Source organism: Amycolatopsis sp. NPDC003676, from assembly GCF_053587275.1.
In genome coordinates, this window is sequence record NZ_JBSFNS010000077.1 from 1 (window position 1) to 41,663 (window position 41,663).

The window sequence follows — 41,663 nt, forward strand, 5'->3', positions numbered from 1 at the left end:
GCTTGTCAAGGCATCTTTCCCGCCTTGACAAGCACCCCCAGACCGTCAGCACACTCAAGCTTCGGGGTGCCCCACGCAACCCCCAGCGATGTCGCCGCCAGGCGACGAGCATTCAAGCATCAAAATCAACAGTAACCCGCTCAGAAACCGGATGAGACTGGCAAGTCAACACAAACCCAGCCTCCACCTCAGCCTTCTCCAACGCGAAATTCCGCCGCATATCAACGGCCCCCTCAGTCACCCGAGCCCGGCAAGTCCCGCAAACCCCACCCTTGCAAGCAAACGGCAAGTCAGGCCGAAACCGCTGCGCCCCGTCCAACACCGAAGACTCACGCGGCAAATTCATGGTCGTAGACCGACCGTCAAGAACCAACGTCACCTCAGACGAAGCACCAGCCACAGCAGGATCAACATGCTTGACGGGCTCCGGCGGCACATCGTCCACATAAAACAGTTCCTGATGAATCCGCTCCCCAGGAACCTCCAGCGAACCAAGAAGATCCTGCGCCGAAGTCACCATCCCAAACGGCCCACAAAGCCAGAAGTGGTCAACATCTTCCACCGGCACGATCGACCCGAACAACGCACGAAGCTTGTCCGCATCCAACCGCCCAGTGAACAACTCAGCCTCACGAGGCTCCCGAGACAGGACGTGCACCAACTCCAACCGAGCCGGATACCGATCCTTCAAATCAGCAAGATCATCAGCGAACATCACCGTGTCAGTGCGACGGTTCCCATACAACACAGTCACCGAAGCATCCGGAGTAGCCAGCAACGAAGCCGCAATAGACAACACCGGCGTAATCCCAGACCCAGCAGCGATCAGCACATGATGCCCACCAGCAGCAAGATCCGGAGTGAACGACCCAGCAGGCGCGGAAACCTCGACAGTGTCCCCAGGCCGAACCTCATTGACCAGCCAAGACGAGAACACCCCATCCGGCACGAGACGCACGCCAACGCGCGGGCGCTCCCCGGCCGGAGCACAGATCGAGTACGAGCGGCGCTCGTCGCGGCCGTCCACCACCCGGCGCAGAGTAAGCGACTGCCCAGGCGCAAACGCATAAACCGACGCAAGCTCGGAAGGCACGTCAAAGGTAACGGCCACAGCGTCGTCGCAAAGCCGCTCAACCTCAGCCACCCGCAACGGATGGAACCCGGTACGACGGGAAACGGTGGCAGTCACTCAAATCTCCTTGACGTGTTCGAACGGCTCCCAGCAAGACCGGCACCGCCGCAACGCTTTGCACGCAGTAGCACTGAACCGAGATTGCTCCTCCGTATCCCAAGACCCACAGTGCGGACAAGCCACCCGCCGCACAGAAGGCCCCAGCGTCAACGGAATCGGCCCCGCAACCCGCTGAGGCGCGGACCCCGGCGGTGCAATCCCAGCCTCAGCGAGCTTCCGCCGCCCGTCCTCGCTGATCCAGTCCGAAGTCCAAGCCGGTTCCAGCACCGTACGGATCTCAACCGAGGTATACCCAGCGCCCCGCAACGCGTGCTCCAGGTCGTCGCGCATAGTGTCCATCGCCGGACACCCGGTATAAGTCGGCGTAATGGAAACCGTAACCCGACCGTCCTCTTCGGACACCTCGCGCAACACCCCGAGATCCGCGAGCGTCAGCATCGGCAACTCGGGATCAGTGACCGTAGAAGCCACCGCGACGGCGGTCACCACGACGCTCCAGGCATCGCCCGAGCCACACTCTGCAACTCGGCCAGCAGGAAGCCCATCTGTTCAGTGTGGACACCGTCACGGCCAGTACGCCCGGAAACCCCGGCGATAGCCCCGATCTCCGGCCTCTCCAAGGTCGCCGCGGCCAATGCCTGATCCACGACAGCATCGAACTCCGGCCGCAACGAGGCAGCATCCACGAACTCGACCGGATGCGTCGAGAACAACTCCTCGACGTACGGCCACACCGCGGTCAGCCCCTCGGCCATCCGCTCCCGCGACAACGGCGTCCCGTCGCCAAGACGCACCAGCCACTGCGCGGCATAATCCCGGTGATAGGCCAATTCCTTGACCCCCTTGGCCGCGATAGCCGCCAGCACCGGGTCCACACTGGACTCCAGCTGCTGGAACAACGCAAGCCGCCAAGTCGAGAACAAGAACAACTGCGCGATCAGGTGCCCGAAGTGCCCGCCGCCCAGCTCAGCCAGCCGAACGTTCCGGAACTCGTTCTCCGCGCGCAAGAACGCGAACGTGTCCTCAGACCGATCAGTGTCGTCGGCCTTGCCAGACCGAGCAAGCAACAACCGCGCCTGGCCAAGAAGATCGAGGCCGATGTTCGCGATCGCGACCTCGTCCTCCAGCTCCGGCGCGTTGCTGACCCACTCCTGCAAGCGATGCGAGAAGATCAACGCGTCATCGCCCAGCATCAGGCAATACGCGGCCAGCCGCGCACCGTCCACTCCGGACGGAACCGAAGTGTCCACACCGGACAGCGGGTCAGCGAATCCGGTGCCGAAGGCCCACCGGGCGTCGTTGTCCTCGGTGATGGCTTCGTAGACGTTGTCGAAAGACATCCCAGACCTCACATGTGGGGAACGTTGTCGGGAATGTCGTAGAATGTCGGGTGCCGGTACACCTTGTCCCCGCTGGGTGCGAAGAACGGGTCCTTCTCGTCCGGCGACGACGCGGTGATGTCCGAGGCGCGAACGACCCAGATCGACACACCTTCGTTGCGGCGCGTGTAGAGATCGCGCGCGTGGTGCAGCGCCATCTCGTCGTCCGCTGCGTGCAGCGAACCCACGTGCACGTGGTTCAGGCCCCGCTTGCCGCGGACGAAAACCTCGTACAACGGCCAGTCGTGCTTCATGCCGAAACCTCTTTCTTGGCCGCGTGCGCCGCCGCAGCTTCCCTAACCCAGGCACCGTTGTCGTGGGCGCGCCGCCGGTGGGCGATCCGGTCCGCGTTGCACGGGCCGTTGCCCTTGAGCACGTTCTTGAACTCGTCCCAGTCGACCGCACCGAAGTCGTAGTGTTCGCGCGAGGCGTTCCACTTCAGCTCCGGGTCCGGGAACGTCACGCCGAGCGCCTCAGCCTGCGGGACAGACATGTCGACAAAGCGCTGCCGCAGCTCGTCGTTGGTGTGCCGCTTGATCTTCCACGCCATCGACTGCGCGGTGTTCGGCGAATCCGCGTCCGGCGGGCCGAACATCATCAGCGACGGCCACCACCAGCGGTTCACCGCCTCCTGCACCATTTCCCGCTGCTGCTCGGTGCCGCGCATCATGGTCATCAGCAGCTCGTAACCCTGCCGCTGGTGGAAGGATTCTTCCTTGCAGATCCGGATCATCGCCCGCGCGTACGGCCCGTACGACGACCGGCACAGCGGCACCTGGTTGCAGATCGCGGCACCGTCCACCAGCCAGCCGATCACGCCGACGTCGGCGAAGGTCAGCGTCGGGTAGTTGAAGATCGACGAGTACTTCTGCCGGCCGGTGATGAGCTTGTCGGTGAGGTCCGCGCGGTCCGCGCCCAGCGTCGCCGCCGCGGAGTACAGGTACAGCCCGTGCCCGGCCTCGTCCTGCACCTTCGCGAGCAGGATCGCCTTGCGCCGCAACGAAGGCGCGCGGGTGATCCAGTTGCCCTCCGGCTGCATGCCGATGATCTCCGAATGCGCGTGCTGCGCGATCTGGCGGATCATCGTCTTGCGGTAGCCCTCGGGAATCCAGTCGCGCGGTTCGATGCGCTGGTCCCGTTCGATGGTGTGCTCGAACAGGGCTTCCAGTTCGGGCTCTGCCACAGCGGTCACGGCTGCTCCTTCGAGACAAGGGTGAGCACGTCGTACTTCGCGACCGAGTCGCCGTCCTGGTTGGTGACGTCGGCGTCCCAGCGGACTTCGCCGTACTCCTGGTCGATCCGCGGCGTGATCTGCTTGGCCGTCAAGGTGACCGTCAGCGCGTCGTCGACCTTCACCGGCGTGAGGAAGCGCAGGTTCTCCAGGCCGTAGTTCGCCAGCACCGGACCCGGCTCGGGCGATACGAACAGGCCCGCCGCGAACGAGACGACCAGGTAGCCGTGCGCCACGATGCCGCCGAACAGCGGGTTCGCCGCTGCCGCCGCTTCGTCGGTGTGCGCGTAGAAGGTGTCGCCGGTGAACTCGGCGAAGTGGTCGATGTCGGCGCGCGTGACGGTGCGCGGACCGGCCACCACCGAGTCGCCGACCTTCAGCTCGGCCAACGACTTCCGGAACGGATGGACGTCGTCCTCGGTCCGCGGACCGCCCTCGACCCACCGGCCGGTGACGGCGCCGAGCACCGTCGGGCTGCCCTGCACGGCCGTGCGCTGCATGTGGTGCAGCACGCCGCGGATACCGCCCATCTCCTCTCCGCCGCCCGCGCGACCGGGGCCGCCGTGGACCAGTTGCGGCATCGGCGAACCGTGCCCGGTGGACTCCTTCGCGTCTTCGCTGTCGAGCACGAGCAGCCGGCCGTGGTACGGCGCGACGCCCAGCACGATCTCGCGCGCGAACACCGGGTCACCGGTCACGACCGACCCGGCCAGGCTGCCGCCGCCGCGCGCCGCGAACTCGATGACCTGCTTGACCGAGGTGTACGGCATCAGCGTGGACACCGGGCCGAAAGCCTCGACCTCGTGCGGCTCCGCGCGCTCCGGGTCGGCCTTGAGCAGGATCGGCGAGATGAACGCGCCGGTCGCCTCGTCGCCGTCCACGACGTCGACGTGCTCCGGGTCGCCGAAGACGATGCTGCCCGCGTCGAGCAGCGCCTTAAGCGAACGGCGTACTTCCTCGCGCTGCTCCAGGCTGGCCAGCGCGCCCATCCGGACGCCCTCGGCGTTCGGGTTGCCGACGGTCACCTTCGCGAGCCGGGCGCTGACCGCTTCAGCGACGTCGTCCAGCATTTCCGCCGGGACGAACGCGCGGCGGATCGCGGTGCATTTCTGGCCCGCCTTCACCGTCATCTCGGTGGTCAGCTGCTTGACGAAGAGGTCGAACTCCGGCGTCGACGGCCGGGCGTCCGGGGCGAGGATCGAGCAGTTCAGCGAGTCGGCCTCGGCGTTGAAGCGCACCGAGTTCCGCACGATCGCCGGGTGCGCGCGTAGCTTCTGCGCGGTGGACGCGGAACCGGTGAACGACACCAGGTCCTGCGCCGTGACGTGGTCGAGCAGGTCGCCGACGCTGCCCGCGACGAACTGCACCGTGCCCTCGGGCAGGATGCCGGATTCGACGATCAGCTCGACGAGCCGCGCGGTGAGGTACGCGGTCTGGCTGGCCGGCTTGATCAGGCTCGGCACGCCGGCGAGGAACGCGGGCGCGAACTTCTCCAGCGGCCCCCACACCGGGAAGTTGAAGGCGTTGATCTGGACCGCGACGCCCTGCAGCGGCGTGGCGATGTGCTGCGCGACGAACGTGCCGCCGCGGCTCAGCGGCTCGACCGCGCCGTCGACGTACACGGTGTCGTTCGGCAGCTCGCGCTTGCCCTTCGAGCCGTAGCTGAACAGGACGCCGATGCCGCCGTCGATGTCGAACTTCGAGTCGCCAAGCGTCGCACCCGTGCGCGCCGACAGCGCGTACAGCTCTTCGCGGTACTCGCGCAGGTGCGAGGCGAGCGCCTTCAGCAGCGCGGCCCGCTGATGGAACGTCAGCTTCCGCAGCGCCGGACCGCCGACCGTGCGGCCGTAGTCGAGCGCGGCGGCGAAGTCGATCCCCTCCGACGAAATCCGGGCCACTTCCTCCCCGGTCGCCGCGTCGTGCAGCGGGGCGCCCTCGCCCGGCGCCGTGTGCCATCCCCCGGAGACGTAGCTGCGGAGCAGAACCATGCCGACCCTCTCGCCGAATTACCAACCGGACGTTCAGTAATTCGCAGGATAGCCGTTCTCCCCGCTGATCGGAACCCCCGCATTGCTTGACACCGCGCCAGGCGCGGCCTTTACTGGGCTCGCGCCGGGATTACCGGCCATTCGGTCAGTAAGTCACCGTCCCGGAGGCCTAGCTCGTGACCCGCAACGCCGCGCACGCCATGTTCGACACCGACGAGGCGTCCCGTGCGCTCGGCATCGAACTCGTCGAGGCGGCCGACGGCCGCGCGGTGGCCGCCATGAAGGTCACCGAGACGATGGTCAACGGCCACGACATCGCCCACGGCGGTTACGTGTTCCTGCTCGCCGACACCACTTTCGCCCTCGCCTGCAACACGTACGGCCCGGTCACCGTCGCCGCGGGCGCGGAGATCTCGTTCGTCGCCGCCGGAAAACTGGGCGACCACCTCGTCGCGACGGCCGCCGAGCGCACCCGCTACGGCCGCAACGGCATCTACGACGTCACGGTGCACCGGGAGACCCCCGGCGGGCCCGAGGTCGTCGCCGAATTCCGCGGCCGCAGCCGCGTCATCGAGAAGACCCGGGAAGCACAGTGACCCCCACCCTCGCCGAAAACGTCAGCGCCGACGAGCTGGCCGCGCTCCAGCTGGAACGGCTGCAGTGGACCCTGCGGCACGCGTACGAGAACGTCCCGCTGTACCGCAAGAAGTTCGCCGAGGCGGGCGTGCATCCCGACGACTGCCGCGAGCTGGGCGACCTGGCGAAGTTCCCCTTCACCACCAAGGCCGACCTGCGCGACAGCTACCCGTTCGGCATGTTCGCCGTGCCGCAGGACCAGATCCGCCGGCTGCACGCCTCCAGCGGCACCACCGGGAAGCCGACCGTCGTCGGCTACACCGAGGAAGACCTCGACACCTGGGCCACCGTGATGGCGCGCTCGATCCACGCCGCGGGCGGACGGCCGGGGCACAAGGTGCACGTGGCGTACGGCTACGGCCTGTTCACCGGCGGGCTCGGCGCGCACTACGGCGCGGAAAAGCTCGGCTGCACGGTGATTCCGGCGTCCGGCGGGATGACCGCGCGGCAGGTCCAGCTGATCACCGACTTCAAGCCGGAGATCATCATGATCACGCCGTCGTACATGCTGACGCTGCTCGACGAGTTCGAGCGCCAGGGCGTGGATCCGCGGGCCAGCTCGCTGAAGGTGGGCATTTTCGGCGCGGAGCCGTGGACCGAGCAGATGCGCTCCGAGATCGAAGAACGGTTCGCCCTCGACGCGGTCGACATCTACGGCCTGTCCGAGGTGATGGGCCCCGGTGTCGCGCAGGAATGCGCGGAAACCAAGGACGGCCTGCACATCTGGGAGGACCACTTCTTCCCCGAGGTGATCGACCCGTTCACCGACCAGGTGCTGCCCGAAGGCGAACGCGGCGAACTGCTGTTCACGTCGCTGACCAAACAGGCGCTGCCGATCATCCGCTACCGCACCCGCGACCTGACCCGCCTGCTGCCCGGCACCGCGCGTCCGGCGTTCCGCCGGATGGAGAAGGTGACCGGCCGCAGCGACGATCTGATTATTTTGCGCGGGGTCAACGTTTTCCCCACGCAGATCGAGGAAATCGTCCTGCGCACCGAGGGATTGAGCCCGCACTTCCAGCTGGTCCGCTCGACCCGCGGCCGTCTGGACCACCTCACCGTGCGCGTCGAAGCCCGCGCCGACACGACGGCCGAGGGTCGCTCTTCGGCGGCCTCTGCGGTGGCCGCCGGAGTGAAGGACGGCGTCGGCGTAAGCGTTTCGGTGGAGATCGTGGACCCGGACACGCTGGAGCGCTCGCTCGGCAAGATGCGCCGCGTACTGGACGAACGCTCGTGACGACCCCCGCCCGCCGCGGCCGGCCTGGCTACGACCTGGAGTCGCTGCTCCAGGTCGCGGTCAAGCTGTTCAACGACCGCGGTTACGACGGGACCAGCATGGAGGACCTGTCGCGCAAGCTCGGCATCACGAAATCCGCGATCTACCACCATGTGCCGAGCAAGGAAGAGCTGCTGCGGCTGGCGGTCGACCGGGCCTTGGACGGACTGTTCGAGGTCGCGGAGTCGACGGAAGCCCTTGACGGGCGCGCGATCGACCGCTTGGAGCATTTGGTGCGCGGAAGTGTACTGGTGCTGGCGGATCGGCTGCCGTTCGTGACGCTGCTGCTGCGGGTGCGGGGCAATACGAAGGCCGAGCGGGCGGCGTTGGCGCGGCGGCGCGAGTTCGATCATCTGGTGACGGATCTCGTGAAGCAGGCCGAGGCTGAAGGGGATGTTCGGCCGGATATCGACCCCGCGATCGCGGCACGGCTGCTGTTCGGCACGGTGAACTCGCTGATCGAGTGGTACCGGCCGCGGCGGGGGTCGTCGCCGGAGGAATTGGCGGACGCGGTGTGCAAGATGGCGTTCGACGGGTTGCGCGCCTAGCGGCTTATCTCCAGACAGCTTCGAAATCAGCGTCCGGAATCGCCCTCAGAAAGTCGGCCGCAGCGAATGCCTCGCCAGGTGCCAGCGCGCCCGAGCCGCGGTACCGGCCGTCCAGAAGCCGGACAGTGGCTTCGGCCAGGATCGGTGCGGTCGTCGCGTAGATGTCGCGCCCAGTCGCTGTGCCGCGACGAATCTCCGGGCCGACAGTGACCTCGACGGCGAAGCGTTGCGCCGAGCGTCCGTGCTCGTCGTGGGCTTGCGGCGCCGGGGTGTCCGGGTCGCGAAGGTCGTCGAGCGGGGCGGTGTTCAGCCAGGAGCGCAGGGTTCCCACCTCGAGATGCCGGTCGATCGTGACCACCTCGGAGAACGGAAGCTCCACAGTGGACTGTGCGCCGATCGGCTTCGGGAAGTCCCATGTGCCGGTCGCCGCCGGGTCGGAGAGCGGGGCGAGGGCGCCGTCGCGGATGACCAGCCTGGGCGCGGTGTTGCGGGCGCCGGTGATCCGGGTTCCCTCCGTGGGCCACCACCGGTCGAGTCCGATGGCGATCTCGACCTCGGCAGCGGACGTCTCCGGACCGAGCACGGCGGTCAGAAGCAGATCGGCCAGCCCGCCGTAGAACGCCATGGCGGGTATTACGACGGTCCCGGCCGCGCGGGCGGGCGCGTCGAGTTCGCGGTAGAGCTGCTGGACGGCGGGCTGTTCAGCGGTGACGTCGAGGTAGTGGGTGCCGGTCTCGACCGCTGCCGTCGCGAGCGGGAGGGCGGTGTCCAGGAACGGGCCAGCGCAGTTGATTACCACCGCGACATCCGTGAGGAGCGCCCGCAAACCGGGGCCGTCGTCGATGCTCGCCGCGCGCCGATCAAGATCCGTGACCTGCGCGAGACTGCGCCCCGCGACGATCGGCTGAAGACCGCGTCGCAGCAGCTCGGCGACCACGAACTTTCCGGTGTGGCCGCTGGCGCCGTAGACCAGGACCCGCTGGGAATCTGTCATAAGGCTGATTCTGGACACTCTCGCGCGCCGCTGGTGAGTGTCTGAAAGGACGAGTTGCGTACAGTATCGGACATGCCTCGACTGGTGCTCGTCCTGCACGAGCACGCGATGCTGTACGAGGTCGCGATCGCGGCGGAGGTCTTCGGCGTCGACCGTTCGGACCTCTCCCCCGGCGGCGACTGGTACGACGTTGTCGTGGCCTGCCCGGACCGGTCGCCGCGGCACTGGCTGCCGCATCTGCCCGCGATCGGCGTCTCGGAAATCGGTGCAGCCGCCGCAGATCTGATCGTGGTTCCCTCCACGGATTCGCCCGGCGAGGAGATCGATCCGGCGCTCGCGGCCGCGCTCCGGGAGGCGCACGCGAACGGGGTCCGGATCGCGGCCCTGTGCACCGGCTCGTTCGTCCTGGCCGAGGCCGGACTGCTGGACGGCCGGATCGCGACCACCCACTGGATGCACGCCGACGATCTGGCCCGCCGCTATCCGCGCGTGAAGGTGCGCTCCGACGTGCTCTACGTCGACGAGGGCGACATCCTCACTTCAGCAGGGAAGACAGCCGCCCTAGACCTGTGTCTGCACTTGGTCCGCCGCGACCTGGGTGCCGCGGTCGCCAACGACCTCGGCCGCCGCTTGGTCGTCCCGCCGCATCGGCACGGCGGGCAGGCGCAATTCGTGTCCCCGCCGCCATCCCCGGAAGGTTCCGCCCTGGCGCGCACCGCGGAATGGGCGCGGTCCCGGCTGGACCAACCGCTCACGGTCGCCGATCTCGCGCGCCATGCCGGTCTCAGCTCCCGGCAACTCGCTCGCCGGATGCGCGCCGAATTCGGTACCGCGCCGCTGAACTGGCTGCACCGACAACGCCTCGCCCGCGCACAGGAACTGCTCGAACGCACCGACTCCCCGGTCGAGCAGATCGCCGCGAGCTGCGGCATGGGCAGCGCCGCCACGCTTCGCCGCCACTTCCGCGACGCGCTCGGCGTCTCGCCCTCCGAATACCGCGCGACGTTCCGCCTGGCCTAAGGCAATTCCCTACGAGCCGGAGCGGGCATAGTCACCACAAACCCGGTACTCCGCCCCAAATCGTCCAGCAGCCAGCCCATCCGCTTCACCGTCCGCAGGATCAGCGCCGAATCCACCACCGACAGCGGCGCCAGATCCTGCTCCAGATGCTCCTGCATCCGCATCGACTCCTCGATCGAACGCATCCACGTGGTCACCAAAAGATTCGCCGGACCGGGCAAACTCGCCATCTGCCGCACAGTCGGGTTGGCCCGCAACCGATCCACGCACGTCGACACGTGCGCCACCGGGACCTGGCACCACCAGTTCACGACAATCGGCGACGGTGTCAGCCCCTGCGCGATCTCGCAGCGGAATGTCAGTGCATCGGCACTCAGCAGATGGCCTAGCTGACGCCGCACAGTCGACACGGGGCGTCCAGTGATCCGGGCAAGGTCGGCAGCACTACGCCGACCGTCCTCGCCCAGGGCAACGGTCAGCGGGGCATAAGGCTCTTCCCACGGCTGCAGCTTCGCCAGCCGCCCGCCGCTGATGGACGGTAGTTGCGACAGGGCCTGCACGCGCCGTCGGTCGAGCGCGCCTACGCGCCACGAACTGCCTTCGACGTGCAGCCGTGACGCCAGATGCGAGCGCGTGTTGAGCACCCCGGGGAGGCTGGGGATCGCGTCCAGCAGCAGGGCCGACAGATCGCGCAAGCCGAGGCCGAAGACGGTCAGCACGAGGCTGTACTCGCGGGAAGCCTCCTCGATGCTGGCCACCGAAGGCCACGTCGACAGCTCGCGGATCAGCTCGCGCACCTGGCCGCTCGCGCAGCGGATTTCCACGTACGCGGCCTGCACCTGATACAGCCCGGGCACGTGTGGATACGCCGTCACCCAGGCCGCTCCCCCGTCGCGCAGCCGCTCCCAGCGCCGCGCCAGCGTCACCGGGGAGGAGTCGAGTGCCGCGGCCAGTTGCGTCCAGGTGGCGCGGGGGCGCAGTTGCAGCGCGTGGATGAGCGAAAAGTCTTCCTCCTCCAGTGAGTCGATCATTGTTTCTTCTCCAGCGGGCCTATCTGCGAGCGATTCCGACAACTCTAACCCGATATCGGGCGTCAGTTCGCACACTCGACCACCAAGACGCCCGTTCCCCGACGAAGAGGAGCCGAGCCGGTGGACCTCCACGAAGACGCCCGCAGCCAGCAGGACGACCTGGCTCATCTGCGCCGCGACCTGCACCGCGAACCCGAGATCGGGCTCGACCTGCCGCGCACCCAGGAACGCGTGCTGCGCGAACTCGACGGGCTCGGCCTGGAGGTCTCCACCGGCACCGATACGACATCGGTGACCGCGGTGCTTCGCGGCGAGGGCTCGCGCCGGGATTCGGCTCAACCGCGCACGGTCCTGCTGCGCGCCGACATGGACGCGCTCCCGGTCCAGGAAGCGACGGGGCTCGACTTCGCCGCGACCAACGGCGCGATGCACGCGTGCGGCCACGACCTGCACACCACGTCGCTGGTCGGCGCGGCGCGGCTGCTGCACACCCACCGAGACCGGCTCAACGGCGATGTCGTCCTGATGTTCCAGCCCGGCGAAGAAGGCTGGGACGGCGCGGGCGTAATGCTGAAGGAAGGCGTGCTCGACGCCGCTGGCCGACGCGTCGACGCTGCGTACGGGCTGCACGTCTTCTCGTCGATGCTGCCCAGCGGTCAGTTCGCGAGCCGCCCCGGGACGCTGATGTCCGCTTCGCACAAGCTGCTCGTCACCGTGCACGGCGAAGGCGGCCACGGCTCAATGCCGCACCGCGCCAAAGACCCGATCTCCGCGGCGGCAGCGATGATCACCGCGCTGCAGACGATGATCACGCGGCGGCTGGACATCTTCGACCCGGCAGTGCTCACCGTCGGCGTCATCCGCGGCGGCACCAAGCGCAACGTCATCCCCGCGACCGCCGAGTTCGAGGCCACGGTCCGCTGCTTCTCCGACGACACCGCCGCCCTGCTGGACACCACCATCCGCGAGACCATCGACGGGGTCGCGCGGGCGAACGGCGTCACCGCGGACGTCGTGTTCGAGAACGAATATCCGGTGACCGTCACGGATGTCGATGAAACGGCGTTCGGCGCCGAGGTCGTCCGCGAGACGATCGGCGAGCAGTACTACACCGAATTGCCCAACCCGGTCGCCGGTTCCGAGGACTTCTCCCGCGTGCTCGCCGCGGTGCCGGGCACGTTCCTCGGCCTCGGCGCGCTGATGCCCGGTCTCGAACCGCACACCGCGCCCAACAACCACAGCCCGTACGCCGATTTCGACCCGTCCGTACTGTCCCGCGCCTCCACCGTCTACGCCGAGCTCGCCGTCCGCCGTCTCGACCGTTTCGCCGAAGGAGCACTGCGATGACTTCTGTGGTCCAAGACCGGCGCCGCACCCTCTTCGGGCTCGGCGCCGGCAACGCGATGGAATGGTTCGACTGGAACGTCTACGCCACGTTCGCGTCCTTCTTCGCCGCGCAGTTCTTCAACGCCCACAGCGCGGTTTCGGCTCTGCTGAGCACCCTGGCGGTGTTCGCGGTCGGGTTCGCCGCACGGCCGGTCGGCGGCTGGGTGTTCGGCTGGATCGCCGACCGAAAGGGCCGTCAGCTGGCGATGTCGCTGACCGTCGCGATCGCCGCCGCCGGCAGCCTGGTCATCGGCCTTTCCCCGACGTACGGCCAAATCGGCGTGTGGGCGTCGGTGATCCTCGTGGTCGCGCGGCTGGCCCAGGGCCTCGCGCACGGCGGCGAGCTGCCGTCCGCGCAGACCTACATCGCCGAGGTCGCTCCGCCGGCCCGCCGCGGGTTGTGGTCGAGTCTGATCTACTTCTCCGGCACCTGCGGCGTCCTCGTCGGCACGCTGCTGGGCGCGGTTCTCTCCGGCGTCCTGACGCACGAGCAGATGCTGTCCTACGGCTGGCGCATCCCGTTCATCCTCGGCGGCGTCTTTGGCATTTACTCGCTCTACGTGCGGCTGCGCATGCGAGAGACCGAGGTGTTCCAGGCCTCGAAGAAGGACGCGGCGAAGGAGAAGGGCCAGATCTGGCAGACGATCAAGCAGAACCCGAAGCTGCTCGCGCAGGTCGTCGGGCTGACGGTCGGCGCGACGGTCATCTATTACATGTGGGCCGTCGCCGCGCCGTCGTACGCGATCACCGTGCGCGGCGTCGCCCCGACTGGCGCGCTGTGGGCGGGCGTGTTCGCGAACGTCGTGTTCCTGATCGCCTTGCCGCTGTGGGGAATGCTGTCCGACCGCATCGGCCGCAAGCCGGTGCTGTTCATCGCGATCGCGGGCCTGCTCGTGCTGAGCTTCCCGCTGAACGCGATGGTCGGACACGAGGCGTGGCAGCTGTTCGTGGCGATGTCGATCGCACTGGTGTTCATGGCCGGGTTCTCCTCCATCGGCCCGGCGGTCTACGCGGAGATCTTCCCGACCCGCATCCGCGCGGTCGGCGTCGGCGTGCCGTACTCGATCGCGGTCGCGGCGTTCGGCGGCACGGCACCGTACTTGCAGACGCTGTTCGCCGGGAACGGACACCCGTCGCTGTTCATCATCTACGGGATCGTGCTCATGGTGATCAGCGCGCTGGTCGTGTTCACGCTTCCGGAGACCCGGGGCGTAGACCTGCGGGAGAAGGCGGAGACGGCCGACCGGGCGGTCACCGGATCAGGAGCGTAAAGCCGGGTAGGGCTTCAGCGTGATGGCGTTCGCCGAGCGCTGAAGCCCGCCCAGCATCCGTTGCCTGCCGGGCGGGCGTTTCCGGTTCGCGGTCACGTAGTCCCGCATCTCGTCGGCGTAGCGGCGAAAGCCGCCTGCGGTTCGTCCATAGTGGACAGTTCACCGGCGAGGACGTAGGCACCGACGACAGCCAGGCTGGTCCCCATGCCGAGCGAACCGCCGAAGGCCGAATCGCCGAGCAGGACCGTTCGTCCGCGGTGCCATTCCGTCAGCCGGACCTCCCCTGCTCGGGAGAAGTACAGGTCGTCCGTGAGTTGGTCCAGAAGAGCGGGAACCTCCCAGCCTGCTCCGGCGAACGCCTCCGTTACCACCGCCGCTGGGTTTGCTCGCGGCGAAATCGGTTCTGTCGAGGTGAAACCGATCAGGACCCGGCAGTCGCCGGAAGCGCCCAGCGGGTAAAGCATGACGACCCGGCCGCCGACGCCGTTGCCCGCGGGCAGGTTGTAGACGACCTCCCAGCCGTCGAGAGCGAGCCGCGTCCGAGCTGGGAAGTACCCGAGGTGATAGCCCAGATCGCGGACGGATTCCGGGCCGAACACCAGCGACCGGCCTGCGCCTGCTCCTAGACGGCCTCGAACGGCGGCTGGGAAAGCCGTGAGGGGAACCCTGAGGGAATCAGATTCCCTCAGGGTTCCCCTCACGTACTTCTCGACGCGGGTCAGGTGTCCGGTTGCGTCTCGCCCAGTTGCCACCACAGCGCCGCCCGCAGCTGTTCGATCAGCGCCTCGTCGTCCTCCTCGCTCGGCTCGGCTCCCAGCGGGATCCACCTCTCCCCCACCAGTTCGCCGTCGTCGTAGCTGCTGATCAGTATCCCCGGATACGACACCGTCAGCTCGTCCTCCGGGCAGCCGGTCGCGCACGGCCGGTCGTCCATCCGGACGTGCCGGTAGTGCAACCGCACCCCGACCCACCGGCCGGACGGCCGCGGCTGCTGGTCCGTGCCGTTCATCGCCCGCTCCCGCTCGCCCCACGTCCCCCGGCTGAAGGTCGCGGCCGGGGCGGCCGGAGTTACCGGCCGGTTGTTCCGGTTGGGTAACGGCATCCGGTGACAGCACCGCGCCGCGGTCCGCAACGTGTTGACAACGACCTCGCCCGGCGGCGAGGCTGGCGCGGTGAGCAGCGGACCCCGGCGGCGGCTGGATCCCGCCGAACGCCGGGCCGAGATCCTCGCCGCGGCCCGGCGGTGCTTCGGCGCGGGCAGCTACTCGTCGGTGTCCACTTCGGACATCGCGGCGGCAGCGGGAGTCGCCCGGCCGCTGATCAACCACTATTTCGGCGGCAAACGCGAGCTGTATCTCGAAGTGGTGCGGCAGATGACGATCGTGCCCGCCCCGGTCGTCGACGCCCTGCCCGACGGCCCGCCCCGGCTGCGGCTGGAGATCGGCATCGACCGGTGGATCGACGTCGTGGAACGCAACCGGGACGCCTGGCTCACCGTCATCGACGCGGCGCACGACCCGGAGGTCGAGCGGATTATGCGCGAGGCCGACGAGATCGCCGCCGACCGGGTGCTCGCCGCCGCGCTGCTGCCCGCGAACGGACATCCGCAGCTGCGGGCGATGATCCGCGCATACGGCGGGATGCTGCGCGCCGCGTCCCGGGAATGGCTGGTCCGCGGCACCCTCGATCGGGCCGAACTGCGCGCGTTTCTGGTGGAATCGCTGGTGCAGCTGCTGGAAACCACCTATCCGGCCGTGCTGGCGCAGCAAACCTCCGGAACAGGCACCACCGGCTGAACCGCCCGACGGAACGCGGGCAGGATCGTCACCACCGCGACCACGGCCATCGCGGCGCCGAGGACGATCGGCGCGCGCAGGCCGTACGGCTCGATCAGGCTGGCGCCGACGGACGAGCCGAGCATGACCCCGAGCGTGATGAACGACGAGTGCACCGTGTTGACCAGCGGACTGGTGTTCCCCGCCCGCTGCACCCGCACCGCCATCGCGGGGTTCATCGTCACGCCAGCCAGGCCGATCGCGAGCATGAACACCAGCGCCGCCGCGGGCACATCCGTGAACAGTGCGAAGCCGGTGAGGAAGAAGGCGTTGAGGAGCGTGCCGACCGCGAGCGTAGACACGGTGTGCCGGTCAGCGAGCCTGCCGACGATGCTGTTGCCGACGACCGTCGCCGCACCGTAGCCGAGTAGCAGCAGCGGGACCGTGTCCGGCGAGAATCCGCTGACTTGGGTCAGGATCGGTGTGAAGAAGCTGAACGCGGAAAACGTCGCGCCGATAATCAGCGTGCTGGAGACCAGCGCGAGAATCAGCTTCGGACGGCGGAAAACGCGCAGGTCCACGGTTTCCCGGTGGTGAACCGGCCCGGCATCGCGCACTTGGAACTGAGTCAGCAGCGCGGCCAGCACGGTCAGCAGGGTGATCGTCCAGAACGCCGCTCGCCAGCCGAAATGTCCGCCCGCGAAGGTCGCCAGCGGCAGTCCCAGCAGGGTGCCGAGCATCAGGCCGTTCATCGCGACGCCGATCGCCCGGCCGCGCACGCGTTCGCCGACCAGTTGCCCGCACAGGGAAATCGCGATGCCGAAGAAGGCTTGCGACGCAACACCGCTGATCACGCGCGCGACCACCATCACCGAGTACGTCGCCGCGAGCGCGGCCAGCACGTTGCCAGCCAAGAACACGGCGAAGATGACCATCAGTGCGGTTTTCGGCCGGACGCGCAGCAACACCAGCGTCAGCACCGGGCCGCCGACTGCCATCGCGACGGCGAAGACCGTGATGAGGTAGCCGATCTGCGCGACGTCGACACCGAGTCCGGCGGCGAGCTGCGGCATCAGCCCGGCGACGGCGAATTCGCTGGTGACCATGGCGAAAATGCCTGCCGCCAGTACGTAGACCGCGGACGGCACTCGGGTCACGGACATGAGAATCCCTTTCCTGTAACGATCGGTTCAAAACTCGGCCGGCATGAAGCCGGAAGGGCGTGGCTACGGGCGAAGCGCCCGGGTGGCGGCCTGGACGATGTCGGCCAGCCGGGCCAGCGGCGCGCCGCCTTGAGCGGAGATCCGCAGCCCGGCGACGCTGGCGTTCACATACGCGGCCAAGCCTTCCGCGGGAACCCCAGCGGTGACTTCGCCAGCTGCCTGACCTGCGCGCAATAGATCAGTCAGCAAGCGCAGCCGGGCATCGGTGTCGCGGGCGACCTGCTCCAGAAACTCCGCATTCTCGGTGTCGCCAGCCAGTTCGGCGACGGAATTGACCGCGAGACATCCGCTCGGCGCGCCGGTGCTCGACCGCTCGGCTTCTTCGAGGACCACCTTCGTCAGATAAGCCTCGATTCGCGCCACCGGGTCGCCCTTTTTGGCGATCACCTCGGCGGTGGCCTGCGCGGTGGTGTCGAGATAGCGGCCGAGGCATTCCGCGAACAGCGCGCCCTTGCTGCCGAAGGTGTTGTACAGACTGCTGCGGCCCAGACCGGTTGCCTGGCACAGCTCTTCGGCACTGGTCGCGTGAAAGCCCCGCCGCCAGAACAGCTCAGTGGCGGCGGTGAGCACTTGTTCGCGATCGAAGGTGCGGGGGCGAGCCATGCGGGTAGCCTACGGCATTGTGTAACGAAGTGTCCATAACGGCTAGCGGTTGCGGCGGGCGTACGCGGCGGGCGTCGTACCAGTCCAGCGCTTGAACGCGTAGATGAAGCTCGACGCCTCTGCATAGCCCAAGCGCAAAGCGACGTCATCGACCGACAACACACCGGTGTCGAGCATCTCCTCGGCGAGCGTCTGGCGGACCTCATCGAGCAGCTGGCGGTAGCCGGTGCCCGCCTCGGTCAACCGACGTCGCAGGGTTCGCGCGCTGAGCGTGAGCTGACGGGCGATCTCGTCCATCCCGGCATCCGCGCCGCCCAGCCGCACCAGCCGTTCCCGCACCAGCTGCGGGACTCCCGATCGCGTGCGGCGACGGGCGACGAGGGCATCGCACTGCGCGGCACACAACGCGACGGTTTGCTCGTTGGCCTGCGGCAACGGAAGGTTCAACAGCTCGGGATCAAGGATGACCTGATGCTCGGCCGACCCGAAAATCGGGCTCACCCCGAACGCGGTCCGATACGCGTCCACAAAGGACGAAGAAGGGAACCGGAACTCCAGCCTCTCCAGGGAGATCTCCGGCAAGAGGTCCCGCATGACGGTGCAGATCGCGGACAGGTCGCGCAGCGCGAGGAATCGCGCGACGTCTTCGGGGACCCGCGAATCGTCCAGCACCAGACGGAGTCCGGCGGCGTCCAGCTCGACGTGCGGAATGCAGAAGGTGAACGACAAATCCAGGTATCGCAAGGCGAACACCATCGCGTCGCGCATCGTCGGGCTGCTGATGCAGGCGAAGCCGAAGATGCCGAACGTGGTCGCCCGATACCGGCAGCCGAGGCTGAGCGCGACGTCGTCGCCCGACCCGACCGTCGACAGCAACGCGCGCACGACGGCCAGTTCCTGCCGGGCGTCGAGCTGCCGGTCCGGCGCGCGCAATTCCTCGACGGCCACCCCAGGCAGCGTGACGCCGTGTTCCTCGGCGAACCGGTCCATGAGCAGCACACTCGCCGTGCCGCGCGGGTAGTCCCAGTCGCGGATGGCGGGTGCGGCTAGCTCGGCCATGGCCGGAATTATGGATCAACCGGCCGCCCGCGTGCCGATCGAGGGCCAAAACTGTCCGGGTTGCTCGTTAAGCTCCCGCCGTGCACCTTTCCCACCGCCTCCTCAACCGCGCGACCCTCGACCGGCAGCTGCTCCTGAAGCCCGCCAAAATGCCGGTTCTCGACGCCGTCGCGCACCTCGCCGGGCTGCAAGCGCAAGCGCCGTTCCCGCCGTATTACGCGCTGTGGTGCCGGCTGCAAGGCTTCCAGCCGGACGACCTCGCGAGCCTGCTGCTCGACCGCAGCGTGGTGCGGATGGTGCTGATGCGCGGCACGGTGCACCTCGTCCCCGCCGCCGACGCGCTCGCCTGGCGGCCACTGGTCCAGATCGTCATGGACCGCGCCCTGACGGCGGCCAACCAGCACCGGGAACCGCTGTCGAAGCTCGATCACGACGCCGTGGCGAAAACGACCAGCGAACTGCTGCGCGAGCGGCCGCATTCGAGCGACCAGCTCGGCAAAGCGCTGGTCGAGCATTATCCGGAGACTCCGGCCGCGTCGCTGATGTTCCTGGTCCGCGCCATCCTGCCGCTCGTCCAGATCCCGCCGCGCGGCGTGTGGGGCAAGGCCGGGCAGCCGACGTACCAGGTGGCGGACCACTGGCTCGACGGCGTCGCCGCGCCCGAGCCGTCCGCTGCCGAGCTGGTCCGCCGCTATCTCGCCGCGTTCGGTCCGGCGACGGTCGCGGACGTGCAGGCTTGGGCGGGCGTCACGAAGCTCGGCGAGGTGATCGAGGAGATGGACCTGCGCACCTATCTCGATCCCGAAGGCCGCACGCTCTACGACCTGCCGGACGCCACGCTGCCCGACGAGGACACGCCCGCGCCGCCGCGGCTGCTGGGTCCGTTCGATCAGACACTGCTGTCCTACGCCGACCGCACGCGGATGATCAGCGACGAGCACCGCAAACGCGTGATCACCATCAACGGCCTGGTCAAAGGCACCCTGCTGGTCGACGGCCGGGTCCGCGGAATCTGGGAAACGACGACCACGCGCGAGTCGGCGACGCTCGTCCTCACCCCCTTCGAACGGCTCACAAAGCGCGACACCTCCGCACTGGAGAGTGCCGGAAGGAAGCTCCTCGCGTGGGCCGAGCCCGGCAAGACACACGAGGTCGTGAGTGGCGATCCCGGTTAGAACCGTGATCGCCGCTCACGACGTCCGCTGGCCGGAATTCTCGATCGAGTGGCCGTTCGTGCCCTTCCGCACCGGCGGCCGCCTGCGTAGCTTCGGGCTATGGACGACACCCCATCCGTGCTGATCGTGGGCACCGGGTTCGGCGGAATCGGTGCCGCGATCGAGCTGAAGCGCGCCGGTTTCCCGAACGTCACGATCCTGGAGCGGGCGGCCGAACCGGGCGGCGTATGGCGCGAGAACACCTACCCCGGCGCGGCCTGCGACATCCCGTCGCCGCTGTACTCGTTCTCCTTCGAACCCAATCCGGACTGGCCGAAGCGGTACGCGATGCAGCCGGACATCCACGCCTATCTCAAGCGCGTGATCGCGAAGTACGGCATCGAACCGCACATCCGCTACGGGCGCGAGGTCACCTCCGCGACCTACGAGGACGGCCGCTGGCGGGTCGAGACCGCGCAAGGCGAAACCTTCGAGGCGGATGTCTTCGTACCCGCTGTCGGACAGCTCTCCCGGCCAGCCTGGCCGTCGATCCCCGGCCGCGAGACCTTCGCCGGCGCGGCGTTCCATTCCGCTGAGTGGAACCATGAAATCCCGTTGGCGGGCAAGCGGATCGCGGTGATCGGCACCGGCGCGAGCGCGATCCAGTTCGTGCCGGAGATCCGCAAGGAAGCCGCGCACGTCACCGTCTTCCAGCGCACGCCGCCGTACATCATGGGCAAGAACGACGGCCGCTACAAAGCCTGGCAGAAGCGGCTTTTCCGCCGTCTGCCGAAGACGCAGCTGTTCGGTCGCGCGCGGATCTTCCTGCTCGCCGAGTACGCGACCTACGGCATGACGCGATATCCGTTGCTGACCAAGGTCTTCGAACTCCGCACCGCTCAGCTGCGCCGCCGTCATCTCAAGGACCGCACGCTGCGCCGCCGCGTGAAGCCGGACTATCCGTTGGGCTGCAAGCGGATCTTGTTCACCAACGACTACCTGCCCGCGCTCGCGCAGCCGAACGTCTCTGTCGAAACGACCTCGATTAAGGAAATCACTCCGCGCGGAATACGCACGGCGGACGGCGTGGAGCACGAGGTCGACGTGCTGATCTACGGCACCGGGTTCAAGGCGACGGAATTCCTCGGCCCGATGAAGGTGCTCGGCCGCGACGGCCGGTCGCTGTCCGAGGCGTGGCGCGGCGGCGCGCGGGCGTACCTCGGCATGACAGTGCCGGGATTCCCGAACCTGTTCTGCGTCTACGGCCCCAACACCAACCTCGGCGCGGGCTCGATCATCTACATGATCGAGCGGCAAGCGCGCTACCTCCGCCAGGCCGTCGAACACCTCGCCCGGCCGGACGTGGCGTCGCTGGAGGTGCGCGCCGAAGTCGAGGAACGCTACGACCGCGAGGTGCAAGCGCGGCTTTCGCACAGCGTCTGGAGCGGTTGCACAAGCTGGTACCGGCAGGAAAACGGCCGGGTGAGCACCAACTGGCCCGGGCTGGTCACCGAATACGACCGCCGGACCAGGGCACTCGACCCGGCCGACTACCTGGTGCGTTCGATCAGGGCAGGTTCTTCAGGCCCGCGCTGACCGTGTTGGCGAAGGAGTAGCCGTTCGACGCGTCCCAGTTGATGGACCAGGTCATCGCGCCGCGGAACTCCGGATACGTCGCCGACGGCTTGAACGAAGCGCAGCCGGTGCCCTTGGCCATGCAGTTCATCGCCGACACCACGTTCGACGGCGACTGGTACCCGCCGCCCGCGGCCGAGCCCGAGGACGGCAGCCCGAACGCGACCTGGTCGGCCCGCAGGCCGCCCTGCAGCTGGATGCACGAGAGCGCGGTGAGGAAGTCGACCGTGCCCTGGGAGTAGACGTTCCCGTTGCAGCCGTTCATCGCACCCGAGTTGTAGTACTGCATGTTGACGACGGTGAGGATGTCCTTGACGTTCAGCGCCAGCTGGAAGTAGCCGCCCTGGGTGGACTGCATGTCGATCGTCTGCGGCGCCATGGTGATCACCGAGCCGCCGCCGTCGTGGATGCTGCGCAGCGCCTGTCCCATGTAGGTGGCGTTGATGCCGTTCTCCAGGTCGATGTCGACGCCGTCGAAGCCGTAGGTGGAGATCAGCTGCTTCACCGAGTTGGCGAAGTTGCTCGCCGAGGAGCTGTCGCCGACGCTGATCGTGCCCTTCTCGCCGCCGACCGAGATGATCACCTTCTGGCCGCGCGCCTGCACGGTCTTGATGTCTTCGCGGAACTGCGCGTCGGTGTAGCCGCCGAGCTTCGACGACAGGGCCGGGTCGAGCGTGAAGCTCACCGCGCCGGGCGTCGTGGTGGCGTCGGCGAAGGCGATCGCGATGACGTTGTACGTCGTGGGCACGTCAGCCAGCTTCAGCGTCTTCGCGCCGTTGTCGAAGTTCTGCCAGTAGCCGGTGAGGATGTGCTTCGGCAGGTCGCCGTTGTGCGGCGGCGTGCTGGTCGTGGTGGTCGTCGTCGGCGAGGTCGGGGTCGTCGGCGCGGTGGAGGTCGTGGGGCTCGTGGACGTCGTGGGCGGGGTGCCCGGGCCGTCGAGGTTGACGTCGTCGGCGAGGTAGGCGGGCTGGCCGTACCAGCCGTGCAGGTACACCGTGAGGCTCGTGGACGAGCCGGTGGTGAAGCTCAGGCTGAGCTGCTGCCAGCCGGTCGCGCCGGGCGTCCAGGTGTTCTGCGTGGCAGAGCCGGAGACACCGAGGTAGACGTAGCTGCCCTGAACCCACGCGGACAGCTTGTACGCGGTGTTGGGCTGCACCGTGACCTGCTGGGAGCACTGCCCGGTGTCGGAACCAGAGGGTGCCGCGCTCAGCGAGTGGCTCCCGTCGTGGGCCTGGGTCGAGACGACCGACGCGGTGCCACTGCAGGTCCAGCCGGAGAGCGAGCCGCTCTCGAAGCCGGGGTTGGCGAGGATGTTCGCGGCCGACGCGCTGGTGGTGCCGAGGGCGAGCGTGACGCCGAGCGCGAGCGCGACCGAGGCCAGCAGGGACACCAGGGCAGGCAGCCGCCGGGGGGACGGGTGTGGGGACACGGGCAGACCTCCGCACGACAGTGAGCCAGGTCACCTCAAAATGGACTAGACCAATACGGATGTCAAGGAACTTCCGGAGGTGCTTCGGCGGGCCATGCGCGCCGCGCCGGGCGGGCAGCGGCACAATGCAGGCTCGGAGCAACCCGAGACGAAGCAGGAGCCTGGTTTTGAGCGTGCAGTCGGTCGAGCAGCGGATCGCCGAAGAGCTGGGGGTGCGCGAAGGGCAGGTCAAGGCCGCCGTCGGGCTCCTCGACGAGGGGTCCACGGTGCCGTTCATCGCCCGGTACCGCAAGGAAGTCACCGGAGAGCTGGACGACGCGCAGCTGCGCACGCTCGAGGAGCGGCTGCGCTACCTGCGCGAGCTGGACGAGCGCCGCGGCGCGGTCCTGGAGTCCATCCGGAGCCAGGGCAAGCTGGACGAGGCGCTCGAGGCGCAGATCCTCGCCGCGGACACGAAGTCGCGGCTGGAGGACATCTACCTGCCCTACAAGCCCAAGCGGCGGACCAAGGCGCAGATCGCCCGCGAGGCCGGTCTGGAGCCGCTGGCCGACGGCCTGCTGAACGACCCGTCGACGGATCCGCAGGCAGCCGCCGCGGTGTTCGTCGACGCGGACAAGGGCGTCGCGGACGCACAGGCCGCCCTCGACGGCGCGCGCGCCATCCTGGTCGAGCGCTTCGCCGAGGACGCCGACCTGATCGGCGAGCTGCGCGAGAAGATGTGGACCGAGGGCCACCTGGCGTCGAAGGTGCGGGCGGGCAAGGAGACCGACGGGGCCAAGTTCTCCGACTACTTCGACTTCTCCGAGCCCTACACCAAGCTCCCCTCGCACCGGATCCTCGCGATGCTGCGCGGCGAGAAGGAAGAGATCCTCGACCTGTCGATGGAGCCCTCCGAGCCGGTCGCCGAGGACGCTCCGGTGCGCGTCGGCCCGACCGAGTACGAGCAGCGCATCGCCGCCCGGTTCGGCATCAGCCAGCAGGACCGTCCGGCGGACAAGTGGCTCGGCGACACCGTGCGCTGGGCCTGGCGCACGAAGATCCTCCTGCACCTGGGCATCGACCTGCGGATGCGGCTGCGCCAGTCGGCCGAGGACGACGCCGTGCGCGTGTTCGCGGCCAACCTGCGCGACCTGCTGCTGGCCGCCCCGGCGGGCACCCGCGCGACGATGGGCCTCGACCCGGGCTTCCGCACCGGCGTGAAGGTGGCCGTGGTCGACGCGACCGGCAAGGTCGTCGACACCCACGTGATCTACCCGCACCAGCCGGCGAACAAGTGGGACCAGTCGATCGCCGAGCTGGCCGTGCTGGCCGGGAAGCACAACGTCGACCTGATCTCGATCGGCAACGGCACCGCCTCGCGGGAGACCGACAAGCTGGCGATCGAGCTGATCAAGAAGCACCCGGAGCTGAAGCTCACCAAGGCCGTCGTGTCCGAGGCGGGCGCGTCGGTGTACTCGGCCTCGGCGTTCGCTTCGCAGGAACTGGCGGGCATGGACGTCTCGCTGCGCGGCGCGGTCTCGATCGCGCGCCGGCTGCAGGACCCGCTGGCCGAACTGGTGAAGATCGACCCGAAGTCGATCGGCGTCGGCCAGTACCAGCACGACCTGTCCGAGGTGTCGCTGTCGCGTTCGCTGGACGCGGTGGTCGAGGACTGCGTGAACGCGGTCGGCGTGGACGTGAACACCGCGTCCGCTCCCCTGCTGACCCGGGTTTCGGGCATCACGACGTCGCTCGCGGAGAACATCGTGGCGCACCGCGACTCCAACGGCCCGTTCCGCTCGCGGACCGCGCTCAAGGACGTCGCACGGCTCGGCCCGAAGGCGTTCGAACAGTGCGCGGGCTTCCTCCGCATCCCGGACGGCGACGACCCGCTCGACGCGTCCTCGGTGCACCCGGAGGCGTACCCGGTCGTGCGGCGGATCCTCGACCGCACCGGCAGCGGCATCCGCGAGCTGATCGGCAACGCACGGACTCTGCAGGCGCTCAAGCCCACCGAGTTCGTCGACGACACCTTCGGCCTCCCGACGGTCACCGACATCCTGTCCGAGCTGGAGAAGCCGGGCCGCGACCCGCGTCCGGCGTTCAAGACCGCGACCTTTGCCGAGGGCGTCGAGAAGATCGGCGATCTCAAGCCGGGCATGCGGCTGGAGGGCGTGGTGACGAACGTGGCCGCGTTCGGCGCGTTCATCGACGTCGGCGTGCACCAGGACGGCCTCGCGCACGTTTCGGCGCTGTCGAAGAACTTCGTGAAGGACCCGCGCGACGTCGTGAAGCCGGGCGACATCGTCAAGGTGAAGGTGCTGGAGGTCGACGTGCCGCGCAAGCGGATCTCGCTGACCCTGCGCCTGGACGACGAACCCGGCGCGGGCAACAACCGCGGCGGCGGCCGGGATCGCGGCCAGGGCGGCGGTGGCGGTCAGGGCGGCGGCGGTCAGCGCCGGAACCAGCCGCAGCAGCGTGGCGGCGGTGGCGGCCGGGATCGTCGCGACTCCGGGGGCGGCGGCGCGATGGCGGACGCTCTGCGGCGCGCCGGATTCGGCAAGTAGCCTCAGAACGGAAACGGCCTCCACGCTTGCGAGCGCGGAGGCCGTTTTACGTTGTCTTGGCTCAGGGATTCATCTCGTACGCGCCGGAAAGCTCGCGCACGATCGCCCACACGCGACCGAACCGTTCGTCGTCCACCACCGGCTTCCGCAGCCCGGCCAAGGCCAGCTCCTGCTGCTTCTCCGTGGAGCTCGGCTTGCCGTGCAGATCGACCGCGGCGACGCTGAAGTCCTGCACCAGCACGGCGAACAGCTGGTCTAGCACATCGTCTGACACGCCGGTCAGCTCAGCCTGTTCCAGGATCAGCTGCCCGTACACGACGAGGGTGAACAGCTCGGTCAGCGCGAGGCCGAAGTCCAGGTCCTTCTGCTGCGCCTCGTCCGGCGTCGCCTCGGAAAGCAGGCGCACCAGCACGTCGGCCTGTTCGGTGAACCGGGCGACGTTCGGCAGGTGCTTCGCGTTCTCGTAAGCCGGTTTCCAGTCGTGGAACCGGATCTTGGACAGTCCGCGCGCGGGGCCCTGGCGGAACAGGAAGTCGTCGTCGGAGGCGTCGTCGCGGGTCGGCACCGCCGGGTATTCCTGCGGCGCGAACAGGTACGCGGGCATGAACTTCGCGATCAGCGCGAGGTTCACCGCGACCGTGCCCTCCAGCTTGGGCAGGCCGTCGATGTCGTTCTTGGCCATCGCGAGGTAGGTGTCGGCCTCGAAACCCTTGGCCGCGACGACATCCGCGACGAGCCCGATCACCTTCTGCGCCTCGGTGGTGACCTTCATCTTGGTGATCGGGTTGTACAGCAGGTAGCGGCGGTCCTGCTGGTTCGCCGAGCGGAAGTAGTCGATCGCGCGGTCGGAGAACAGCTTCATCCCGGTCAGCCGCGCGTAGGCCTCGACGAATTCGCGGCGCACGTGCGGGAAATCGGTGACCGGGTTGCCGTACAGGATCCGGTTCTGCGCGTGCGTGATCGCCTCGTACAGCGAATGCGTCGCCATCCCGATGCCGCCGAAGCACAGGTTGAACTTGCCGATGTTGACCGTGTTCAGCGCGGCGCTGAAGGCCTCCGGTCCGGTGTGCAGGAGGTCCTCGGCGCGCACCGGGTAGTCCTCGAGCCGGAACTCCGCGACGTACATCTGCGACGGCACGATGTTCTTCACGACGTGGTAGTTCGGATGCTCGGAATCGGCGTAGAAGAACACGTACTGCTCGGGTCCTTCGACGCCTTCGATCCGGCCGAACACCGAAACCGTGCGCGCGCAGTTCCCGTTGCCGATGTAGTACTTCGACCCGTTGGCGCGGTAGCCGCCCTCGCCGTCCGGGGTGAGCACGAGGTCGGACGAGTAGATGTCCGCGCCGTGTTCCTTTTCGGACAGTCCGAACGCACCTACCCCGCCCTCGGCCAGCGCTGCCGCGGCACGCTTGCGGGCGGCCGCGTTTCCGCTCTGCCACACCGGTCCGAGGCCGAGAACGGTGACCTGGAACGGGTACCAGTAGTTGAGGCCGTAGAAGCCGAGGATTTCCGCCAGCGCGGCGATCCGGCTGGTGTCCCAGCGCTTCTCGGCGTCCCCGGCCGAATCCGCGGCCGGGGTGAGGAACGTGGCGAACAGGCCTTCCTTGCCCGCGAACTCCAGGAAGTCGGCGTAGAACTCGCGGTCGTGATACGCCTCCGCGAGACGGCGCTTGCCGCGCGATTCGAACCAGTCGATCGTCGCCCGCAGCAGCCGCTGGGTCTCCGGGTCGAACTTCCGGGCGTCGTAGTCCCGCGGGTTCAGCAGCGCTGTCGCCGTTTCGCTCATCGCATCTCCAGGTCAGCCGATATTACCGCCCGGTAACCTTAGCGCGGTGCGGCCGCCGAACTCCACCGCGTCCACCCGGCCGTGGCCGTCGCGCCGGAAACGCGCGCTCGGCCTGCTGGTGTCCGAGGCGCGGGCGAGCACGTCCTCGGCGACGAAGGCGACCTCGAACGGCGGAGCCGAGAGGATGTCCGGATCATCGGTGTCGAGGATCATCTGCGCCCAGAGCGAGCCGTCGCGTTCGGTGACCTCGAAGATCAGCGAGCCGGTCCGATACCGTCCAGGGCAGTCGCCCGGGTCGATCGCCCTGGTCGGACGTCCGCCCAGTTTCGGCAGGTCAGCGAGGTTCTCGAGACACCAGTCGACGATCCGCGGGCCGAGCGCGCCCCCGCCCGCGCTGTTGGTGAGCACGGTGACCGCGAGGTTCTCGCTCGGCGCCATCACGAACTCCGACAGCTGCAGGTTGCTGACGTTGCCGCCGTGCCGCACCAGTTGCGTGTCGCCGTGAGTCAGCCGCAGCCAGGACAGCCCGACCTCCTCGAACGGCAGCGCGCCCTTGCGCTGCGCGTCGTGCATGAGGCGGCGGGTCTCGTCGCTCAACACCTCCCCGCCGGTCAGCTGGAATCGAGCCCATTTCAGCTGGTCACGGGCGGTCGACCAGAGACCGCCAGCCGGCGCGTCCGCCCGGGCGAGGCCGACGGTGTGCGCGACCGCCGGGCCGTCCTCGCGCAGCGCGTGCCCGACGGCGTGCCGCCGGGTCAGCACGTCCCAGGGCTGAAAGTACGAGTCCGTCATGCCGAGCGGCTCCAGCAGCCGGGTGCGGACCAAGTCCTCGTAGGCGCCGCCGGACACCGCCTCCGCGACACGGCCGGCCAGGAGGAATCCGGCGTTGCAATAGGAGAACACCTCGCCGACCGGGAACACCTGCGGCAGCTCGTCGAACTGCCGCACGGCGCGGGCGAGCGCGTCGTCGCCCCAGCCGGTGTCGACCTCGATGTCGCCGAGGAAGCCGGACGAGTGCGTGAGGAGGTGGCGCAGCGTCACGGTCTTGGTCGCGAGCGGGTCGGCGAGCCGCAGCTCCGGGAGGTACTCGACCACCGGCCGGTCCAGTGCGAGCACGCCGTCCTCGACCAGCACGAGCACCGCGGCGGCGGCGAACGTCTTGCTGGTGGAGCCGATCATGAACAGCGTGTCGTCGTCCACCGGCGTTCCGGTGTCCACACTGGACACTCCCGCGGTCAGCAAGGTTTCCTTGCCCTCGTGGAAAATCCCGGCCGAGACACCGGGAACTCCCGCTTCCCGTGCCCATTCGCCCAGCAGTCCCCGGAGTTCGTCTGCGCTCATGCGGCCAGCCTCGCACCCGCGGGCGCGGCGGCGATGGTGGAAACGAACGAACATCGCGCACCCGCTTCGTCGGTTCGCGCGTGGCGGCCTGCGGGCGATATCACGTAGCCCGCTGGATCTTGGGACGGTATAGTGGATGATGCGGTCCGCTCAGTTCTGCCTCGGACCGCGTCTCACTGTTGTCGACGACCACGCGCCGCAGCCACCCGAGGCCGCGCCGGGCAGGACAACCGCGCTACGTACGGAGATACGGGACGCTTTCGCGTCCGCACCAACCATGACGACTTTCACCGAACTCGGCCTGCCCAAGACTCTTGTCGACGCGCTCGCCGCCCAGGGCGTCACCGAGCCCTTCCCGATCCAGGCCGCCACGCTCCCGCACACGCTCGCGGGCCGCGACGTCCTCGGCCGCGGCCGCACCGGCTCCGGCAAGACCTACGGCTTCGTGCTGCCCGTGCTGGCCCGCCTGGCCGCGGGCCCGACGCGGCGCCGCCCCGGCCGGCCGCGGGCGCTGATCCTCGCCCCGACGCGCGAACTGGCCACCCAGATCGAGGCCGCGATCGTGCCCTTGGCGCGCCCGCTGGGCCTCAAGGCCACCACGATTTTCGGCGGCGTGAGCGCGAACCCGCAGATCACCCGCCTGCGCGACGGCGTCGACATCGTCGTCGCCTGCCCCGGCCGGCTCGCCGACCACATGCGCTCCGGCGAAGCGAAGCTGGACAAGATCGAGATCACCGTGCTCGACGAGGCCGACCACATGGCCGACCTGGGCTTCCTGCCCGAGGTCCGCCGCATCATGGCGGCGACCCCCGAGCGCGGCCAGCGCCTGCTGTTCTCCGCGACGCTCGACAACGGCATCGACGTGCTCGCGAAGCGCTTCATGAACGACCCGATGCTGCACAGCGTCGACTCGGCGCAGTCCCCGGTCTCGACGATGACGCACCACGTGCTGCACCTCGAGGAAACCCACCGCCTGCCAGTGCTGGTCGACCTCACCGCGGCTCCCGGCCGCACCCTGGTCTTCACCCGCACGAAGCACCGCGCGAAGGCCCTCACCCGCAAACTCGTCGCGAGCGGCGTCCCGGCCGTCGAACTGCACGGCAACCTCGGCCAGAACGCGCGCACGCGCAACCTGGAAGCGTTCTCGTCCGGCACCGCGAAAACCCTGGTGGCCACGGACATCGCCGCCCGGGGCATCCACGTGGACGACGTCACGCTGGTCATCCACGCCGACCCGCCGGTCGAGCACAAGGCCTACCTGCACCGCTCCGGCCGCACCGCCCGCGCGGGCGCTTCGGGCACCGTGGTGACGCTGATGACCGACGAGCAGGTCTCGGACGTCCGCGCACTCACCCGGAAGGCGGGCATCTCGCCGACCACCACGCGGATCTCGCCTTCGCACCCGCTGCTGGCCGAACTGGCCCCCGGCGACCGCTCGTTCACCGCGTCCCCGCGCCGCCCGGTCGTGGACAACCGCCCCAAGACGGTGACCGCTTCCGGCGCCGCACCGGGCACCGGCCGCCGCCGCGGCGCGCCTTCCGAGAACCGAGGCGGACTCGGCGCCCGGACCGGCTCGCAACCCCGCCGCGGTGGTGGTCGTGGCGGACCTCGTCAAGGCACGGAGCCGCGGGCCGCTCGGGCCGGATCTTCGGCAGGTTCGGACCGGCAGGCAGGCCAGTCCCGCCGGGAAGACCAGCGCCGCGGTACGGGCGCCGGCCGCCGGGGTGCGGAGGGCGCCGGCCGCCGCGCTGCTGGCGGCGACCGTCGCGGATCGGGTCAGCCGCCGCGAAACCGCCGCAACGGTTCGGGCGGACGGCGTCAGTCGGAGTCCTGAACACTGCTGGGTTGTCGTGAGTGTTTTTGCCGGTTAGAACCGGCAAAAACACTCACGACACCCGCCCACCTTGGCCCGGCCCGACGGTGATCGGCGACCGCGGCAGCGCTCCGACGTCGAGGCGCGGCGCCGTCCCGAAATTCCGGATGCGGCATGGCGATCCTTCCCTAGACTGGCCATCGTGGAGCACCGCGGAAAAGTCGTGCGCTGGGAGGTCGACGAGGGCTGGGGCATCATCGAATCCGCCGCCGTCGACAGTCCGGTCTGGGCGCATTTCTCGATGATCGACCAGGACAGCCGCGGGGTGCGCGAGGCAAACGGATTCCGTTCCCTCGCCGTAGGCGACGACGTCAAGTTCACGGTCGAGCGCGCCGAACAGGACGGCTGTCACTGGCGCGCGATCTGGGTGTGCACCGCCTGATCAGCTGACCAGGAACAGCAGAAACGGCCCCACACCCAAAAACAGCAACACAGCCGCGTTCGTCTTCCGGTACTCCAGCAACAACGCCACGAACTCCCGCAAGAACGCGCTCGGCACGAAATACGACGCCGTCCGCGCCCCGATCACGTTGAGCCGCAACCCCAATTGCCGCGCCAAAACCGCTGTGCGGAACACGTGGTAGTTGTTCGTCACGGCGAGAATCGGCCCGGAAAACCCGCGCTGCGCAAGCAAAGCGACGCTGAACCGCAGGTTCTCGTTAGTGGTCGTCGCACGGTCCTCCAGCACGATCTGTTCCGCGGGAACCCCGGCCCCGATGAGATACCGCGCCATCGCGTCGGCCTCGGAGGTCAGTTCGTCCGCACCCTGACCGCCGGACACCACCAGCAACGCACCCGGTGACCGCTGCTGCACCTGCACCGCGCGGTCGAGCCTGCTGGCCAGCAGCGGCGGCACCCGGTCGCCCTGCAGCCCCGAACCGAGAACAACCACCGCGCCAGCGCGAGCGCGGCGGGTGACCCGGCTGTAGAGGATCGAGTACAGCAGCAAAGCCGTGAACAGGAACGCCAAATAGCCGGTCACCAACAGCACTGCCATCGCGGCCACGCGGAGCAACGGCTGATCGTCGAAAACCAGCGAACTCACCGCGAGCGCGAACACCGCGAGCAGACCGAGCCCGGCCAGCAGCGAAAGCAGGTTCGCCAGCCGCCGACCCTCTCGCCGCAGCATCACGACGCCGTTCGCGATCAGGGCCCACGGCAGTGCCAGCGCACCAAGCCCGCCGACGAGAGCCACCACCACGACGATCGCGATCTGCGCCCATTCGACGTGGTTGAAGAACGACAGCAGCCACAACCCGGTGAACCACAGCGCGACCAGGAACCACACCGCGTTGCCGACCCGCCGTGGCTCGCGCACGAACCGCACGACGAACACCAGCACGGAAGCGATCGCGAAAAGCCCGGACGTCATGGTCGTGCATTCTGTCTGGCACGCCTGAGCGTCGCGCGGGCAGGTACTCAGAGTGACGTCGTCAGACCCCGCGCGCGCAGCACCGACCGTTCCAGCGGACGGAACACGATCAGCTCGATCGCCACCCCGACGAACAAAATCAGGAAAATCGCCGCGATCACCTTCGGCATCGAGTTGTACGAGGACCCGTCGTTCAAATACGTCCCCAGCCCGACGCCGAGGCTCGGCGAGCGCGCGATCAGTTCCGCGGCCATCAGCGAGCGCCACGAGAACGCCCAGCCCTGTTTGAGCCCGGCCAGGAACCCGGGCAACGCGGCGGGCAGCAGGATGTGCCGGGCCGCGGCGAAACGGCCGGCGCCCATCACCTTGCCGACGCGCGGCAGGATCGGCGGGATCTGGTCGATGCCGGACACCAGACCGTTCGCGATCGACGGGACCGAGCCGAGCAGCACGACGAAGTAGATCGCCGCGTCGTTGATGCCGAACCAGATCACCGCGGCGGGCACCCAGGCCACCGACGGCAGGCTCTGCAACCCGCTCAGCAGCGGCCCGATCGCGGCGCGCACCACGCGGACCTTCGCCACCAGGATGCCCAGCGGCGTCCCGATCACCACCCCGGCGGCGAAGCCCAAAGCGGCGCGGTGCACGGAAGTCCAGATGAAGCCGAACACCGAACCGTCGTTGACCGTGCTCACGAACTCGGCCCAGACGTCCAGCGGCGCGGGCAGCGTGGTCTCCGGCCAGAACGCGGCGGCCCACAGGATCTGCCAGAGCGCCACCAGCAGCACGAGCGCGCCGAGCGGCGGCAGGAATCCGCGCACGAACCGGCGGCGCAGTGACGTCGGCCGCGCGCCGGCGGGGGTGTCGAGCCGGTCCAGTCCGGCGCCGACGGCTTCGTCTAGGTCGGGGGCCGCCTGGTCAGGCTGCGGCATGGGTGCTGATCACCTTTCGCAGATCGGCCGTGATCTCCTCGGCCAGCAGTTCGGCGTCGGCGGACGGGACGTCGTGCCACTCGCGGACCACGCGGCCCGGACGCGAGGACAGCAGCACCACCCGCTGTCCAAGCCGGACAGCCTCGCGGACGTCGTGCGTCACGAACAGCACCGAGGTTCCGGTGCTGCGCCACACTCGCAGGAGCTCGCTCTGCAGCACGTCGCGGGTGATCGCGTCGAGCGCCGCGAACGGTTCGTCCATGAGCAGCAACGCGTTCCCGTCGTCGCCGCCGACGCGATGGGTCGCAGCCAGCGCGCGGGCCAGCGCGACCCGCTGCCGCATCCCGCCGGACAACTCGTGCGGACGCTTGCGCGCGGCGTCGCTCAACCGCACCAGGTCCAGCAGCTCAGCGGCCTTTTCCCGACGCTCGGAACGGCCGAATCCAGCGAGCCGCAGCGGCAGTTCCACGTTCCGGGACGCGGTCAGCCACGGCATCAGCGCGGCCTCCTGGAACATCACCGCGGGCCGCGAAGTGGTGAGCGTGATCTCACCGGCGGACGGCTGGTCGAGACCGGCGACGAGGTTCAGCAGCGTGCTCTTGCCGCAGCCGGACGCGCCGAGCAGGCAGACGAACTCGCCCGGTTCGACGGTGAGATCAACCCCGTCGAGCGCGGTCACGGCGCTGCCGGCGGAGCCGAACACCTTGCCGACGCGGTCGAGGTGCACGGCGGCGGTCACTGGCCGGGCCAGGGTGGTGGTCATCGCGGATCGCCTTCCGGTCGGGACGTCACTTGGCCAGTTCGGGCGCGTTGACGGCGGGCAGCTGCTGTGCCTTGAGGACCTCGTTGAGCGGGCCGAAGTCGGCGAACCCCTTCAGGTCCACCACCTTGTCGACCACGCCCGCGGTCACCGAGTCCTTGGCCAGCTGCGGGAACTGCGCGGGCACCGGGTCGGTGGTCAGTTCGATGTTCGAGAACGCGCGGTCGAGCACGGCCGGGCTGAGCGAGCTGCCGGACAGTTCCTTGAGTGCTCCGTTGACCACGGTCTTCGCCTCGGCCGGGTTCTTCTTCGCCCAGTCGATCGCCTGCAGCTCGCCCTTCAGCAGCGCGCGCACGGTGTCCGGGTGCTGCTTGAGGAATTCGCTGCGCACGATCGCGACGGTGGTCGGGAACCGGCCTTCCGGCCACAGCGACTTCTCGTCGACCAGCACCTTCGCGCCCGCGTCGGCGACCAGCCGCGACGACCACGGCTCGGGCAGCCAGCCGCCGTCGACCTCGCCCTTTTTGAACGCGTCGAACGTCTTCGGGTTGTCCAGGTTGGTCACGTTCACCTGGCCGGTCAGGTGCTTCTCGGCGAGGAACTTCTTGAGCGCGACGTCCTGGGTGTTGGCCAGCTGCGGCGTCGCGATCGTCTTGCCCTTGAGCTGGTCGACCGACGTGATCCCAGGCTTGACGACCAACTGCGCGCCACCGGTGACCGCGCCGGACACGAGCTGGATCGCGCCCTTGGACTTGGTGAAGGCGTTGATCGCCGGCCCGGAGCCGATGAACGCGACGTCGAGCGAACCGCCGAGCAGCGCGTTCACTTCGGACGGACCGGCGTTGAACGTCTGTGTCGTGAGTTTCGTGCCGCCGAGGTTCTGCGCGAAGAAGTTCTTCTTGACCCCGATCAGCGCGGGCGTGTGCGTCACGTTCGGGAAGAAGCCGACGCGCACCTCCCCGGCGGCGCCCTGGTTGGTCGCGGCCTCGGTGCGGTCCGCGCGGGAACACCCGGCGAGCGCCCCGAGCACCGTCAGCGCGGCGAGTGCGGAAGCAAGCAATCGGGTTCGCGGAAATGTACGCACAAATGGCCCTTTCGCGGTCAGCGGAACGGGGCGAGAATGACACGTTCACCCGCGAGACTGCATATGCATCCGCATCCCGGGAAATTGTGTGGGATTACTTGACAGGCCCGGGCCTCACCTGCTTGTCAGGAGCGAGACGTCGCCGAACTCGTGCCACAGATACTCCCGTCGCACTGCCGCGTCGTAAGCCCGCTGCACCAACTCGGGACCCACGACCGCTTCCAGAAGCAGCAGGTGAGACGCCTCCGGCGTATGCAATCCGGTGATCAATCCGTCGACCGCGCGGGCCGGCCGATCAGGACCGAGCACGAGTTCGGTCCATCCCGCCGCCGCGGTGACGAGCCTGCCGGGATTCGCCGCCGATTCGATCGCGCGCACCGCCGTTGTCCCCACTGCGATAACGCGTCCACCCTGGTCACGCACCCAATTGACCAACGCGGCAGTCGTCGCCGGAACGCGAAATCGCTCGCCGTACGGCGGTTCTCCGGCTTCCGGCGACGAGACGCCGGTGTGCAACAAGATCGGTGCGAACAGCACTCCCCGCGAGACCAGCTGGGTCACCAGCTCCGAAGTGAACGGCCGGGCCGCGCTCGGCATCTCCGCCGAACCCGGATCGAGCGCGAACACGGTCTGGTAATTCGGCAACGGCCACGCGCGCGGGACATAGCCGTAGCGGATCGGCCGACCGACCTTCGTGAGATACCGCGTGACCTCGCCTTCCACTTCGATCTTCGCGCGCCACAACCGTTGTGCACCGGCGACGTGCGGCTCGCGCAGCGTGACGACAGCACCGGCGGGCAGGCTGAGCCGCTCCCCTGTACGGCCGTCGAGGAGCGGGCCGCCAGGCGCACGAAGCTCGACCACCCAGGTGCCATCGTCGAGTTCGGTGGAGAAGTGGACGGTGATGACGCGTTCGTCCCGGACCGCGTCGACGGCGGCGGGCAACGTGCCGGAAGTGTTTACTACCAACAAATCGCCAGAATTCAAGAATGCAGGTAGGTCACGGAAAGTAGCGTGCTGTACGTCCGCCGGACCGGCCGCGAGCAGCCGCACCTCGTCCCGCGCGAGGCCGCGCGCTTCGGGCGGAACGGACGCGCTGCGGTCCTCGGCCAGGTCGAACCGGGTGTGCGGTGCGGTCATGACTGCGCCTGCAGATCCGCTGCCCGGAACCGGCCGCTCGGCGGACGTTCCTCCAGCAGCCGAAGAAAAGCCGGTACCGCGGTCTCCGGCAGCGGACGGTCCGAAATGTCCTCGCCCGGGAAAGCGGCTTGATGCATGGCCGTGCGCAAATCCCCTGGATCGACGGCATACACCGCGATGTCCGGGTTTTCCACGCCCAGCACCGCGCTCACGTGGTCCAGCGCCGCCTTCGCCGAACCGTAGCCGCCCCAGCCCTGATACGGTTCCACGGCGGCGTCGGAGCTGATGTTCACCAGCACTCCCTTGGCCGCGGTGAGCGCGGGCAACAGCAGCCGGGCGAGCGCGAGCGGGGCGAAAACGTTGGTGCGAAAGACAGTTTCGAGCTCGTCCGGCGGGTACTCGGCCAGCGGCGGCAGCGGGCTGACGCCGAGCGTGCTGGCGTTGTTGACGAGCAGGTCGAGCCGGGGCCCGGCGGTTTCGGCGAGCCGGGCGCGGTGCGCGGGATCGGTGACGTCGCCGGGCACCGGGGTGAACCCGAGGTCCGCCGCGGCGGCGCGCAGCGTCCCCTGGTCGCGTCCGGTGCCCAGCACTGTCCATTCGCGACGGACGAGAGCCGCGGCGAGCGCCCGGCCCAGACCGGCGGAAGCGCCGGTGACAACAGCTACTGGCATGGTCCCTCCAGAAGTAGGCACCTGCCAGCGTGCGACCTCTACCTTACTGGAGGTCAACCGGCCGGCGGCCGCGCAGCAGCGTGTACGCCACCAGCGAAACCACGAACCCGGCGTAGTAAGCCAGATCCGCACCGTGCAGCGCCGCAGCGACCGGTCCGGTGTAGACAGTCGTGTTCATGAACGGCACCGCCGCCGCGAAGCCCACCACGAACGCCACCAGCGCGGCCCAACTGCGCACCGGACGCTGCAGCTCAGCCAGCACATCGACCTCGCGTCCGCCACGCCTGCGCCGCAGCCAATCCGGCACGACGACACCGAGGAACGGCGGGATCCAGTAACTCACCACCAGCAGCACGTTCTGGAATTTCGCCGCCAGATCACCGGTGTGCATCCAAAGAATCAGCGCGAACGCCAGCACCGTCACGACCACCGCCGACACCGGCCGACGCACCCGCACGCCGACGGTCTGCAGTGCGAGCGAGCCGCTGTAGTCGTTCATCGCGTTGGACGACACCGCCGCCAGCGCGATCACCAGCAGCGCCACCGCACCGAGGGCGCCGCCGCCGAGCAGCGTCGACACTCCGGCGGCGGTCTGGTCGCCCAGCGCAGTGCCGAGCGCGAGGCCGATGCCCTCGCCGAGCGCGTACGAGGCGGTCAGCCCGAGCAGCGTGAACCAGAAGACGCCGCTCGGTCGCGTCGAAGCAGGCAAGTAACGGCTGAAATCCGACGCATAAGGAGCCCACGAAATAGCGAGGCTGAGCGTAATGGTGGAAAACAGCACGACGGCCCCGGCGAAATCGCCGCCGGTCGCGGAATCGGTAAACGTGATCGGGTGATCAAGCACCACCTTTACCGCGAGCGCGACAAATGCGACAACCAGCACCACGCTCATCACGGCCTGGACCCGGTGGATCACCGCGTAACCGAATACGCCGAGCGTGCACTGCAGCACCAGCACCACGAGCACGGCCGCCCAGAACGGCAGCCCGGTGAGCTGCGCCAGCGCTTCGCCGCCGAACAGCCCGACCAGCGCGTCCCACGCGATCGAGCCGAGCCATTGCACCAGGCCGGGCAGCACGACGCCGCGGCCGAACGGGAGCCGCGCGAGCGGCAGCTGGCCGGTTCCGGTGCGCGGACCCCAGGTAGACAGCCACGCGACCGGCAGCGAGCCGACCACGGTGCCGATCAGCGCGATGACGAACCCGGTGGTGAAACCGAGCCCGAGCGTCGCGCCGAGGGTGCCGGTGAACACGGCGGTCATGGTGAGGTTCGGCGCGAACCACACGCCCGCGAGCCGCCACGGCCGCCCGAACCGGTTCGCCTCCGGGATCGGGGTGATTCCGTGCGTTTCGATCGCGAAATCCCCTGCTCCGGACGGCATTCGGCCGCCGAAGACCTCGGCGTCGATCCCGCTCATGCGCTGCCCTTTCTCCCGGCTGACCCGTGAGTCTGAACCGGAGTACCCGGCCGCGCCAATAATCTGTGGCGTTCCCGACCCGTGCCCGGCAGGATCGCCGGGTGGGGGAAGCACCGTTGCGCCATCGCGCGTTCGCGATTTTCTACGCCGGACGACTTGTCTCGCTGCTGGGCAGCGCCATGACCCCGGTCGCCTTGTCCTTCGCGGTGCTGGGCAGCAGCCACAGTCCGACCGACCTCGGCATCGTGCTCGCCGCCGGGATCGTGCCGCTGCTGGCGTTCCTGCTCGTGGGCGGCGCGGTCGGCGACCGGTTCCCGCGCAACCGCGTGCTGCGGCTGTCGAACCTCGGCGCCGGTGCGGCCCAGCTGGCGGCCGCGGCCATCCTGCTCACCGGCAACTACTCGCTGGGCGCCCTCGTCGCGACCGAGTTCCTCGGCGGAATCTGCACCGCGTTCACGACGCCGGTGCTGCGCGGGATCGTCCCGCAGATCGTCCCGCCGGAGTCGCTGCGCCAGGCGAACTCGCTGCTGGCCACCGGACGGAACATCACCAAGGTGGCCGGTCCGGCCGTCGCCGGGGTCCTGGTCGGCACGGTCGGCGGCGGCTGGGCGATCGCCGCCGACGGGGTGTCGTTCGTGCTCGCCGCCTTGCTCTACCAGGCGATCACGCTGCCCCCGGCGGAAAAATCCGAGCAGCACAGCGTCTTGCACAGTGTGCGAATCGGCTGGCGGCAGTTCTGGCGGATCCCGTGGCTGTGGCGGGTGGTCACGGCGTTCACCGTCTACAACATCGTCTTCACCGGCGGCTGGCTGGTGCTCGGGCCGGGCATCGCGCAGGACACCATCGGCGCGGCCGGATGGGGCGCGGCGCTGAGCGTGCGCGCGGTGGGCGCGCTGCTGGCCGGGCTGGTGATGTACCGGCTCGCGCCGAAACGACTGCTGCCGGTCGGACTGGTTGGTGCGGCCCTGACCGCGCTGCCGCTGTTCGCGCTCGGCACGCACGCGAACTTCGCCGTGCTGGCCGGGACGACGTTCGTCGCCGGGTTCTCCGCCGGAGTCATGGGTGTCGCCTGGGATACGACGTTGCAGGAAAACATCCCCGGGCACCTTCTGTCGCGGATGGCCGCGTTCGACGATTTCGGCTCCTACGCGGGCATCCCGATCGGCGAACTCCTCGCCGGACCGATCGGCGCCGCGTTCGGCGCGCCCGCGGTGCTGCTCGCCGGCGGGTTCGTCCTGGTCGCCACCGCGCTTTCCCCGCTGCGCTCCTCCGCCGTCCGCGCACTGCGACACCCGCCGGTCCCCGTGCCGTGAACGCAAGGAAGGGCCTGCCGGAACTCCCGGCAGGCCCTTCCTTTCACCCCTCGGTCACACCAGCAGCAGGAACGCCACTCCGTTGGGCGAGCCGAGGCCCGTCACGTCGTCGTAGCCCTTGGTCGTGTGGATCGTCAGGTTCGGGTAGTCGAGCACCCGGGCGGAGGTCTTCAGCCCGCCGGAGGCGTCGGTCCCGTTGGCGAAGTCCACGCGCTGCACCGCTCCGTCGACGTGCTGCACGTCGTGGATCGCCGACGTGCGCGACGTCAGCTGGTACAGCACCGGGTTGATGAACCCGTGGTGGAAGTGGTCGAGGCTGTCGGCCACCGCCATCACGCCCGCGAACACCGGCGACGCCAGGCTCGTGCCGCCGATCCGGTACTGGTCGTAGTAGACGCCGTCCGGGAAGGTCTGCGTCTGGCCCACCAGGAAACCGGTGTTCGGGTCGGCGACCGCGGAGATGTCCGGGACTACGCGGCCCTTCGCGCCGCCGGTCTGGTTCTTCGTGGACAGCGCGTCCGGCACGATCCCCTTCTGGTAGAAGGGCTGGCCGAACAGTCGGCTCGTCCCGCCGCCCGCGCCGCCGTTGAACGCACCCGGGAACGCCGGGGCGTAGGCGCCGTCGGTCAGCGTCGACTTGCCGGTCTCCCAACCGGTTTCGAAGATCCGCTTGCCGTCCTGGCCGACCGCCAACGAGGTGCCGCCGACCGCGGTCACCCAAGGAGCCGAAGCGGAGAAGTCCGGCGACGGCGTGCCCAGCCGCGCGACCTCGTCCCCGTTGTCGCCGGAGGAGAAGTACACGCCGATGCCCTCGAGCACCGCCTGCAGCGAGATGTGGTTGAACACCTTGACCTCGGAGGCCGGGATGTCCTCGCCGGTGTCGCCGTAGGAGTTGGAGATGATGTCGGCCTTGTGCCCCGCGACGACGTAGTTCAGCGCGGTGTCCAGCGACAGGTCTTCACAGTCCTGCCCGCCGACGTACAGGATGTTCGCGCCCGGGGCGAGCCCGTGCGCGGCCTCGACGTCCAGGGTTTCCTCGCCGTACCAGCCGGAAGCGTCGCACTGGTCCGGTCCTTCGAGCACCGGGTTCGGCGGGAAGATGTGCTGTTTGAACTGCTGCTGGGTCAGCGGGTGCGCCGGATCGTTGCGCTTGGCGTACTCGGACGCGTCGGCGTAGATCGTCGGCGAGGCGAACGCGTCCACGATGGCGATCGTGGTGCCGCGACCGTCCGCGCCGAGCTTCGCGGCCTGGTCCAAGCCGTACGCCGAACGCAGCTGCGCGGGCGTGTAACCGCACGGCGCGTACGGAAGCTGCTTGCCGTTGTAGGCCGGGTCAGTCGTGTCGGTCTTCTCGCCGTAGTAGGCGCTGCACGGTCCCGAGTTGCGGAATCCCTTGCTGGGCGGCGCGGTCGACGGGCTGCCCTGCACGCGAGACTGCTTCGTCGCCGGAGTGTCCGCACCGTCGGTGTGGTCCGGCTTGAACAGATTCGTCGCCTGGTCAATGCCGACGACGCCGAGCACGTCCTTGGCCAGCGACGCCGGAACGGACAGGTCCTTGTCCGCCGCCCGCAGCGTCTGCCCCTTGACCTGGTACTTGCCCAGGTTCACGGCGAACGCGCGCTGCACCTGGTCAGCGGTACCGGTCGCCTCGACGTACGCCCGGTTGGACGGCACCTCGCCGGTGGCGAATCCGCTTGCGGACAGCCAATTCTTCACCGCGGACACAGTCTGGTCGGAAGCCGCGAACTGGTCGCGCACCTGGTCCGGCGAAAGATAGTGCCGGTAGCCACGACTGTTCGGATCGGACACCGACTGCGCGGCAGCCTCGGCCGCCCCCTGGTCCTTGAGATTCAGGTAAACCCGAAAGTCCATTGTGGACGACCCAGCCGTGTCGGCCACCTTGGACTGCGGATTGGCCCAAGCCGGATGCGATTGCGGAATGTCCGCCCGCCCCTGAGCCGACGCCACGGCAGGCGAAGCGGCCAAGCCGCCCACCACCGCCAGCGAAAGAAACATGGTGACGCTTCTACGCACAGCAACTCCCTCGTGTTGCGCGGCCTCGACCCCGCCTGCCGCCGGAAAGAGACTAGGACTGCCCCCGCCCGCCGGGGAAGCGTCCGGCTTTCCCGTGCGGAACCGTTATCTGCTCCCCTCATCGCGACACAAGGGACGAGTGCGGCCAAAGTCCGTTTCATCCGCACTGTCCACAGCGGAATGTGCCGAAATCAGAAAAACGCCCGTTTCGCAGTACTCCCCTCACAGCACTAGACGGCTCCAAACGCCACCTACGAAGGTCGCACAATCCCGATCAGCGACACCAGAAACTCACCCATCTGCCCACCCACGCCCAAGTACGTGAGGCTCCCGTCCGCCCAGAGCCGCTGCCGCCGGTGCGCCCCAATGCCACATTGGGTGCATCAGACGCACCGAACGCCACATTGGGGCGCTCGCCCCCCACCGCCAACCGCCGCCGGTGCACCCAACGTTCGAAGCACCCAGCCCCTCGCCCGCACCCCGATATAAAGCGTCCCTGCGGTCTGGGGGTGCTTGTCAAGGGCACTTTACCGCCGTGTCCAGCGCCCCCCGACCGGGCGC

The 41,663-nt window shown here is 68.6% G+C and carries 37 protein-coding genes; 13 read left to right on the forward strand and 24 right to left on the reverse strand.

All coding sequences use genetic code 11. The features are described 5' to 3' along the window. Positions 1–112 precede the first annotated feature (112 nt). Genes paaE through paaZ form a run of 6 tightly spaced genes read right to left on the reverse strand, consistent with a single transcriptional unit; the run spans position 113 to position 5,790 of the window. Positions 113–1,189 carry a 1,2-phenylacetyl-CoA epoxidase subunit PaaE gene (gene paaE / locus ACWDNU_RS32125; RefSeq protein WP_449671634.1) on the reverse strand — a complete coding sequence of 359 codons (1,077 nt, stop codon included), beginning with the start codon at positions 1,187–1,189 and terminating at the stop codon, positions 113–115. Beyond that, positions 1,190–1,681 carry a 1,2-phenylacetyl-CoA epoxidase subunit PaaD gene (paaD, locus tag ACWDNU_RS32130; RefSeq protein ID WP_449671635.1) on the reverse strand — a complete coding sequence of 164 codons (492 nt, stop codon included), beginning with the start codon at positions 1,679–1,681 and terminating at the stop codon, positions 1,190–1,192. It abuts the gene before it with no gap. Next, positions 1,675–2,532 carry a 1,2-phenylacetyl-CoA epoxidase subunit PaaC gene (gene paaC / locus ACWDNU_RS32135; protein ID WP_449671636.1) on the reverse strand — a complete coding sequence of 286 codons (858 nt, stop codon included), beginning with the start codon at positions 2,530–2,532 and terminating at the stop codon, positions 1,675–1,677. Before paaC ends, paaD begins: the two co-directional genes overlap by 7 nt. A gap of 8 nt (positions 2,533–2,540) precedes the next feature. Next, positions 2,541–2,825: a 1,2-phenylacetyl-CoA epoxidase subunit PaaB gene (gene paaB / locus ACWDNU_RS32140; RefSeq protein ID WP_009073848.1), complete on the reverse strand. Its 285-nt coding sequence runs from the start codon at positions 2,823–2,825 to the stop codon at positions 2,541–2,543. Continuing rightward, complete coding sequence (paaA, locus tag ACWDNU_RS32145; protein ID WP_370939753.1) at positions 2,822–3,763, reverse strand: 1,2-phenylacetyl-CoA epoxidase subunit PaaA; 942 nt, start codon at positions 3,761–3,763, stop codon at positions 2,822–2,824. The genes paaB and paaA overlap by 4 nt, the downstream gene beginning before the upstream one ends. Next, positions 3,760–5,790, reverse strand: a complete 2,031-nt coding sequence (gene paaZ / locus ACWDNU_RS32150) for a phenylacetic acid degradation bifunctional protein PaaZ (RefSeq protein ID WP_449671637.1) — start codon at positions 5,788–5,790, stop codon at positions 3,760–3,762. Before paaZ ends, paaA begins: the two co-directional genes overlap by 4 nt. 200 nt (positions 5,791–5,990) lie before the next feature. Here paaZ and paaI point away from each other — a divergent pair, with 200 nt between their 5' ends. The 3 genes from paaI to ACWDNU_RS32165 are packed head-to-tail and all read left to right on the forward strand — an operon-like array spanning position 5,991 to position 8,250. After that, positions 5,991–6,386: a hydroxyphenylacetyl-CoA thioesterase PaaI gene (gene paaI / locus ACWDNU_RS32155; RefSeq protein WP_449671659.1), complete on the forward strand. Its 396-nt coding sequence runs from the start codon at positions 5,991–5,993 to the stop codon at positions 6,384–6,386. Then, complete coding sequence (gene paaK, locus ACWDNU_RS32160; RefSeq protein WP_449671638.1) at positions 6,383–7,663, forward strand: phenylacetate--CoA ligase PaaK; 1,281 nt, start codon at positions 6,383–6,385, stop codon at positions 7,661–7,663. The genes paaI and paaK overlap by 4 nt, the downstream gene beginning before the upstream one ends. Beyond that, positions 7,660–8,250, forward strand: a complete 591-nt coding sequence (locus ACWDNU_RS32165) for a TetR/AcrR family transcriptional regulator (protein ID WP_370939757.1) — start codon at positions 7,660–7,662, stop codon at positions 8,248–8,250. The genes paaK and ACWDNU_RS32165 overlap by 4 nt, the downstream gene beginning before the upstream one ends. Positions 8,251–8,254: 4 nt before the next feature. Here the strand turns inward: ACWDNU_RS32165 and ACWDNU_RS32170 are convergent, their stop codons facing one another. Continuing rightward, the gene (locus tag ACWDNU_RS32170; RefSeq protein WP_449671639.1) at positions 8,255–9,244 is read right to left on the reverse strand and encodes a saccharopine dehydrogenase family protein; all 990 of its coding nucleotides are present in this window, start codon (positions 9,242–9,244) and stop codon (positions 8,255–8,257) included. Positions 9,245–9,316: 72 nt separating this feature from the next. Between ACWDNU_RS32170 and ACWDNU_RS32175 the strand changes: the two genes are divergently transcribed. Then, entirely contained in the window at positions 9,317–10,264 is a 948-nt protein-coding gene (locus tag ACWDNU_RS32175) for a GlxA family transcriptional regulator (protein WP_449671640.1), read from the forward strand. On the opposite strand, the gene ACWDNU_RS32180 is transcribed toward ACWDNU_RS32175, so the two are convergent. After that, entirely contained in the window at positions 10,261–11,295 is a 1,035-nt protein-coding gene (locus ACWDNU_RS32180; protein ID WP_449671641.1) for an Lrp/AsnC ligand binding domain-containing protein, read from the reverse strand. The two genes, ACWDNU_RS32175 and ACWDNU_RS32180, sit on opposite strands and share 4 nt — an antisense overlap. Before the next feature lie 120 nt (positions 11,296–11,415). Here ACWDNU_RS32180 and ACWDNU_RS32185 point away from each other — a divergent pair, with 120 nt between their 5' ends. Together ACWDNU_RS32185 and ACWDNU_RS32190 are read left to right on the forward strand one after the other, a co-directional pair. Next, entirely contained in the window at positions 11,416–12,642 is a 1,227-nt protein-coding gene (locus ACWDNU_RS32185; protein ID WP_449671642.1) for a M20 metallopeptidase family protein, read from the forward strand. Next, on the forward strand, positions 12,639–13,952 hold the full coding sequence (locus ACWDNU_RS32190; RefSeq protein ID WP_449671643.1) for an MFS transporter: 1,314 nt from the start codon (positions 12,639–12,641) through the stop codon (positions 13,950–13,952). The genes ACWDNU_RS32185 and ACWDNU_RS32190 overlap by 4 nt, the downstream gene beginning before the upstream one ends. 92 nt (positions 13,953–14,044) lie before the next feature. On the opposite strand, the gene ACWDNU_RS32195 is transcribed toward ACWDNU_RS32190, so the two are convergent. Further along, positions 14,045–14,551 carry a hypothetical protein gene (locus tag ACWDNU_RS32195; protein ID WP_449671644.1) on the reverse strand — a complete coding sequence of 169 codons (507 nt, stop codon included), beginning with the start codon at positions 14,549–14,551 and terminating at the stop codon, positions 14,045–14,047. A 119-nt stretch (positions 14,552–14,670) separates the two neighbouring features. Continuing rightward, positions 14,671–15,054, reverse strand: coding sequence for a hypothetical protein (locus ACWDNU_RS32200; RefSeq protein WP_370939767.1), 384 nt, complete (start codon positions 15,052–15,054; stop codon positions 14,671–14,673). Positions 15,055–15,124: 70 nt separating this feature from the next. Here ACWDNU_RS32200 and ACWDNU_RS32205 point away from each other — a divergent pair, with 70 nt between their 5' ends. Next, positions 15,125–15,748, forward strand: a complete 624-nt coding sequence (locus ACWDNU_RS32205; protein WP_449671645.1) for a TetR/AcrR family transcriptional regulator — start codon at positions 15,125–15,127, stop codon at positions 15,746–15,748. On the opposite strand, the gene ACWDNU_RS32210 is transcribed toward ACWDNU_RS32205, so the two are convergent. The 3 genes from ACWDNU_RS32210 to ACWDNU_RS32220 form a co-directional block, all read right to left on the reverse strand. After that, positions 15,697–16,890 (reverse strand): MFS transporter, encoded by a 1,194-nt coding sequence (locus tag ACWDNU_RS32210; protein ID WP_449671646.1) that lies wholly within the window; start codon positions 16,888–16,890, stop codon positions 15,697–15,699. The genes ACWDNU_RS32205 and ACWDNU_RS32210 overlap by 52 nt on opposite strands. 63 nt (positions 16,891–16,953) lie before the next feature. Continuing rightward, positions 16,954–17,553 carry a TetR/AcrR family transcriptional regulator gene (locus ACWDNU_RS32215; protein WP_370939770.1) on the reverse strand — a complete coding sequence of 200 codons (600 nt, stop codon included), beginning with the start codon at positions 17,551–17,553 and terminating at the stop codon, positions 16,954–16,956. 42 nt (positions 17,554–17,595) lie between these two features. Further along, entirely contained in the window at positions 17,596–18,612 is a 1,017-nt protein-coding gene (locus ACWDNU_RS32220; protein WP_449671647.1) for an AraC family transcriptional regulator ligand-binding domain-containing protein, read from the reverse strand. Positions 18,613–18,692: 80 nt separating this feature from the next. Here ACWDNU_RS32220 and ACWDNU_RS32225 point away from each other — a divergent pair, with 80 nt between their 5' ends. Both ACWDNU_RS32225 and ACWDNU_RS32230 read left to right on the forward strand, forming a co-directional pair. Continuing rightward, positions 18,693–19,787: a winged helix DNA-binding domain-containing protein gene (locus ACWDNU_RS32225; RefSeq protein ID WP_449671648.1), complete on the forward strand. Its 1,095-nt coding sequence runs from the start codon at positions 18,693–18,695 to the stop codon at positions 19,785–19,787. Between the two features lie 99 nt (positions 19,788–19,886). Continuing rightward, on the forward strand, positions 19,887–21,362 hold the full coding sequence (locus ACWDNU_RS32230) for a flavin-containing monooxygenase (RefSeq protein ID WP_449671649.1): 1,476 nt from the start codon (positions 19,887–19,889) through the stop codon (positions 21,360–21,362). Here ACWDNU_RS32230 and ACWDNU_RS32235 read toward each other — a convergent pair. Beyond that, positions 21,334–22,830 (reverse strand): chitinase, encoded by a 1,497-nt coding sequence (locus ACWDNU_RS32235; RefSeq protein WP_449671650.1) that lies wholly within the window; start codon positions 22,828–22,830, stop codon positions 21,334–21,336. The two genes, ACWDNU_RS32230 and ACWDNU_RS32235, sit on opposite strands and share 29 nt — an antisense overlap. A gap of 167 nt (positions 22,831–22,997) precedes the next feature. On the opposite strand from ACWDNU_RS32235, the gene ACWDNU_RS32240 reads away from it, so the two are divergent. Next, positions 22,998–25,376, forward strand: coding sequence for a Tex family protein (locus ACWDNU_RS32240; protein WP_449671651.1), 2,379 nt, complete (start codon positions 22,998–23,000; stop codon positions 25,374–25,376). 61 nt (positions 25,377–25,437) lie between these two features. On the opposite strand, the gene ACWDNU_RS32245 is transcribed toward ACWDNU_RS32240, so the two are convergent. Together ACWDNU_RS32245 and ACWDNU_RS32250 are read right to left on the reverse strand one after the other, a co-directional pair. Beyond that, positions 25,438–27,165 carry an acyl-CoA dehydrogenase gene (locus ACWDNU_RS32245; RefSeq protein WP_370939778.1) on the reverse strand — a complete coding sequence of 576 codons (1,728 nt, stop codon included), beginning with the start codon at positions 27,163–27,165 and terminating at the stop codon, positions 25,438–25,440. Positions 27,166–27,177: 12 nt separating this feature from the next. Continuing rightward, complete coding sequence (locus tag ACWDNU_RS32250) at positions 27,178–28,506, reverse strand: serine hydrolase domain-containing protein (protein WP_449671652.1); 1,329 nt, start codon at positions 28,504–28,506, stop codon at positions 27,178–27,180. 277 nt (positions 28,507–28,783) lie between these two features. On the opposite strand from ACWDNU_RS32250, the gene ACWDNU_RS32255 reads away from it, so the two are divergent. Further along, positions 28,784–30,340: a DEAD/DEAH box helicase gene (locus tag ACWDNU_RS32255; protein ID WP_370939780.1), complete on the forward strand. Its 1,557-nt coding sequence runs from the start codon at positions 28,784–28,786 to the stop codon at positions 30,338–30,340. Between the two features lie 181 nt (positions 30,341–30,521). Further along, positions 30,522–30,761 carry a cold-shock protein gene (locus ACWDNU_RS32260; protein ID WP_449671653.1) on the forward strand — a complete coding sequence of 80 codons (240 nt, stop codon included), beginning with the start codon at positions 30,522–30,524 and terminating at the stop codon, positions 30,759–30,761. Here the strand turns inward: ACWDNU_RS32260 and ACWDNU_RS32265 are convergent, their stop codons facing one another. From ACWDNU_RS32265 to ACWDNU_RS32295, 7 genes are all read right to left on the reverse strand, one after another. After that, positions 30,762–31,751 (reverse strand): YdcF family protein, encoded by a 990-nt coding sequence (locus ACWDNU_RS32265; RefSeq protein WP_449671654.1) that lies wholly within the window; start codon positions 31,749–31,751, stop codon positions 30,762–30,764. 47 nt (positions 31,752–31,798) lie between these two features. Next, a complete protein-coding gene (locus tag ACWDNU_RS32270; RefSeq protein ID WP_370939784.1) occupies positions 31,799–32,683 on the reverse strand; it encodes an ABC transporter permease in 885 nt (294 codons plus the stop codon). After that, a complete protein-coding gene (locus ACWDNU_RS32275; protein ID WP_182892340.1) occupies positions 32,670–33,446 on the reverse strand; it encodes an ABC transporter ATP-binding protein in 777 nt (258 codons plus the stop codon). Before ACWDNU_RS32275 ends, ACWDNU_RS32270 begins: the two co-directional genes overlap by 14 nt. A 25-nt stretch (positions 33,447–33,471) precedes the next feature. After that, positions 33,472–34,527: an ABC transporter substrate-binding protein gene (locus ACWDNU_RS32280; RefSeq protein ID WP_370939788.1), complete on the reverse strand. Its 1,056-nt coding sequence runs from the start codon at positions 34,525–34,527 to the stop codon at positions 33,472–33,474. Between the two features lie 114 nt (positions 34,528–34,641). After that, positions 34,642–35,667 carry an S-adenosylmethionine:tRNA ribosyltransferase-isomerase gene (locus tag ACWDNU_RS32285; protein ID WP_449671655.1) on the reverse strand — a complete coding sequence of 342 codons (1,026 nt, stop codon included), beginning with the start codon at positions 35,665–35,667 and terminating at the stop codon, positions 34,642–34,644. Further along, positions 35,664–36,338, reverse strand: a complete 675-nt coding sequence (locus ACWDNU_RS32290) for an SDR family NAD(P)-dependent oxidoreductase (RefSeq protein ID WP_449671656.1) — start codon at positions 36,336–36,338, stop codon at positions 35,664–35,666. The genes ACWDNU_RS32285 and ACWDNU_RS32290 overlap by 4 nt, the downstream gene beginning before the upstream one ends. 43 nt (positions 36,339–36,381) lie before the next feature. Beyond that, positions 36,382–37,755: a purine-cytosine permease family protein gene (locus ACWDNU_RS32295; protein ID WP_449671657.1), complete on the reverse strand. Its 1,374-nt coding sequence runs from the start codon at positions 37,753–37,755 to the stop codon at positions 36,382–36,384. 101 nt (positions 37,756–37,856) lie between these two features. Between ACWDNU_RS32295 and ACWDNU_RS32300 the strand changes: the two genes are divergently transcribed. After that, complete coding sequence (locus tag ACWDNU_RS32300) at positions 37,857–39,068, forward strand: MFS transporter (protein ID WP_449671658.1); 1,212 nt, start codon at positions 37,857–37,859, stop codon at positions 39,066–39,068. Positions 39,069–39,122: 54 nt separating this feature from the next. Here ACWDNU_RS32300 and ACWDNU_RS32305 read toward each other — a convergent pair whose 3' ends face one another. Further along, complete coding sequence (locus ACWDNU_RS32305) at positions 39,123–41,102, reverse strand: S53 family peptidase (protein ID WP_370939796.1); 1,980 nt, start codon at positions 41,100–41,102, stop codon at positions 39,123–39,125. Positions 41,103–41,663 lie beyond the last annotated feature (561 nt).

Bases quoted from the DNA above. Each gene is read 5' to 3' on its own strand.
- paaC (WP_449671636.1), bottom strand. From the start codon at position 2,532: ATGTCTTTCGACAACGTCTACGAAGCCATCACCGAGGACAACGACGCC.
- paaB (WP_009073848.1), bottom strand. From the start codon at position 2,825: ATGAAGCACGACTGGCCGTTGTACGAGGTTTTCGTCCGCGGCAAGCGG.
- paaZ (WP_449671637.1), bottom strand. From the start codon at position 5,790: ATGGTTCTGCTCCGCAGCTACGTCTCCGGGGGATGGCACACGGCGCCG.
- paaI (WP_449671659.1), top strand. From the start codon at position 5,991: ATGTTCGACACCGACGAGGCGTCCCGTGCGCTCGGCATCGAACTCGTC.
- ACWDNU_RS32170 (WP_449671639.1), bottom strand. From the start codon at position 9,244: ATGACAGATTCCCAGCGGGTCCTGGTCTACGGCGCCAGCGGCCACACC.
- ACWDNU_RS32175 (WP_449671640.1), top strand. From the start codon at position 9,317: ATGCCTCGACTGGTGCTCGTCCTGCACGAGCACGCGATGCTGTACGAG.
- ACWDNU_RS32180 (WP_449671641.1), bottom strand. From the start codon at position 11,295: ATGATCGACTCACTGGAGGAGGAAGACTTTTCGCTCATCCACGCGCTG.
- ACWDNU_RS32190 (WP_449671643.1), top strand. From the start codon at position 12,639: ATGACTTCTGTGGTCCAAGACCGGCGCCGCACCCTCTTCGGGCTCGGC.
- ACWDNU_RS32200 (WP_370939767.1), bottom strand. From the start codon at position 15,054: ATGCCGTTACCCAACCGGAACAACCGGCCGGTAACTCCGGCCGCCCCG.
- ACWDNU_RS32210 (WP_449671646.1), bottom strand. From the start codon at position 16,890: ATGTCCGTGACCCGAGTGCCGTCCGCGGTCTACGTACTGGCGGCAGGC.
- ACWDNU_RS32215 (WP_370939770.1), bottom strand. From the start codon at position 17,553: ATGGCTCGCCCCCGCACCTTCGATCGCGAACAAGTGCTCACCGCCGCC.
- ACWDNU_RS32220 (WP_449671647.1), bottom strand. From the start codon at position 18,612: ATGGCCGAGCTAGCCGCACCCGCCATCCGCGACTGGGACTACCCGCGC.
- ACWDNU_RS32230 (WP_449671649.1), top strand. From the start codon at position 19,887: ATGGACGACACCCCATCCGTGCTGATCGTGGGCACCGGGTTCGGCGGA.
- ACWDNU_RS32245 (WP_370939778.1), bottom strand. From the start codon at position 27,165: ATGAGCGAAACGGCGACAGCGCTGCTGAACCCGCGGGACTACGACGCC.
- ACWDNU_RS32250 (WP_449671652.1), bottom strand. From the start codon at position 28,506: ATGAGCGCAGACGAACTCCGGGGACTGCTGGGCGAATGGGCACGGGAA.
- ACWDNU_RS32255 (WP_370939780.1), top strand. From the start codon at position 28,784: ATGACGACTTTCACCGAACTCGGCCTGCCCAAGACTCTTGTCGACGCG.
- ACWDNU_RS32265 (WP_449671654.1), bottom strand. From the start codon at position 31,751: ATGACGTCCGGGCTTTTCGCGATCGCTTCCGTGCTGGTGTTCGTCGTG.
- ACWDNU_RS32270 (WP_370939784.1), bottom strand. From the start codon at position 32,683: ATGCCGCAGCCTGACCAGGCGGCCCCCGACCTAGACGAAGCCGTCGGC.
- ACWDNU_RS32275 (WP_182892340.1), bottom strand. From the start codon at position 33,446: ATGACCACCACCCTGGCCCGGCCAGTGACCGCCGCCGTGCACCTCGAC.
- ACWDNU_RS32285 (WP_449671655.1), bottom strand. From the start codon at position 35,667: ATGACCGCACCGCACACCCGGTTCGACCTGGCCGAGGACCGCAGCGCG.
- ACWDNU_RS32290 (WP_449671656.1), bottom strand. From the start codon at position 36,338: ATGCCAGTAGCTGTTGTCACCGGCGCTTCCGCCGGTCTGGGCCGGGCG.
- ACWDNU_RS32295 (WP_449671657.1), bottom strand. From the start codon at position 37,755: ATGAGCGGGATCGACGCCGAGGTCTTCGGCGGCCGAATGCCGTCCGGA.